The sequence below is a fragment of the Actinoplanes sp. NPDC021490 genome, from assembly GCF_055562135.1.
In genome coordinates, this window is sequence record NZ_JBVHFW010000004.1 from 111923 (window position 1) to 169593 (window position 57671).

Annotated in this window: 48 protein-coding genes (2 of these 48 running past the window's edge); 26 read left to right on the forward strand and 22 right to left on the reverse strand. The window is 71.9% G+C overall.

Features of this window, described 5'->3' with window-relative positions:
- The 5 genes from ACZ3I4_RS12285 to ACZ3I4_RS12305 form a co-directional block, all read right to left on the reverse strand.
- Positions 1–714, reverse strand: partial view of an MBL fold metallo-hydrolase gene (locus tag ACZ3I4_RS12285; RefSeq protein WP_465381952.1) — the 5' portion only. Its footprint begins 90 nt before the window's first position; the window shows 714 of its 804 coding nt (coding positions 1–714); it begins with the start codon at positions 712–714; the stop codon falls past the left edge of the window.
- On the reverse strand, positions 714–1295 hold the full coding sequence (locus ACZ3I4_RS12290; protein WP_465381953.1) for a dihydrofolate reductase family protein: 582 nt from the start codon (positions 1293–1295) through the stop codon (positions 714–716). The genes ACZ3I4_RS12285 and ACZ3I4_RS12290 overlap by 1 nt, the downstream gene beginning before the upstream one ends.
- A gap of 152 nt (positions 1296–1447) precedes the next feature.
- A complete protein-coding gene (locus ACZ3I4_RS12295) occupies positions 1448–1726 on the reverse strand; it encodes a hypothetical protein (RefSeq protein ID WP_465381954.1) in 279 nt (92 codons plus the stop codon).
- A 35-nt stretch (positions 1727–1761) separates the two neighbouring features.
- The gene (locus ACZ3I4_RS12300) at positions 1762–4308 is read right to left on the reverse strand and encodes a tetratricopeptide repeat protein (RefSeq protein ID WP_465381955.1); all 2547 of its coding nucleotides are present in this window, start codon (positions 4306–4308) and stop codon (positions 1762–1764) included.
- Positions 4309–4316: 8 nt separating this feature from the next.
- Positions 4317–4973, reverse strand: a complete 657-nt coding sequence (locus ACZ3I4_RS12305; protein ID WP_465381956.1) for a polysaccharide deacetylase family protein — start codon at positions 4971–4973, stop codon at positions 4317–4319.
- Positions 4974–5190: 217 nt separating this feature from the next.
- On the opposite strand from ACZ3I4_RS12305, the gene ACZ3I4_RS12310 reads away from it, so the two are divergent.
- A complete protein-coding gene (locus ACZ3I4_RS12310) occupies positions 5191–5670 on the forward strand; it encodes an SUKH-4 family immunity protein (RefSeq protein ID WP_465381957.1) in 480 nt (159 codons plus the stop codon).
- Between the two features lie 47 nt (positions 5671–5717).
- Here the strand turns inward: ACZ3I4_RS12310 and ACZ3I4_RS12315 are convergent, their stop codons facing one another.
- The 5 genes from ACZ3I4_RS12315 to ACZ3I4_RS12335 form a co-directional block, all read right to left on the reverse strand.
- Positions 5718–6266, reverse strand: coding sequence for a DUF3558 domain-containing protein (locus ACZ3I4_RS12315; RefSeq protein ID WP_465381958.1), 549 nt, complete (start codon positions 6264–6266; stop codon positions 5718–5720).
- A gap of 59 nt (positions 6267–6325) precedes the next feature.
- Positions 6326–8986 (reverse strand): AfsR/SARP family transcriptional regulator, encoded by a 2661-nt coding sequence (locus ACZ3I4_RS12320; protein ID WP_465381959.1) that lies wholly within the window; start codon positions 8984–8986, stop codon positions 6326–6328.
- A 196-nt stretch (positions 8987–9182) separates the two neighbouring features.
- A complete protein-coding gene (locus ACZ3I4_RS12325) occupies positions 9183–10400 on the reverse strand; it encodes a CATRA conflict system CASPASE/TPR repeat-associated protein (RefSeq protein WP_465381960.1) in 1218 nt (405 codons plus the stop codon).
- A 5-nt stretch (positions 10401–10405) separates the two neighbouring features.
- Entirely contained in the window at positions 10406–11365 is a 960-nt protein-coding gene (locus ACZ3I4_RS12330) for a CATRA conflict system CASPASE/TPR repeat-associated protein (RefSeq protein WP_465381961.1), read from the reverse strand.
- A 101-nt stretch (positions 11366–11466) separates the two neighbouring features.
- Positions 11467–12033, reverse strand: a complete 567-nt coding sequence (locus ACZ3I4_RS12335; protein WP_465381962.1) for a TIR domain-containing protein — start codon at positions 12031–12033, stop codon at positions 11467–11469.
- Positions 12034–12242: 209 nt separating this feature from the next.
- Here ACZ3I4_RS12335 and ACZ3I4_RS12340 point away from each other — a divergent pair, with 209 nt between their 5' ends.
- From ACZ3I4_RS12340 to dhaK, 9 genes are all read left to right on the forward strand, one after another.
- Complete coding sequence (locus tag ACZ3I4_RS12340; RefSeq protein WP_465381963.1) at positions 12243–12419, forward strand: hypothetical protein; 177 nt, start codon at positions 12243–12245, stop codon at positions 12417–12419.
- A 124-nt stretch (positions 12420–12543) separates the two neighbouring features.
- On the forward strand, positions 12544–14358 hold the full coding sequence (locus tag ACZ3I4_RS12345; protein ID WP_465381964.1) for an HEXXH motif domain-containing protein: 1815 nt from the start codon (positions 12544–12546) through the stop codon (positions 14356–14358).
- 242 nt (positions 14359–14600) lie between these two features.
- A complete protein-coding gene (locus tag ACZ3I4_RS12350) occupies positions 14601–16028 on the forward strand; it encodes a VMAP-C domain-containing protein (RefSeq protein ID WP_465381965.1) in 1428 nt (475 codons plus the stop codon).
- The gene (gene fxsT, locus ACZ3I4_RS12355) at positions 16021–19980 is read left to right on the forward strand and encodes an FxSxx-COOH system tetratricopeptide repeat protein (protein ID WP_465381966.1); all 3960 of its coding nucleotides are present in this window, start codon (positions 16021–16023) and stop codon (positions 19978–19980) included. The genes ACZ3I4_RS12350 and fxsT overlap by 8 nt, the downstream gene beginning before the upstream one ends.
- 16 nt (positions 19981–19996) lie before the next feature.
- Positions 19997–20710: a LuxR C-terminal-related transcriptional regulator gene (locus ACZ3I4_RS12360; protein ID WP_465381967.1), complete on the forward strand. Its 714-nt coding sequence runs from the start codon at positions 19997–19999 to the stop codon at positions 20708–20710.
- A gap of 19 nt (positions 20711–20729) precedes the next feature.
- On the forward strand, positions 20730–21590 hold the full coding sequence (locus tag ACZ3I4_RS12365; protein WP_465381968.1) for a class II fructose-bisphosphate aldolase: 861 nt from the start codon (positions 20730–20732) through the stop codon (positions 21588–21590).
- Positions 21587–22345, forward strand: a complete 759-nt coding sequence (locus ACZ3I4_RS12370) for an HAD-IA family hydrolase (protein ID WP_465381969.1) — start codon at positions 21587–21589, stop codon at positions 22343–22345. Before ACZ3I4_RS12365 ends, ACZ3I4_RS12370 begins: the two co-directional genes overlap by 4 nt.
- Positions 22342–22956 (forward strand): dihydroxyacetone kinase subunit DhaL, encoded by a 615-nt coding sequence (gene dhaL, locus ACZ3I4_RS12375; RefSeq protein WP_465381970.1) that lies wholly within the window; start codon positions 22342–22344, stop codon positions 22954–22956. The genes ACZ3I4_RS12370 and dhaL overlap by 4 nt, the downstream gene beginning before the upstream one ends.
- On the forward strand, positions 22953–23948 hold the full coding sequence (dhaK, locus tag ACZ3I4_RS12380) for a dihydroxyacetone kinase subunit DhaK (RefSeq protein ID WP_465381971.1): 996 nt from the start codon (positions 22953–22955) through the stop codon (positions 23946–23948). Before dhaL ends, dhaK begins: the two co-directional genes overlap by 4 nt.
- Positions 23949–23958: 10 nt before the next feature.
- On the opposite strand, the gene ACZ3I4_RS12385 is transcribed toward dhaK, so the two are convergent.
- Positions 23959–24447 carry a response regulator gene (locus ACZ3I4_RS12385; protein ID WP_465381972.1) on the reverse strand — a complete coding sequence of 163 codons (489 nt, stop codon included), beginning with the start codon at positions 24445–24447 and terminating at the stop codon, positions 23959–23961.
- 118 nt (positions 24448–24565) lie between these two features.
- Positions 24566–25441: a MerR family transcriptional regulator gene (locus tag ACZ3I4_RS12390; protein ID WP_465381973.1), complete on the reverse strand. Its 876-nt coding sequence runs from the start codon at positions 25439–25441 to the stop codon at positions 24566–24568.
- 90 nt (positions 25442–25531) lie between these two features.
- On the opposite strand from ACZ3I4_RS12390, the gene eno reads away from it, so the two are divergent.
- The gene (eno, locus tag ACZ3I4_RS12395; protein WP_465381974.1) at positions 25532–26824 is read left to right on the forward strand and encodes a phosphopyruvate hydratase; all 1293 of its coding nucleotides are present in this window, start codon (positions 25532–25534) and stop codon (positions 26822–26824) included.
- Here the strand turns inward: eno and ACZ3I4_RS12400 are convergent.
- Entirely contained in the window at positions 26774–27019 is a 246-nt protein-coding gene (locus tag ACZ3I4_RS12400; RefSeq protein ID WP_465381975.1) for a hypothetical protein, read from the reverse strand. The genes eno and ACZ3I4_RS12400 overlap by 51 nt on opposite strands.
- Before the next feature lie 248 nt (positions 27020–27267).
- Here ACZ3I4_RS12400 and ACZ3I4_RS12405 point away from each other — a divergent pair, with 248 nt between their 5' ends.
- The 3 genes from ACZ3I4_RS12405 (at position 27268) to ACZ3I4_RS12415 (ending at position 31611) form a co-directional block, all read left to right on the forward strand.
- The gene (locus tag ACZ3I4_RS12405) at positions 27268–28383 is read left to right on the forward strand and encodes a phytanoyl-CoA dioxygenase family protein (RefSeq protein WP_465381976.1); all 1116 of its coding nucleotides are present in this window, start codon (positions 27268–27270) and stop codon (positions 28381–28383) included.
- A gap of 157 nt (positions 28384–28540) precedes the next feature.
- Positions 28541–30109: a CBS domain-containing protein gene (locus ACZ3I4_RS12410; RefSeq protein WP_465381977.1), complete on the forward strand. Its 1569-nt coding sequence runs from the start codon at positions 28541–28543 to the stop codon at positions 30107–30109.
- A gap of 776 nt (positions 30110–30885) precedes the next feature.
- On the forward strand, positions 30886–31611 hold the full coding sequence (locus ACZ3I4_RS12415; RefSeq protein ID WP_465381978.1) for a CYTH domain-containing protein: 726 nt from the start codon (positions 30886–30888) through the stop codon (positions 31609–31611).
- Here ACZ3I4_RS12415 and ACZ3I4_RS12420 read toward each other — a convergent pair.
- The 3 genes from ACZ3I4_RS12420 to ACZ3I4_RS12430 are packed head-to-tail and all read right to left on the reverse strand — an operon-like array spanning position 31586 to position 35312.
- Entirely contained in the window at positions 31586–33526 is a 1941-nt protein-coding gene (locus ACZ3I4_RS12420) for a potassium transporter Kup (protein WP_465381979.1), read from the reverse strand. The two genes, ACZ3I4_RS12415 and ACZ3I4_RS12420, sit on opposite strands and share 26 nt — an antisense overlap.
- Before the next feature lie 37 nt (positions 33527–33563).
- Complete coding sequence (locus ACZ3I4_RS12425) at positions 33564–34250, reverse strand: NADPH-dependent F420 reductase (protein WP_465381980.1); 687 nt, start codon at positions 34248–34250, stop codon at positions 33564–33566.
- Between the two features lie 30 nt (positions 34251–34280).
- A complete protein-coding gene (locus ACZ3I4_RS12430; RefSeq protein WP_465382423.1) occupies positions 34281–35312 on the reverse strand; it encodes an LLM class flavin-dependent oxidoreductase in 1032 nt (343 codons plus the stop codon).
- A gap of 75 nt (positions 35313–35387) precedes the next feature.
- On the opposite strand from ACZ3I4_RS12430, the gene ACZ3I4_RS12435 reads away from it, so the two are divergent.
- The 3 genes from ACZ3I4_RS12435 to ACZ3I4_RS12445 are packed head-to-tail and all read left to right on the forward strand — an operon-like array spanning position 35388 to position 38159.
- Positions 35388–35852 carry a MarR family winged helix-turn-helix transcriptional regulator gene (locus ACZ3I4_RS12435; protein ID WP_465381981.1) on the forward strand — a complete coding sequence of 155 codons (465 nt, stop codon included), beginning with the start codon at positions 35388–35390 and terminating at the stop codon, positions 35850–35852.
- Positions 35853–35861: 9 nt separating this feature from the next.
- Positions 35862–36716 carry an NAD-dependent epimerase/dehydratase family protein gene (locus ACZ3I4_RS12440; RefSeq protein ID WP_465381982.1) on the forward strand — a complete coding sequence of 285 codons (855 nt, stop codon included), beginning with the start codon at positions 35862–35864 and terminating at the stop codon, positions 36714–36716.
- A 48-nt stretch (positions 36717–36764) separates the two neighbouring features.
- A complete protein-coding gene (locus tag ACZ3I4_RS12445) occupies positions 36765–38159 on the forward strand; it encodes a gamma-glutamyltransferase (RefSeq protein ID WP_465381983.1) in 1395 nt (464 codons plus the stop codon).
- Positions 38160–38493: 334 nt separating this feature from the next.
- Here ACZ3I4_RS12445 and ACZ3I4_RS12450 read toward each other — a convergent pair whose 3' ends face one another.
- Both ACZ3I4_RS12450 and ACZ3I4_RS12455 read right to left on the reverse strand, forming a co-directional pair.
- Entirely contained in the window at positions 38494–38934 is a 441-nt protein-coding gene (locus ACZ3I4_RS12450) for an NUDIX hydrolase (protein ID WP_465381984.1), read from the reverse strand.
- Positions 38935–38965: 31 nt separating this feature from the next.
- Positions 38966–39088 (reverse strand): hypothetical protein, encoded by a 123-nt coding sequence (locus tag ACZ3I4_RS12455; protein WP_465381985.1) that lies wholly within the window; start codon positions 39086–39088, stop codon positions 38966–38968.
- Here ACZ3I4_RS12455 and ACZ3I4_RS12460 point away from each other — a divergent pair.
- The 5 genes from ACZ3I4_RS12460 to thrS all read left to right on the forward strand — a co-directional run bounded on the left by ACZ3I4_RS12460 (position 39087) and on the right by thrS (position 44538).
- Positions 39087–39872: a DUF1684 domain-containing protein gene (locus ACZ3I4_RS12460; protein WP_465381986.1), complete on the forward strand. Its 786-nt coding sequence runs from the start codon at positions 39087–39089 to the stop codon at positions 39870–39872. The two genes, ACZ3I4_RS12455 and ACZ3I4_RS12460, sit on opposite strands and share 2 nt — an antisense overlap.
- 43 nt (positions 39873–39915) lie before the next feature.
- On the forward strand, positions 39916–41100 hold the full coding sequence (locus tag ACZ3I4_RS12465; protein WP_465381987.1) for a multidrug effflux MFS transporter: 1185 nt from the start codon (positions 39916–39918) through the stop codon (positions 41098–41100).
- A gap of 132 nt (positions 41101–41232) precedes the next feature.
- Entirely contained in the window at positions 41233–41541 is a 309-nt protein-coding gene (locus tag ACZ3I4_RS12470; protein ID WP_465381988.1) for a hypothetical protein, read from the forward strand.
- A gap of 4 nt (positions 41542–41545) precedes the next feature.
- Entirely contained in the window at positions 41546–42424 is an 879-nt protein-coding gene (locus ACZ3I4_RS12475; protein ID WP_465381989.1) for a hypothetical protein, read from the forward strand.
- 113 nt (positions 42425–42537) lie between these two features.
- A complete protein-coding gene (gene thrS, locus ACZ3I4_RS12480; RefSeq protein WP_465381990.1) occupies positions 42538–44538 on the forward strand; it encodes a threonine--tRNA ligase in 2001 nt (666 codons plus the stop codon).
- A gap of 75 nt (positions 44539–44613) precedes the next feature.
- Here thrS and ACZ3I4_RS12485 read toward each other — a convergent pair whose 3' ends face one another.
- The 3 genes from ACZ3I4_RS12485 to ACZ3I4_RS12495 all read right to left on the reverse strand — a co-directional run bounded on the left by ACZ3I4_RS12485 (position 44614) and on the right by ACZ3I4_RS12495 (position 49577).
- Complete coding sequence (locus ACZ3I4_RS12485) at positions 44614–46059, reverse strand: MATE family efflux transporter (RefSeq protein WP_465381991.1); 1446 nt, start codon at positions 46057–46059, stop codon at positions 44614–44616.
- A gap of 156 nt (positions 46060–46215) precedes the next feature.
- Positions 46216–46653 carry a MarR family winged helix-turn-helix transcriptional regulator gene (locus tag ACZ3I4_RS12490; RefSeq protein ID WP_465381992.1) on the reverse strand — a complete coding sequence of 146 codons (438 nt, stop codon included), beginning with the start codon at positions 46651–46653 and terminating at the stop codon, positions 46216–46218.
- A gap of 71 nt (positions 46654–46724) precedes the next feature.
- Positions 46725–49577, reverse strand: a complete 2853-nt coding sequence (locus tag ACZ3I4_RS12495) for a helix-turn-helix transcriptional regulator (RefSeq protein ID WP_465381993.1) — start codon at positions 49575–49577, stop codon at positions 46725–46727.
- Between the two features lie 84 nt (positions 49578–49661).
- Between ACZ3I4_RS12495 and ACZ3I4_RS12500 the strand changes: the two genes are divergently transcribed.
- The gene (locus ACZ3I4_RS12500) at positions 49662–49910 is read left to right on the forward strand and encodes an SCO4226 family nickel-binding protein (protein WP_465381994.1); all 249 of its coding nucleotides are present in this window, start codon (positions 49662–49664) and stop codon (positions 49908–49910) included.
- 14 nt (positions 49911–49924) lie between these two features.
- Here the strand turns inward: ACZ3I4_RS12500 and ACZ3I4_RS12505 are convergent, their stop codons facing one another.
- Entirely contained in the window at positions 49925–50638 is a 714-nt protein-coding gene (locus tag ACZ3I4_RS12505) for a nicotinamide mononucleotide transporter family protein (RefSeq protein ID WP_465381995.1), read from the reverse strand.
- A 36-nt stretch (positions 50639–50674) separates the two neighbouring features.
- On the opposite strand from ACZ3I4_RS12505, the gene ACZ3I4_RS12510 reads away from it, so the two are divergent.
- The 3 genes from ACZ3I4_RS12510 to ACZ3I4_RS12520 all read left to right on the forward strand — a co-directional run.
- Entirely contained in the window at positions 50675–51673 is a 999-nt protein-coding gene (locus tag ACZ3I4_RS12510; RefSeq protein WP_465381996.1) for a magnesium transporter CorA family protein, read from the forward strand.
- Between the two features lie 66 nt (positions 51674–51739).
- A complete protein-coding gene (locus ACZ3I4_RS12515) occupies positions 51740–54745 on the forward strand; it encodes an FtsX-like permease family protein (RefSeq protein WP_465381997.1) in 3006 nt (1001 codons plus the stop codon).
- Positions 54742–57671, forward strand: partial view of a hypothetical protein gene (locus ACZ3I4_RS12520; protein WP_465381998.1) — the 5' portion only. The gene runs 73 nt beyond the window's last position; only the first 2930 of its 3003 coding nucleotides appear in the window; its start codon is at positions 54742–54744; its stop codon lies off the right edge, out of view. The genes ACZ3I4_RS12515 and ACZ3I4_RS12520 overlap by 4 nt, the downstream gene beginning before the upstream one ends.

Here is a 57671-nt window from a genome sequence, read left to right on the forward strand (position 1 = left end):
GGCGGGATCGCGGCCGTCGCGCAGGGCGAGCACGTACGCCCGGTCCTGCTCGATCCGGGCCCGCGCCTGACCGGCTCCGCCGACCGAACCGTGGCCGGGGACGACGGTGCCGGCGTCGCCCGCCACCTTCTCCAGCAGCCGCAGCGCGTCGAGATAGTCCCCGACCGGGTCGGCGCCCTGCCAGTCGAGCATCGGGACCAGGACGTCGGAGAGCATGTCCCCGGCGACGAGGACCCCGCGTTCCTCGAGGTACAGCGCCGCGTGGCCCGCGGCGTGCCCCTGATGCTCGATGATCCGGACGACCGGGCCGTCCCACGGGATCTCCGCCGCGCCCGCCGGCAGGGCGGTGATCAGGCCGTACAGGTCGAGCGGAATCTGGTCGGCGAGGCCGGTCGGTTGCAGGTGCTCGGCGATGCGGGCCTTGGCCTCGGGGTCGGACAGCTCGGCGTGGACGGCGGCCGCGCAGCGGGCCGTGCCGTAACGGGGGGCCGAACCGAGCCGGGCATGCCAGAGCTGGTGATCCCAGTGATCGTGGGTCGAGAACCCGGCGACCACGGTCCGGCCGGCCAGGTCGGAGGCGAGGCAGGCCAGCTCGTGCTCCTGCACCCCCGGGTCGATGAGCACCACGCCGTCGCGGCCTTGCACGACGATGGCGTTGCTCTTGATGAATTCGCTCTCGTGGACCTGCACGCCCTCAGCGACCTGCGTCAGCATCAGCTGGCCGGCCGGATCGCATAGTGGTGCATCGTGACGCCCTGCTTGAACGACCGCTGCTCGAGCAGGTCGAGCTCGACCGGCATGGCCCCGTCGTCGAACAGCGGCCGGCCGGAGCCGAGGATCGCCGGGTGGGTGAAGAGCAGCAGCTCGTCGAGGATCCCGGCCCGGAGCAGCTGGGTGGCCAGCGTCGCGCCGCCCACACCGAGGGTGCCGTCGGTGGCGTCCCGGAGCGCGGCCAGTTGCTCGATCGCGTCGTCCCCGCCGATGATCCGGGTGTTGTGATCGGCGCTGTCGCGGGTGCGGGAGACGAGCACCTTGGGGGCGGAGGTCCAGATCTCGCCGTACTCCCGCATGAAGTCGGGCTCCGAAGCGTCCTCGCGCGCCTGCGGCCAGAACCCTTCCATCGTCTCGTAGATGACCCGGCCCTGGACGAGGACCGCGAGCGTGCGCGCCCGGGCGTTGAACTCCCGGTGCACCTCCTCGTCGATGCGCATCCAATCGCCCCCGCCCTCGTCGCCGGGAGCCTGCTCGATCCGCAGGTCGAGGGACACGTTCATCCAGTACTGGAAGCGGCCCATCGTCCCCTCCTCGCCATAGTGGTTGCAATTTGCAACTAGTATAGGGAGAGGTCAAGTGGTCCTCAGCCATCAGCGGATTGACGAACAGCGTGCTCCCGCTCGTACGCCGGGTGAACTGGACCTCGCCGCCCACGGCCGCCGCGATCTGGCCGTCACTTGGCCGGCGTGCCCTCCGGGAAGTGCCAGTCGGGGCTGGTCGAGGCGGGCGTCACCGCGACCACGTGCTCGTTGGCCCACGACCCGCGGTCGACCAGTTCCAGTTCCGAGAACGACAGGTTGGCCAGGTGCACCTCGACGCCGCGGTTCCACAGGGCCAGCGCGAGCGGCAGGCCGGCGTACACGTCGAAACCTCCGCCCGCGCCGGCGATCAGGACACGACGGGCCGGGGCCAGCGCGGCGAACAACGGCGGGGTGGTCAGCGAGAACGTCACCCGTCGATGATCCACCCGGGGCGCCATGGGGCCGGTCAGACACCGACCGCCTTGAGCTCGGCCCGGATCTGCTCGGCCTCGGGCGCGTCGAGTTCGGTGTAGAGGCTCAGCGCCTGCTCGAAGTGCTCGCGCGCCTCGTCCGGGGCCTCCGCGGCGCGGCCTATCCCCGCGTGGGCGAGCGCCTGCTGGCTGCGGGCGCCCGACTCGGTGGCGATCGCGAGCGCGGCGGTGTGGTGGGCGATCGCCTCGGCGGGGCGTCCCGCGGCCAGGGCAGCCTGGCCGAGTCCGTTGAGCACGTGCGTCTCGCCGTCCTGGTCGCCGTTCTCGCGGACGATGACCAGGGCCCGCTCGTGGAAGCCGATCGCCTCGCCGGGCCGGCCGAGCCGGGTGTGCAGCAGGCCCAGCGAATCGAGCACGGTGCCCTCGCCGGCCCGGCTCCCCAGCTGCTGGAACAGCGCCAAGCTGCGCCGCAGGTGCTCGCCGGCCGGACCGTGGTCGCCCGCCAGCATTTCGCTGAAGCCGAGCGAGTTGAGCACGAACGCCTCGGCGTGCCGGTTGCCGATCTGCCCGGCCAGCTCCAGCGCCTGCCGGCAGTAGGCGATGGCCTCGGGATAGCGGCCCGCCCGTTCCATCGCGTTGCCGAGGCCGTTCAAGGTCAGAGATTCCCCCGTACGGTCGCCGGCCCGCCGGAACAGGGCCAGCGCCTGCTGCCACAGGTCCGTCGCCTCGTCGATCCGGCCCGCCCGTTCCGCCAGCGTGCCCAGGTTGTGCTGAACCTGGGCCAGCCCGCCCGGCTCGTCGAGCTCGCGGAACAGCCCGGCGGCCTGGCGCAGGCACGCGGCGCCCTGGTCGGTGCTTCCCATCCGCAGATAGGCGACGCCGGTTCCGATCAGCGCGTGCCCCTGCCCGCTGAGGTCCCCGCTGTCACCGGCGGCGCGCAGGGCGTGCCCGTGCACGGTCAGCGCGTCGGCGTTGCTGGTGCCCTGCAGGAAGCGGTAGAGCACCTGGGCCAGCCGGGTGGTGTGGCCGGGCCAGCCGTGATCGGCCGTGTGCGCGGCCACCGCGATCAGCGTCAGCCGCTCGGTGTCCAGCCAGGCCGAGGCGGCCGCGGCATCGGACAGGTTGGGCGCGGGCGAGGCGGCCGGCGCGATCGCCGGGCGGCGGTGGGCCTCGGCCGGGTGCAGCGTGTCCATGGCGGCCGCGGCCGTGCCCAGGTAGTGGTCGAACAGGCGGGTCAGGGCCTCACGGCGCGCGGGCGGCCGGTCCTCGTCGTGGGCGCGGGTGACGGCGAAGGCGCGGACCAGGTCGTGGAAGGTGTAACGACCCGGGCCGGTCGGCTGCAGCAGATGGTCGGCGTGCAGGTCGCGCAGCCCGGCCTCGGCGTCGGCGAGCGGGACGCCGGCCGGCGCGGCCACGGCGTACGCGTCGAACTCCTGCCCCGGATGCAGCGCGGCCAGACGGAGCAGCCGCCGCCGGCCGGCCTCGAGATGCTGATACGACAATGCGAGCGCGAGCTCGACGCCGGTGTCCAGGCGCCGGTCGTGGTGCCGCTCGTCAAGCCGGTCGGCGTGGTCGGTCAGCGTCCATCCCGGAGTGTGCCGGATGTGCCCGGCGACCAGGCTCAGCGCCAGCGGCAGGTGACCGCAGCGCCCGGCGATCCGCCCGGCCGCCCCCGGATCGGTGCCGACCGGCACGTCCGGCAGCGCACCGGCCAGGAAGGCCAGCGCCTCGTCGCCGGTGAACGCGTCCACGGTCAGCCGGATCGCCGGGCCCAGGTCGATGAGACTGCGCCGGCTGGTGATCAGGGTGAGGCAGCCCGCCGCGTGCGGCAGCAGGGGACGCACCTGCTCGGCCGAGGCGGCGTTGTCCAGCACGACCAGCGTCCGCGTGCCGGCGATCCGCTCGCGGTAGGCGGTGGTGCGGGCGGGCAGCCCGTACGGGACCTGGTGGCCGGGCACACCGAGCAGGCGCAGGAACCCGTCGAGCACGGCGGCGGGATCGGCCGGTGGCTGCGACTCGTCGGGGTGGAAGCCGCGCAGGTTGACGAAGAGCACCCGGTCGGCCTCGTGGTCGCGCAGCAGCAGATGCCCGGCCCGGACGGCCAGCTGCGTCTTGCCGATGCCGGCCATGCCCTCGATCGCCGAGATCACCACGGCGTCGCCCTCGCGCGCGGCCAGCCGCAACCGGTCGAGCTCGCGGACCCGGCCGGTGAACGTGGCCAGATCGGGCGGCAGCGCGTCCAGCACGCGGACCTGGGCGACCGCCTCGATCTCGCCGCTGACGACCCGCAGGGCCTGACGCCACTGCGACACGTACGTCGCGTCGGGGTGCATCGCCTCGACGACGGCGAGCACCAGTTCGGTGTTGAGCCGCCGTCGCCCCGGCTGGAAGCAGTTCGCCACCGTGGACCGTCGGGCCAGCTCGCTCGCCGGGCGCCCGGCCCCTTTCCAGGCCGTGTTGACCCGCTCGGTGACCGTGTCGTACGACGGATCACCGGCCCAGATCTTCAACCGCCGCAGCCGTTCGACGAGTTCGTCGAGCGAGGCGGCTTCGGACGGATCGGGCACATCGCTGAACGGCACGCCCGAGGCTAACCGACCAGAGCGGACACGGTCACCGCGGTCAGACCCCGAGCGGCGAGCGCGGACAACAACTCGTCGGTGGTGGCCACGACGCCGCGGCGCTTGTCGGTGCCCTCATGCAGCACGACGATTGACCCCGGCCGGATCGAGGCAGCCAGCCCGCCGGCGATCGCTTGGTCGCCCGGGCCGCCCGTGTTGCCGGCCACGAGGGTGCCGAGCACGGCCCGCAGCCCCTGCCCGGCCGCCGATCTGAGCATGCGCGGCGTGTAGAAACCCGACCCCGGGCGAAACCACCGGACCGGCCCGTACGGCGCGAGCAGCCGGCTCGTCTCGGCCAGGTCGCGCCGGAACTGCTCGTCGGGCACCAGCACCGACCGCTCGTCGCGCATCAGATGGTTGGCCACCTCGTGCCCCTCGGTGACGATCCGCCCGACCAATTGCGGATTCGCTGCGGCCCGCTCACCGACCAGGAAGAACGTGGCCTTGGCCCGGTGCTCGCGCAACACGTCGAGCAGCCGCGGCGTCGTCTCTGGATGCGGCCCGTCATCAAACGTGAGCGCGAACACGGGCGCCTCGGTCTCGACGAACCAGAGCACGTCACCGGGAATGGCGCGGGACAGGAGCCGGGTTGCCGGCTCTCGCCACCGCAAGAACGCGTTGACCATGAGTCATGGTACGCACACGGGCCGCGCACCTCCGGAGCCTCTGCGCAAGAGCGGAAAGTGGTGCATCGGGCACCTCAAGGATGCATCAGGGTCGATGGCGCGTCCGTTACGCTGCCGTCCGCAGGCGATTTTGCGGACAGCAAGAAAACCGTGAACCAGCTCATGCAACTGAAGAACAATTACGCCGAGTTGCCCAAGCCGCCGAAGGAGATCTGACGTGAAGCGCGGGGACTCGTCGGTGGAGTTCGTCGCTATACCGTCAGGTCCCGGCGTTCCCACCTGGCTCGCAGCCGAGCTGCTTGACCCCGGTGTGCCGCGGGAATGTTTCGCGGGGCTGTTCGAGGCGGTGGACCGGGCCGAAACCGGTCCCGGTTCCCGCACCGACATGGTTGTCGTCGGGCTGACCGGTCATGTCGGCTACTTCTGCGTGGATCTCACCACGCGGGCTTTCGTGATCGCCGATGAAACCGGGATCCTGACCCCGGTCAACGCGACGCTCGGTCAGTTCCGTGACTGTGTGCGCGCCGTTGACGCCGTCTGGCGGCCCTCGGAGTGGGTCGAGCTCGAGGACTGCGATCGAGCGGCCACGCAGATCAACGAGGCGATCAGCGCGATCGACGGCACCGCGCTCACGACCGACGAAGAGGGACTCTGGGAGACGTTCTACTACGACGTCCAGATGGGGAATTACGGCTGAGTCGGGCCGGCGGCCGCGACGGGTGAGCCCGTCGCGGCCTTTCGGCGTCAGACGCGGGGGAGCAGGACCTTGGCTACCTTCTTGGCGTCGGTCAGGTTCTGGTCGTCCGAGGCGCCGCGTGAGTAGATGTCGAGCTGGACCGTGCCGTACAGGACGTACAGGTGGCCGGCGAGCAGGAACGCGTCCTCGCCCACGCCCTCGACCGGGGAGGCTTCGGCGATCATCACGTCGAAGTCGGAGGCCGTGGTGCGGCTCAGGAAGACCGCGAGCTGGCCGCTCTCCTGCTGCCACTGGCAGTAGCGGGTGGCCTCGCCGGGCTCGGCGCCGTCCTCGTCGATCTGGGTGATCGTGCGGCCGGTCAGCGACGTGACCTCGGGCTCGGAGAGCAGCGTGCACACGTCGGGGATGTCGCCCGCGTCCTTGACCGAGCCGAATCCCGAGTCCGCGGTCGGCGACGAAGCCGGTGTCGGCTTAGTGCCGGCCGGGGTGGTCTGGGCCGGGGCGGGCGTGGCGTTGACGGCGGACTCGACGAGACCGCAACCCGAGGTGAGAGAGACGGCGACGAGGGCGGCCAGGGCGACGAGGCGGTGCTTCACGGAGTCTCCTCAAAAGAAGTGCTGATGGGAGGACCATGCGTGCCGCCACCAAAAAATCGCTAAAGGAGCTCCGCCACCGCCTCGGCCAGGGAGGTCTCGGAGGCCGACCGATACGCCTGGGCGACCTGAAAGGGTGACAGCGCGGCCCGGGCGGCGGTCTCGGCGGCGTCGCGGTCGGCGATCTCGTCGGGCGTGAAGCTGGGCGCCCCGAGGGCCGAACGTTCCCGCTCGGCCAGCGCGAGCAGCCGCAGCCCGTTACCGGGAGCCGACTCCAGCACGTCGAGCTGGGCCAGCCCCTCGATCGCGTCGAGCTGCCCCTCGGCGATGCCCAGCTCGGTATAGAGGGTCAGCGCCTTGCGCATCGCCGCGCGGGCCGGCTCGTACCGGCCGCGCCGCCGGTCCGTCGTGGACAGGTTGGTCAGCGCGGCCGCCTCGCCCCGGCGGTCGTTGAGGGCGCGGAAACCGGCCAGCGCGCGGGCGAACAGCACCTCGGCCTCGTCCAGGCGTCCCAGGCAGCGCAGCGTGCCCGCCGTGTTGTTGGAGGCGGCGGCCACCATGCGCGCGTCGGACTCCCGCTCGGCCAGCCGCAGCGCCTCCTGCCCGAACGCCAGCGACGCCGGGTAGTCCGCCTGCGCCTGCGCGGTGATCAGCAGATTGTTCAGCGCGGCGATCAAGCCCGTCCGGTCGCCCAGCGAGCGGAACGTGGACAGTCCCTCCTCGCCCAGCCGCCGGGCCCGTACGAGGCCACCGGAGTTGCGGGCCAGCGCGGCCGCCGCCCGCAGCGCCCGGGCCCGCAGCGCGGACGGTTCCGCCGAGACCGACAGCGCGCGGTCGAGCCGGTCCAGCCCCTCGGCCATCCGCCCGGCGACCCACCAGTACCACCACATCGCCGCGGTGATCTCCAGCCCGTGGGCCGGCTCACCCTCGCGCAGCGCCCAGTCGGCGGCGGCCACGATCGTGTCGTGATCGGCCCCGATCGCGGCCAGCCATTCGGTGTGCGCGGGCCCGTCCACGGGCGGCGGCACGGCCAGCTTCCGCATCCAGAAGCCGACCAGGTTCCCGTACGCCGAAGCGCGCTCGACCGGCCCCAGGCGCTCACGGGCGTACTCCCGGATCGTCTCGATCAGCCGGTAGCGCCCGTCCCGCCACTCGACCATGGACCGGTCGACCAGCTGGGTGAGCGGGTCGAGCGGATCACCGCCGGCCACCTCGGCCGCGGCCGCGAACTCGAAGCCGCCCGCGAACACGCCCAACCGGCGCAGCAGCTCCTGCTGGGGCACGTCGAGCAGCTCGTAGCCCCAGTCGATGGCGGCCCGCATGGTCTGGTGCCGGGACACCGGGGAACGGCCGGTGAGCAGGTCGAGCTGCCGGTCGAGGCGGGACACGATCTCGGACAGCGGCAGCGCGCGGAGCCGGGCCGCGGCCAGTTCGATGGCGAGCGGCAGCCCGTCCAGCCGGCGGCACAGCTCGGCCGCCACGGCTTGTTCGGCCGGGGCGAGCCCGGCGCCGCCGCGGGCCGCGGCCACGCGATCGGCCAGCAGGCGTACGGCATCGGAATGAGGATCGGTGGAGCCGGGAGCCGGGGTGGCCAGCCCGCCCAGCGTAAAGATCACCTCGCCGCTGAGGCCGAGCTGTTCCCGGCTAGTCGCCACCAGCCGCAGACCCGGGCAGGCGGCCAGCAGCGTGTGCGCCAGCTTCGCGGCCTCGGCCAGCACGTGCTCGCAGTTGTCGAGCACCAGCAGCACCCGCCCGCTCAACTGACGAATCACCGTGTCGAGGATCGGCGTGCCCGGTTCCTCGCGGATGCCGGCCGCGGCGGCCAGCCGGTTCCCGAGCGGGCCGTCCCGATGCTCGGCCAGCTCGACGACGTGCACCGTCTCGTGGTCGGCGGCCACCTCGCGAGCCAGTTCGACGCTGAGCCGGGTCTTGCCCACGCCACCCGGCCCGGCGATCGTCAGCAGCCGGGCCCGGCCCAGCAGCTCGATGACCCGGTCGAGCTCGGCGCGGCGTCCGATGAAACGGTTGCGCTGGGCCGGGACCCCGGGCGCCGGGCGGTCGAGGGTCGGGTCCTGCCGGCGGACGGCGGCGGCCAGCGCCTCGAGTTCCGGCCCCGGGCGGGCGCCCAGGTCGTCCAGCGCCGCGGCCGTCCGGTCGTACGCGGCGAGCGCCTCCCCCGACCGCGCCGAGCGATGGAGCGCCAGCATCAGCAGCCCGACCAGGCCCTCGGCGGTGGGCTGGGCGGCCACCCACCCGGCCAGCTCGGTCGCCGCCTCGACGGCCCGGCCCTCGGCCAGCGCCGCGCGCGCCCATTCCTGCCGGGCGTGCAGGCGCAGCTCGGCCAGCCGAGCCGCGGCCGCCGCGACCGAGGGTCCGGCCGCCACCCCCTCGTACGCGTCCCCGCGCCAGAGCCGCAGATCACGCGACTGCTCGAACTCGGCCGCGTCGAAGGCCGCGCCGGCCAGGTCGAGCCGATAACCGCTCGGGGCCGTGCCGACCCGGTCGCCCACCACCTTGCGCAGCGCCGAGACGTGCATCTGCAGCGTCGCCGTGGCCGTCGACGGCGCGCCGTCCGGCCACAACTCGGCCAGCAGCCTGTCCACCGTGACCGGCCGGCCCCCGGCTGCCAGCAGCACGGCCAGCAACGCCCGCGGTTTCGGCGGCACCGCCACCTCGCCGTCGTCGCCGCACACCCGCACCGGCCCCAGAACCTCGAACCGCACCCGCGCCTCCGCCATGTCTCGCGTTCGGTGGTCTCTCGGCGGCGCCGGTCCGGCTTCCGCACAGGTCGGACAGGGAGTGGAAACATGTTACGGGCAGGCCGGATCAGCTCAGCCATGTCGACCACGATCGTGTCGGCGACACCGACCGGCGACACCGCGGACGGCACGCTCACGTTGACCTGCGGCATCTGACCCGTCAGGACCGGCGGCGGGTGTAGGCGTCGAGGCCCTCGAAGACGCCCGGCGCCAGCCAGCTGCTGCCGGTGATGTCGGGCTCGCAGCCCGCCAGTTTCAGGCGCCACGCCAGCGCCTGCTTCGCGCCGGCGCTGTCGTCGAGGCGGAGGCCGCCGTCGCCCATCCCGGCCGGCAGCACCGGGTCGCCCGCCACCACCAGGAGCGTCTGCCGCTCGGCGAAGGCCATCGCCAGCCCGGCCTCGAGGATCAGATCCTGACTGGGGTGCATCGTGCCGCTGTCGGTCACCTCGTCGGGGGTCAGCACCACCACCGTGACCTCGGCCAGTTGCAGGCCGGCCAGCATGATCTCCCGGGTCGTCGGCATGAGCTTGTGGGTGGCCTCGACGCACTCGTGCAGCTCGATCGGCTTGAGCCCGATGTCGCGCAGGAACGCGTGCATGCGGTCGCGCACCTGCTGGTCGGAGGTGCACACCAGCACGCGCCGGGCGGTCTCGTCGACCGAGTGCGGCGCCAGCCGCACGGCCGGCGGGGGCGAGGGCGCGGCGGTGCGGGGCGCGGCCGGGAGAAGCATGCGGCCCGCGCCCGGCAGGTTGGCGGTGCCGTCCGACCAGGTCCACGCGTTGAGTTCGGCGAACCGCTCGGCCGCGGCGAGCACGAGCATCGAGTGCGGATTGTCGCGTTCGGCCGGCGCGTACGCGACCAGGCCCTCGCCCACCTCGTCGCCGCCGGACCACCAGCGGCCGGGCAGCTCGAACGGCAGCCCGTTGGTGAGCTCGGCGGCCAGCGTCTCATCGAGCTCCCGCGGGCTGCCGCCGTCGATCTTGGCCTGGTAGAGGTGGGTGCCGGTCAGCAGGTCGTCGCCGGGCCAGGGGGTGGCGACCGTGAACCAGTTGTCGATCAGTTCGGACCAGTCCAGACGGGACGGATCCCGCTGCGACAGGATCACCGACAGGTTGAGCCGGTCGTGCACCCGGCGGGCGACGGCCTGGAAGGCGGCGCCGATGCGTTCCTGGGCGGCCAGCACGACCTCGGAGCCGCCGGGCAGATCGGCGATCGCGGCCGGCAGGTGCTGGGGCAGCTCGGGCACGGGATGGCCCATCCCCAGCTGGAGACGGCAGTTCAGCCAGATCCGGCGGGCCTCGGCGTACGCCGGTCCGGCCCGCTCGCCGGTCAGCGGCGCGAAGACGTGGACCACGAGTTCGGGCTCGATGACACGCACGCCGATCACCGGTCCCCGGCGCCGAGCGCAATCGACAGGCGGCGTACCCGGGCATGGATCGGCGGGGGGCACGGCAGTGCGGGACTGCTGCCAACCCTTCCCCGCCGTACGGGCCCCAGCAGTTCCAGTTCCCCGACGGCCGAGCCCAGCGTGTTGCCGTCGGACGCCTCGGCCGCGTCCAGGGCGATCTGCAGCGTACGGTCGACGAGCTGCCACCGGGCCTCGGCCAGCCGCCAGCCGATGACCTTGCCGGCCGACTCTCTGACCTCTCGCACCAGGCTCGCCGACAGGCCGTGCATCCGTGCCTCGTGGCGCACCCGGGCCGCGTTGGCCAGCGAGCGGGCGCTCAGTTCGAGGCCGTCGCCGGGTTCGGTGAGAACCACCATCCGGCGGTCGGCGCTGCTCCGCCCGGCCGTGACGTCCCAGGCCACCGTGCCCGGCCCGAGCTCGCGCGGATGCCGCCACCACCCGGGGGCGTCACCCTCGGCCGCGGGCAGCGCGGCGGCCCACGAGGCGGGGTCGGCCCCCGGCCGGGGAGGTCGCGCCTGGAACACCAGGCAGGTGCCGATGGCGGCGCCGGGAACACCCGAGGCCAGCCGGGACCACCACCGGGCGTAATCGGCCCACCCGCCGGTGACCCCGATCCGGACCCGCCCGGCCGACGACTCCCGCGCCGCGAAGAGCAGCGACACGGTGAGCAGATTGCGCTCTCGGCGGGCGATCGCCCGGTAGCGGCCGGCGCCGTCCCGCGCGGCGGCGATCGGGCGTTCCCACCGATGCCGCGGGGGCTCGACCGGCGGCGCGACCGGCACCCCGGCCAGGACGGCCCCGGTCAGGTCGAGCTCGGACCGGCAGCGTGCCCAGAACGCGGCGAAGCCGGCCCACGCGCAGGCCGCGCCGGGTCCCTCCAGCGGGACGAAAGTGTGTGCGGCCAGCTGCTGTGTGGCCGGTGCGGTTCCCGTCATGGTCGGCCTCCCCGCATGCCGGGTTCGTGCAGGCCACTGTAGCCAGCGGATGCACGGGAGGAACTCCGGCGAACCGGCGGTCCGTTCCGGCTCGGGCCGTTCTAAGGTGTCGCGCGTCGCAGCGCGGCCCGGGCGGCGGCGACAGCTCCCGCGATATCACCGGCCGTCAGCCAGTCGGTGCCCGACGTCTCGGGCTTCAGCCCGGCCAGCTCGAGCCGCGAGACCAGGGCCTTGCGTTGCACCGGGCCGCCGTCGAGCCGCAGTATGTGCCGTCCGGAGAGGTCGGTGAACGCCTTGACCGGGCCCACCTCGACCAGGATGGTCCGGTCGGGGCCGAGGCAGTCGGCGTACCCGGCCTCGTAGATCACGTTGGGCCGGGCCTGACCGGCGACGTCGCGCTCGGCCGACGGATCGTCGTCGTGCAGCAGATCCTCGCGCAGGCGTACGAGATCGTCCGGGGTGAACAGCACCACCGTGGCCGTCGCCATCGCCATGCCGGCCCGCACGACGTCCCCCACGTACGGGTTGGGGCTGCCCGTGCGGGTCACGGCCTGTTCCCATTCGACAACTCGCAAGCCCAGGGCGCGCAGGAAGGTCACGACGGCGGAGACGGTCGCGCTGTCGCGCCCGGCCACCAGGAACACGGTGCGCTGGTCGGGGGTGGTCACCTTTCCGACCATACTGCCGGACCCCGCAGGCTTGGCCGTTCGGGCCCTGCCCGGGTGCCGCCGGCGCTAGCATCATGATGACGATGCGTGACGAGGGCGCTGTTACGGCTCGCCGAAATACCGCTGCGCTCCCCCTAGTCGAGGGTCAGCTACGATCGCCGGGTCCGCGCGGCTCTGCGCGGCCGAATCCGTTCTCGAAGGTGGCAGGGATGGCCCAGGAGTCATCAGACGTCGAAACCGGGCTCCTCGACCTCAGCGGGCTGAGCCTCGGCGAGCTGGCCGACCAGGACCCGGAGTCGTTCCAGCGTCCCCTGCTCGAGTTCCTGCGCCGCATCGACGAGCCCAGCCAGACGATCAGCGGCTACAACCCTCAGCGCCTCGACTGACGCCGGCCCGGCGGGCCCTCGGTGAAGGCAATCACCCGTACCGGTAACCGTGTCGGCCTTGCCGTGCACGTGCATATGCCACGAGAATCGCGGTCGCCCACTCCTCCGTAGCCAGGGGACAGCGTTGACTCTCGAACGTCAGGTCGCCACCGCCCCGGGGCGAACCGCCGCACGCTTCCACCGGGTTCCGGCCGGCGACTTCACCGAGCTGACCCAGGGCCGGGGGACCGCCGGGACGGTACGCCGACTGGCCGTGTCGGAACGCAGCGCCCGCATGATCGTCCTCTACGGACTTCTGCACGCGCTGACCGAGGGCGATCACGACTGCGGGCCGCTCGCCCCGCCGGCCACCGCCTGGAAGCTGCTGACCGACGCCGAGGCGGCGGATCGCGCGGCGGCCGACCGGGCCCTGATGTATCCGCTCACGGGCATCTGGGCGGCGCACACGTTCCGGCGCCTCCGCAAGATCGTCGACGACGACGCGCCGCTCTGGCTCGACCTCGGTTATCTGCACGCGGTTGCCGCGGTGGCCGCGATCCGGGCCCGGCTCGGCTCCTTCACGATCGACATTCCGGTCCGTGACGGCATGGCGGTTCTCCCGGGTCTGGGTTACGCAGCGTTCGCCGGGCTCGACGCCGTCCCGGCCCGGGTGGAGGCCCGGGCGGGCGCGGTGACGGTGACGGCCGGCGGCGTACGGGTTCCGGTCGTCCCGGAGGGGCCCGGCTGGCATCCGGCCGCGGTGTGCGTGGCCGAAGCCCGGGGTGCGCGCCTCGAGTTCGTGCTGGACGACTTCGATCCCTATCGGAATCTGCGGGGCTACTCGGCGGCGACCCTACTGTCCGCCGGGGACGTCGACCGGTGGCGCTCGCTCACCCGCGAGGCGTGGGAGATCCTCGTCGAGCAGGACAAGGCGGCGGCCGAGTCGGTGGCGGCCGCGCTGACTGTCCTGGTTCCGATCCCGGCCGCCCGGCCGCTGCGGCCGTTGAGCGCATCGTGCGACGAGGCGTTCGCGGCCGTGCTCGCGTCAATGCCCGACGACGGTGAGCAATTCGCGTCGACGCTGGTGCACGAGACGCAGCACATACGCCTTGGAGCCGTCCTCCATCTGTTCCGCTTCGTCGGCGACGACCCCGGCCCCCGGCTGTACGCGCCGTGGCGTGACGACCCGCGCCCGTTGCCGGGCCTGTTGCAGGGCTTGTACGCCTTCGTCGGGATCACCAGCTTCTACCGCGGGCGCGATCACGCGGTGGCCACTTTCGAGGTCGCCCTGTGGCGCCGCCAGCTGAGCCGCGTCCTCGCCGCGCTGGACGGGCATCCCGCGCTGACGCCGCTCGGCCGGCAACTGGTGGCCAACCTGGCCGAGCCGGTGCACCGCTGGGCGGCCGAGCCGATCGGGGAACCGCTGCGAACGCTGGGCGAGGACGCGGCGACCGACCACTTCGGCCAGTGGCGTTGCCACCACCTGCCGGTCCCGGCCGAGACAGCCGACGCGGCGGCCACCGCCTGGCTGGCCGGGCAGCCGTGCCCCGAGATCCCCGAGACCGCCGACCCGGAGCCCGTGGTCGATCGAGGTGTGGGCCGGCTCGACAGCCGCGCCGTCCTCACCCGGATCCGGCTCGGCCGGCCGGGGGTGTTCGACAGGATCCGCCGCGATCCGGCCTGTATCGGCGACCACGTCCCGGGGGCGCTGCCCGCCGACGTGCTTCTCGTCGCGGGCGAGCACGGAGAGGCGCTGGAACTCTACGAGCGGCATCTGGCCGCGAACCCGGGGGACGCGCGCGGGTGGCTCGGCCTCGGCCTGGCCCTGGCCGCGCTCGGCGAGGCGCCGGGGTTCCTGCTGCGGAGGCCGGAAGTCGTCCGGGCCGCCGCCCTGCGGATCGCGGCACGAGGCGAAGCGCCCCCCGCCCGATCATTCGTTCGCTGGTTCGAGTATCGCTGAGTGGCGTGGCGCCGATACCATCAGTAGTCTTCGACTTGACTCCCGGCCCCCGACGGAAGCCTGTCTCTCCTACATGGTGCCGTCGCGGGACTCCCGGGCGTGTGAGTTGCGGGACTCCCGGGCGAGTGAGTCGCCGGACTCCCGGGCGTGTGAGAGGAGAGATCGGTGCGGGCTTGCCTGAGTAAGCGCCGGTGACGGCGGAGGCCGGAGATCCGGGACCCACCGCCCGGAACGCTCCCACCGTGCGGTCGGGCATCGAGGCCGGCATCGCGGATCTGCTGAACGACTGCGGCTGCTTCGCCGAGGTCGCCGAGCGCGACCGTCTTGTCGCGGCCGTGACCGAGCGTTACTTCGATGAGCTGCGGATCGAGGCTCACGCCGGAGCTCTCGATCACTTGCGGGCCATCGTGGGCGATTGCGCGGCCGCGGAGTGCCTGAGCGACCTGGTCGCGGTGGTCGATGCCGACCTCCAGTTCCCCGGCGACCGGGAGAAGCTGCACCAGTTGCACGACGAGTGGAACGCGGCCGCCTACTTCGGCGCCGACGAATGGCGGATCCTGCGGAGCGGGCTGAAGCACCTGGTGCTGACCAACCTGCATGACCTCTATCGCCGGGCCCTGCCGCACGAGTTTCGCCGGCCGCCCGCCCACTGCACCGACGCCTGGTACGCGTTCGCCCACCTCGCGGGGCTCAACGGCGGCGACGAACGGGTGCCGCCCTGCACGATCTTCCTGTGGCTGATCACCAGCCAGCTGCCGGGCGACCGGGCCGGCCCGCTGCGCACCACCCTCGACCGCCTCGTGCAGCAGTGGGGCATCACCGGCCCTTTCCAGCGGGCCAGCTACGGCCTGAGCCAGTCGGCGGCCACCGGCAGCTGGGACCCGACGCTGCTGATCGCCATCGACTTCGACCGGCCCGGGCTCTATTCGGTGGTGCACTGGACACAGTGGAGACCCGAGCAGCCGTTCAACCGGGGGGAGGGGCGGATCGTGCCCAGGGCGGGCCTCGAGGGCGCCGTCCAGGCGATCGTGGCGCGGGCCGAGTCGTCGTGGCCTTCGGGGGCGGGCGGGCTGCGCCTGGAGTTCCTGCTCCCGTTCGACCTGCTGAACCTGCCGGTCGACCAGTGGAGCAAGGAACGGGACCCGGACGACGGTCCGGTTCCTCTCTACCGGCACTACCCGGTGGTGGTGCGCAGCCTCGACCGGATCCGCGACCTGCGTCGCCGCCGGGTGTGGAACCAGCGGTGGAGCCGGTTGCGTGACCACGCGCGCAGCGTCGAGTTCCTGGCCAGCCGGGGACCCGGCCACCGGTTGGAGGAGGAGATCCAGCGCGAGGAGCGGATCGTCACGATGATCCTCAGCGAACCGCCACCGGGCCGGTCCGACGGCGCCGGCCGCGAGATCCGGATCGCCATCCGCACCGGGGTGCCGATCGTGATCTGGCACCGCAGCAAGCCGCCCACGCCGACGTTTCTCGAGATGGTCGAGAGTCTGGTGGCCGACGGAGGCATGGCAGAACTGCCGGATCGTGCATCACGGTTGAGGATCACGACGTCCATGAATGAGGATGACAGGGAAGTCGGTCAGGGCCTCGTCCTGCTCTGGGATGATCCGTCCCGCCTCCCGGGAGAGTTCGAGCGACCACGGGGAGAGGTAGCGGGTAGTGGTTGATTCATCGCCTTCGGACGACGCCCTGCCGATCGAGCAGCGCACGGTTCACCTTCCCGGCGGCGACACGCAGTGGCCGGTCGTCGTCGGCTATCCCGGCGACGGCACCGTCGCCGAAGCGTTGCGCCCGCTGGCCGAACTGGGAGTGTCCCGCGAGGACTGGGACTTCGAGGTGCTCGTCGACGACCACCCGTCGATGCAGCTGTGGACCGAGGCGATCGCCGCGTTCGCCGACGAGGTCATCCGGCTCGGGGTCTTCCGCCGGGTGGGACGCTGGCGTCTGCGCGTGCCGGCGGCCGCGGGGGAGCCGGTGCGCCTGGCCGAATCGTTCGACTCCGAGGTCGATCGCACCCCGCGGAGCCTGGTCGACCCGAGCCGGCCCCGCCTCATCCTGATCTGCACCGATGGCGCGGCGCCGGGCTGGCGGCGCGCCAACCTCGCCGAGGCTCTGACCGAGTGGGGCAGCACCCATCTGGTCGCCGTGGTGCACATGCTGCCGCAGCAGATCTGGGGACGCTCCGGCATCGTCGCGCAGCGCACCGCTCTGAGGCCGCTGGGCGACGCGGTCGCCAACGCCGGCCTGGTGCCGTACACCGCCGAGGCGGAGACCGGGCCCGAGACCGGCGAGCCGGCCGCGCCGTCGTTGATCGTGCCCGTCATCGAGCTCGACGGCCCGTGGCTCTACGAACTGGCCCGCCTGATCGCGTCGCCCGAAGCCGACCCGGTCGACATCCCGTGTCTGCTCGTCGGCGGACCGGACGAGCCGGCGCCGATCGTCCCGGCGCCCTCGCCCCCGGCCGACCCGGCCCGCACCCGCCCCGGCCAGACGGTGGCGCTCTTTCAGGCCGAGGCGTCGCCGCAGGCGGTCAACCTGGCCCGCCGGCTCGCCGCGGCCCCGCTGAGCATTCCGATCATGCGGCTGATCCAGGCCAAGCTGATGCCCCGATCGCGTCCGGAGCACCTGGCCGAGATCGTCGTGGCCGGCCTGGTGCGCCCGGTCTCGGCCGGTGCCGCCGCCGACGAGACCGGCCTGGTGACCCACGAGTTCGTCCCCGGCGCCCGGGCCGCGCTGCTCGCCACCTCCGAGCAGCAGACCACCAAACAGGTCATCCGCCTGCTCGACCAATATCTGGGCGACCAGGTTCCGATCATCCGGCTGGCCGCCACCACGGTCCGGTCGCCGACCCTGGCCCGGATCCCCTCGGTCGCCGACGGGGAGCGCCGGCTCGCGGAGGTGCTGGCCGTCGTGCTTCGGGCCATGTCCGGCCCGTACCTCGCGCCCGCGGCCGACATCGAGAAGCACCTGGCCCGGCCCCGCGGGTCATCCGCTCCGCACCAGTCCCTGGAGAGCACTGTGCAACCCACCCAGGAGAGTGGGTCCCCGTTCCCCGGCCCGGCTGCCGGTGTCGCGCCGAGAACTCCCGGTCCGGCCGCCCGGGTGCCGGCGATCCTGGGGCGCCTGCCACCGCGCAACCCCAACTTCACCGGCCGGCTCGACCTGCTGGCCGAACTGCAGACCCGGCTGGCCGCCGGCACGACGGCGGTGCTGCCCGAGGCGCTGCACGGCATGGGTGGTGTCGGCAAGACCCAGGTCGTGATCGAGTTCGTTTACCAGCACCAGTCCGAGTACGAGGTCATCTGGTGGATCTCGGCCGAGCAGCCGTCCCAGATCGTGGCCGGGATGGTCGAGCTCGCGCAGCGGCTGGGCCTGCCCGTCGAGGCCGAGGCGGCGGCCGTGCCGGCGGTACGCGAGGCGCTGCGGCGCGGGGAACCGTACTCCAAATGGCTGTTGATCTTTGATAACGCGGACAGCCCGGAGGAGGTCACCGAGTACTTCCCCAAGGGCGGGCCGGGCCGGATCCTCGTGACGTCGCGCAACTCCCGGTGGTCGACGGTCGCGCGGCGCATCGAGGTCGACGTCTTCGAACGGTCCGAGAGCATCGCGCTGCTCCGGCTGCGCACCGATCCGCAGGACCCGTTCGTCGAGCGGCAGACGCTGACCGACGAGGAGGCCGACAAACTGGCCGAGATGCTCGGCGACCTGCCGCTCGCCATCGAACAGGCCGGCGCCTGGCTGGCCGAGACCGGCATGCAGGTGCAGGAATATCTCGACCTGTTCGCCAGCAAGACCAAAGAGCTGATGGAGATGTCGCCGCCGGTGCCGTTCTATCAGATCCCGGTGGCGGCGGCGTGGGACGTGCCCCTCGACTATCTGGCTCGCAACCGGCCCGCCGCCCTGCGGCTCCTGCAGCTCTGCGCGTTCCTCGCCCCCGAGCCGATCTCGCGGGACCTGCTCTCGGAAACCGGTGTGGCCGAGATCGAGGACGAACCCGACTCGGCGTTGAGCGACCCCATCCAGTTCGGCCGGGCGATCCGCGAGATCAGCCGGTACGCGCTGGCCCGGGTCGACCACGGCAACAACAACATCCAGCTCCACCGTCTCGTGCAGGCGGTGCTGATCGAGCGGATGAGCGAAGCGGAACGCCGGACGATGCGCGGCCGGGCGTACAAGCTGCTGGCCCTGAGCGACCCCAAGCAGCCGGACAACCGCAACCAGTGGCCGCGCTACGCCGAGCTCTACCCGCACCTGCGAGCCTCCGGAGCGATCACCGACCCCGAGATGCCGTACGCCCGCCGGCTGGTGATCAACGAGGCCAAGTACCACGCCCGGTGGGGCGACCTGGCCGAGAGCCTGTTGATCTCGCAGCAGGCCTACCAGGCGTGGGCTCCGGCGGCCGGCGAGCCGGATTCCCTGCCGCGGCTCGAGATCGGTCGCTGGCTCGGCTACGTGCTGTTCGCCCTGGGCCGCTACGAGGAGTCGGCCACACTCAACGCCGCCCTGCACGAGACCCACCGCCGGCTGCTCGGCCCGGTGCACGAGGCGACGTTCGAGTCGCTCCAGGCGGTCGCGGCCGATCTGCGGGTGCAGGGCCACTTCCAGCAGGCCGTCGACCTGTCCAAGGAGATCTACACGAGCTGCCGCAACGAGTTCGGCGAGCACGACCCGATCACCCTGAACGCCGGTCACAACCTCGCGGTCAGCCTGCGGCTGGCGGGACGCTTCGAAGAGGCGCGCGACCTCGACATGCGGATCTACAACAGCAAGGCCTGGCGCACCTACAACCCCACCCACGTGGAGACCCTGGTCGCCATGCGGGGTGTGCTCATCGACCGGCGGCAGCTCGGTGACTATTTGGACTCGCGCAACGAGTTCGAGGATCTGGCCCGGACGTTCCTGGAGACGCTCGGCCACCGTGACCCGCAGACCCTGGAGACCAACCGGAGCCTGTCGGTGACCCGCCGCAAGGCCGGCGATCACGAGGGGGCGCTGACGCTGTCCCGCGACGCCCTGCGCCGTTACACGGTCGCGCTGGGCGAGGACAATCCGCTCACGTTGGCCGCGGCCCTGAACCTCTCGCTCGACCTGCGGCAGGCCGGGCTTCTGGACGAGGCCGAGGAGATCGCCGAGGACAACTTCCACCGGTTCCGGCAGACGCTCGGCAAGGAGCATCCGCACGCGCTCGCCGCCGGTGGCAACCTGGCCATCATCCTGCGGTTGCGGGAAAACCTGTCCGACTCCCGCGCCCTCAACGAGGCGACCGCGCGCCGCCTGCACGACCGGCTCGGTGAGTCGCACATCCTGTCGCTGGGCTGCACGACCAACCTGGCCAGCGACCTGTTCGCCGCCGAGGAGTTCCAGGCCGCGTACGACCTCGACGTGGAGAACCTGGAGCGGTATCGCCGGGTGCTGGACGAGGACCACCCGTCCACGCTGGCCGCCGCCCTCAACCTGGCGATCGATCTGAGAGCGCTCGACCGGACCGCCGAGGCCGAGGCGCTGTGGCAGGACACGATCGAGCGCTACCGGCGCACGCTGGGGACCGCTCATCCGGCCACCGTCGAGGCCGAGCGCTGGAACCGGGCCAACTGCGACATGGATCCGATGCCGCTGTGAGGCCTATGTTCGAGGGGTGGATCCGGGGACGGGCGAGGACGCGGTCGCGCAGGTGTACCGCGATCTGCGGCTGGCCTCCGTGCTTCGGCGGCTGTTGCGGCAGACCGCGCGGCTGACCGGCTCGGCGGCCGGCAGCGTCTCGCTGGTTGACGCCCGTGCCGGGCAGTACACCAAGGCGGCCGAGTATGGCGCGCTCTGCCGGCTCGGTGACTCGTTTCCGCTCGACGAGGGCGCCACCGGCTGGGCGTTCGCCCGGCGGCGGCCAGGGGTCATTGCGGAGTACGGGCGGTTGCGGGCCGGGCATCTGGCCGGCTCCGACCCGGTTCGCCGGGGCGCGGCGGCCGCGGTGCCGATCTGGTGGCGCGGCGACGTGATCGCGGTCAGCGTGACCTTCGCCCCGCGGGCCGGGGTGTTCACGGCCCGCGAGGTCGACGATCTGGAAGTGCTGACGCAGACCGTGGCGGCGGCGATCGTCCGGGCCGACCGGCTGCCCGGCGTGCCGGCGTCGCCGCTGACCGCGCGTGAGGGCGATGTGCTCGAGCTGATGCGGCCGGGTCTGACCTACCGCGAGATCGCCACCCGGCTCGGGCTCTCGCCCAAGACCGTCGAGAAGCACGTCGGCGCGATCATGCGGAAGACCGGCACGTCGAACCGGAGCGCGGCGATCGTCACCGCCCTCGACAGCGGCTGGCTGACCATGGGGGATTCACCCCATACCGCGTACGGGTGATCGCGGTTTCACTGGGCGCATGCCCGTCGTCTCCATGAAGGAGATCCTCGACCGCGCGCTCGCCGACCGGTACGGGGTCGCCGCCTTCAACATCGTCAACGACCTGAGCATCGAGGCCGTCCTGGCCGCGGCCACCGGGGAACACGCCCCGGTCATCCTGCAGACCTCGGTCAAGACCGTCAAACAGTACGGGACCGCCCAGCTCAAGGGCCTGTTCGATGCCCTCGTACGCGACGTCGACGTGCCGGTCACCCTGCACCTCGACCACTGCCCCGACCGTACGGTGATCTCGGACTGCCTGGCCGCGGGCTGGAACTCGGTGCTGTTCGACGCGCACGAACTCGACGTGGCCGAAAACCTGCGCCAGACGACCGAGGTCGTGGCCGAGGCCCGGCGTACGGGAGCGCATGTCGAAGGAGAGATCGAGGGCATCCAGGGTGTCGAGGACGACCTGGGCTCGGACGAGGCGTCGAAGATCCAGTCGCTCGAGGTGGCCGTCGACTTCATCAAACGTACGGGCGTGGACTGCTTCGCCCCGGCCATCGGCAACGCGCACGGGCAGTACCGGCAGGCGCCCACATTGGACGGACAGCGGGTGACCGACCTGGTCGCGGCGACCGGGATTCCGATGGCTCTGCACGGCGGCACCGGACTCACCGACGAGCAGTTCACCGACCTCATCGCCCGCGGCTGCGCCAAGGTCAACATCTCGACGGCGCTCAAGGAGAGCTACCTGCGTTCGAGCCTGGAGTCGCTGCGCGCGGCCGAGGAGAAGAACAAGTGGGACCCGCCGACGCTGTTCCGCGCCCAGCGAGCGGCCGTGCTCGAGATGGCCCGGCAGCACATCCGGCTCTTCGGGGGATCGGGGAAGGCCTGGTGACCGCGCTCGTCTTCGACTGCGACGGGGTGCTGGCCGACACCGAACGGCACGGCCACCTGCCCGCCTTCAACGCCACCTTCGAACGTTTCGGGCTGCCGGTGCGATGGACCGAGCGGGAGTACGCCGAGAAGCTGCGGATCGGCGGCGGCAAGGAACGGATGGCCAGCCTGTTCGCCGACCCGGACTTCGCCGCGGCGATGGGCCACGCCGACCGTACGGAATTGCTGCTCACCTGGCACAAGGCCAAGACGGCGGCGTTCAAGCAGCTGGTGGCCGACGGGCGCATCCCGCCCCGGCCCGGCGTGGCCCGGATCGTGCACGCGGCCCGGGACGCCGGCTGGACCGTGGCCGTCGCGTCGACGTCGGCCGAGGAGTCCGTGCGGGCGGTGCTCGAAAAGGCGGTCGGCCCCAACGACATTCCGGTCTTCGCGGGCGACGTGGTGCCGGCCAAGAAACCCGACCCGGCCATCTATGAGCTGACCGTGGAACGACTCGGCCTCGACCCTGCGGACACGCTGGTCGTCGAGGACTCGCGCAACGGCCTGCTGGCCGCGACCGGCGCCGGGCTGCGCTGCCTGGTGACCGTCAACGACTACACCCGCGACGAAGACTTCGGCCCGGCCGCGCTGGTGGTCTCGGAACTGGGCGACCCCGGCCGCCCGCCGATCGAGGTGCTGGCCAACCGCAGCGCGGCCCGGCCCGGCGACTACCTGACCCTCGACGACCTGCGCGCCTGCTTGAAGGAGCCCCGATGAGTCTGGCGAACACCGAGCTGGTGGTCCGTACGATCGCCGAGACCGCGATCGCGAACGAGAAGTACTTCGGCGACCTGGACTCGGTGGTCGGCGACGGCGACTTCGGCTACTCGCTGGCCCGCGGGTTCGAGAAGCTGCTCGACGGCTGGGACGACCTCGACCGGAGCAGCCCGGGGACCTTCCTCAAACGTACGGGAATGGTCATCGCCTCCCGGATCGGTGGCACCTCCGGACCGCTCTGGGGCACGGCGTTCATGCGGGCGGGCGGGGCCGCGGGCGATTCCGCCGACCTCACCGGCGACCAGGTCGTGGCCATGCTGCGGGCGGCCGTCGAAGGCATCAAGGCACGCGGGCAGTCCGATGTGGGCGACAAGACGTTGCTGGACGCGCTCGTGCCGTTCACCTCCTGCCTGGAGGAGACGTCCGACATCCGGGAGGCCGCGGCGGCGGCCCGGAAAGCGGCCGACGCCACCAGCGAGATGGTGGCCAAGCGGGGACGTGCTGCGTACACCGGCGAACGCAGCAGGGGATCGGTCGACGCCGGAGCCACCGCGGTGGCGGTCATCGCCGAACGGATCAGCGAGATCTGGCAGCAGGGAGCAGCGTCGTGAAGAAGTTCGTCAACGATCCAAAGAATTTCGTCCCGGAGATGCTCGAGGGGATCGCCCTCGCCAACCCGGACACCCTCAAGTACGTCCCCGCCTACAACCTGATCATGCGAGCCGGCGCGCCCTACGAGAACAAGGTGTCCATCGTGCAGGGCTCCGGTTCGGGCCACGAGCCGGCCCACGTGATGGTGGTCGGCCGGGGCCTGCTCGACGCGGCCTGCCCGGGCGACGTGTTCGCGGCGCCACCGATGGACTACGTCTATGAAACCGCGAAGCTGCTGGCCTCGCCCAAGGGCGTGCTCCTGCTGGTCAACAACTACACCGGCGACCGGATGGCCTTCGACATGGGCAAGGAGATGGCCGACGCCGACGGCATCCGGTGCGAGATCCTGACCGTCAACGACGACGTGGCCGTGCAGGACTCGCTCTACACGGTCGGCCGGCGGGGCGTGGCCGGCAACTTCTTCGTCATCAAGGCGGTCGGCGCGGCCTCCGAACAGGGCGCCGACCTCGACGAGCTGCTCCGCATCGGCCGCAAGGTCAACGACGTCACCCGTACGATGGGGGTCGCGCTGACCGCGTGCACGCCCCCCGCCAAGGGTTCTCCGCTGTTCGACCTGGGCGCCGACGAGATGGAGTTCGGCGTCGGCATCCACGGCGAGCCCGGCCGCGAGCGCCGCAAACTGGCCGCGGCCGACCAGATCGTCGACGACCTGCTCGAAGCCGTGGTCCCCGACCTGCCCTACAACTCCGGCGACCGCGTCGCCCTGATGATCAACGGCCTCGGCGGCACCCCGATCAGCGAGCTCTACATCCTGTTCCGCCGGGCCCACCAGCGCCTGTCGGCCCAGGGCCTCACGGTCGGCCGGACCTACGTCAACGAATACTGCACGTCCCTCGACATGGCCGGCGCCTCCCTGACCCTGGTCCGCCTGGACGACGAGATCGAACGCCTGCTCGAGGCCCCAGCCGAGGCCGCCATCCGCATCTTCTGACCGCCAGAGCTCACGAACTCCGCGCGAGCAGGCCGTTGACGGCGCTCACGAGGTCGGGGGATCGGTCGACCACGGCGTGGGCGTCGAGGACTGTCAGGTGGGCGGCGTTCGTGGTGTAGACGATGACGGGCTGGGGGAGGCCGGCGCCGCGCATGCGTTTGATCAGGTCGAGGCCGGCGCGGTCGATGATGACGACCGCGAAGTTCAGTTTGCCGAGATAACGCAGGGCGGCGTCGGTCGACGTCGTTGTGGTGACGGAATGGCTGAGCTGTTCGAGGGCCACCGTCTCGGGCAGGTGGTCGTCCGGGTTGTCGCTGAGCCAGAGAACGTGGCTCGCCGCGCTGCGCTCGCGGGCCGGCCTCGGTGCGGTGTTTCGGGGGCGCGACGTGACCGGGGCGGTCAACAGCTCCGCGAAGGCCTGGCCCCGGAACAGCAACGCGGCGACACCGGCCATCACCACCAGCGCGACGAGAAAGACCACCAGCGTGTTGTCCGCCATCATTGCCACCGTCCCCGGGTTGTGAGCCTCGCGCAGGGCAGTCTTGCGGGTACGGCGTGTGAAGGGGGTCCCGTCCCGTCCGGTCCCGCTCTTCCTGAGCGAAGCCGCAAAACGGGAATTACGGCGAGCGGGTCAGTTGGCGCATGACGTCCAGCGCGTGCGAGGCGGGAGCGGGGATCGGGTGGAAGACGTGTTCGACGATGTTGTCGGCCACGATCAGGGTCACGCGGTCGTAGAGGGCGCCCGCCGCCAGGGTGGGCAGGCCCGCGGCGGCGGCCAGGGTCAGCTTGGGGTCGGGGATCAGCGGGTAGGGCAGGCGCAGTCGGTGGACCAGCTCGCGCTGGTAGCCGGTGGACTGGGCGGACAGGCCGTAGACCCGGGCGGCGCCCGCGGCGAGGATCTCGGCGTGGTGGTCCCGCAGCCAGGTGGCCTGGTCGGCGGCGCCGCGCGCGCCGCACACCTCGAGCAGGCCGCGGGGCAGGTCCACGCCGGGACGGCCGGTGAGCGGATAAACGAAGATCACCGTGCGGCCGGGGCCCAGGGCGGCCAGGTCGACCGGGCGGCCGTCGGTGGCATGGAAGCGCAGCGACGGCAGGGACGATCCGATCAGGACGGCCGGGTCGGCGGCAACCGGCGACGGCGCGTGAACCACCTGGCCGGCGGCGGCGTCGATCCGGGCGTCGAGCGCGTCGCGCTGGGCGGTCAGCTCGCCGATCCGTTGCTGCAGAACGGTGACCGTGCTGCGGAACGTGGCCAGGGCGGCCGCGCACACATCGTCACCGGCGGCGATCGACTCGACGAACGGGCGGGTCTCCTCGACCGACAACCCCAGCGTCATCAGCTCGCGGATCTGCGCGACCTGCCGCTCGGCGACCGGCTCGTACTCGCGGTAGCCGTTGCTCAACCGCCGCGGCACCACCAGCCCGGCCTCCTCGTAATAGCGCAGCGCCCGCACCGTCGTCCCGGTGCGTCGTGCCAGCTCACCCACCCGCATCCCGCGACCCTAAACCCGTACCCCGGGGTGCGGGTCAAGGTGTTGTTTCTCGCCGGGATCGGCAGCGAAAGCTGTGCCAGTCTGGCCGCCATGACAGCCATCAGCAGAGTGCACGCCCGGCAGATCCTGGACAGTCGCGGCCACCCGAGCGTCGAGGTCGACGTCGAGCTGGCCGACGGTTCGCGGGGCCGGGCCGCGGTGCCGTCCGGCGCGTCGACGGGGGCCGGCGAAGCGGTCGAACTGCGCGACGGCGACCCGGCACGGTTCCACGGCAAGGGCGTCGCCACGGCGGTCGCGAACGTCAACGGCGAGATCGCCGCCGCGGTGACCGGGCTCGACGCCGAGGACCAGGCCGCGGTGGACGAGACGATGATCGAGCTGGACAGCACCAAGGAGAAGGCCCGGCTCGGCGCCAACGCGATCCTCGGCGTCTCGCTGGCCACGGTCAAGGCGGCGGCCGAGGCCCACCGCCAACCCCTTTACCGGTACGTCGGCGGGGTCGGCGCCCGCCTCCTGCCGGTGCCCATGATGAACATCGTCAACGGCGGCCTGCACGCGGCCAACCCGCTCGACTTCCAGGAATTCATGATCGCTCCGGTCGGCGCGACCAACTTCTTCGAGGCCGTACGCATGGGGTCCGAGGTGTTCCACACGCTGCGCCGGTCGCTGGTGGCGGCCGGGCACAACGTCAACGTCGGCGACGAGGGCGGCTTCGCGCCGAGCTTCTCGACCGCCGACGAGGCCCTGGAGTTCGTGGTGCGCGCCATCGAGCAGACCGGCTACCGTCCCGGCGAGGACGTCGTCATCTGCCTCGACCCGGCGAGCTCGGAATTCTTCAACGACAGCGTTTACGCGTACGCCGGGGAGGGCCGCACCCGCACCTCCTCGGAGCACATCGACTACCTGCTCGACCTGACCGCCCGCTATCCGATCAGCTCGATCGAGGACCCGATGGCCGAGGACGACTTCACCGGCTGGAAGAGGCTCACCGCGGCGGCCGGCGAGCGGCTGCAACTGGTCGGCGACGACGTCTTCTGCACCGACGCCGACCGGCTGCTGGACGGCATCGAGGGCGGCTACGCCAACGCGATCCTGGTGAAGGTGAACCAGATCGGCACGCTCACCGAGACGATCCGCACCGTCGCCACCGCGCACAAGGCCGGCTATCGGGTCGTGATGTCGCACCGCTCCGGCGAGACCGAGGACACCACGATCGCCGATCTGGCCGTCGGGCTCGGCTGCGGCCAGATCAAGACCGGCTCGCTGTCCCGTTCGGACCGCACCGCCAAATACAACCAGCTGATCCGCATCGAGGAGGAGCTGGGCAGCAGTTCAGAATTCGACGGGTGGGGCGTTGTGCGGGGTGATCACCTGCACCGCTGACGGGTTGGTGCGGATCGGGCCGGGCCGCACGCCGTGGGCCTGGAGGATGGCGTGGCAGGCCCGGCGCAGATCGGCGCGCAGGTCGTGGTGCAGGACGGCGGAGAGCTTGCGCTCGCGCAGCAGCATCGTGTTCTCGTCGTCGAGATCGTGGGCGACGAAGACGGCGTACGGGTGGCCCTGGAAGGCTTTGACCACGGCCCGGTTGCCGCCCGCGCCGGCGTAGAGCGAATAGATCGCCCGGATCGGCCCGGCGCACCTGGCGGACCGTGCTCTCCCGCACCCCGCCCCGGCCGTGCAGCACCGGGTCCACAGTGGCCTCGCTCAGACCGGCCTGGGCGGCGATCTCGCGGATCCGGTACGGCGGCCTCATGCGTACACGATGGGGGGCTTTTGAGGGGTTCTCAAGGGTCTGCGGAGTCGCGCCGGAACCTAGCGTGAACCCCATGACAACGTGGTTCACCGCCGCCGACTGCCGCCTGGAGGACTTCCGGGCCGTCTGCGAGCAGAAGACGGAACTGACCGACTACCCGCACGCGACCGACGTCGTGGGGAACGTGCTGATCTATCCCGGCGACCTGGACGGCACCCGCGAGATCCAGGGCGAGCTGATCCGGGCGCTGCGCGACGGCCCCGGCATCGTGGTGTTCACCTCGGCCTTTACGCCCGCGGTGGTCGATCGGGCCACGGCCGTGTTCGCCGAACTGATCGCCGGGCAAAAGGCGGCCGGGGTGCAGGGCGGCGACCATTTCGCCCGGCCGGGCGCCAACGACCGGGTGTGGGGCGCGCTCGACAAGTTCGCGCTGCACGATCCCCGTGCCTTTGCCGAGTACTATGACAACGACACGCTCGCGCTGGTCTGCGAGGCCTGGCTGGGCGCCGGCTATCAGGTGACCTCGCAGGTCAACGTGGTCAACCCGGGCGGGCCGGCGCAGGTCGCCCACCGCGATTACCACCTCGGTTTCATGGCCCAGGAGCAGGCGCTGCGCTACCCGGCGCACATCCACGCGCTGTCACCGGCGCTGACGTTGCAGGGCGCGGTCGCGCACGTCGACATGCCGGTCGAGACGGGTCCGACGCTCTATCTGCCGCACTCGCAGAAGTACCTGCCCGGATACGTCGCCTTCCACCAGCCGGCCTTCACCGAATACTTCGAGCGGCACCACGTGCAGTTGCCGCTGTCCAAGGGCGATGCCGCGTTCTTCAATCCGGCCCTTTTCCACGGCGCGGGCACCAACCGGACCGCTTCGGTACGCCGGATGGCCAACCTCCTGCAGGGCTCGTCGGGCTTCGGCCGGGCCATGGAAGCCGTCGACCGTACGGCGATGGTGTCGGCGCTGTACCCAGTGCTGCTGGACCACGCGGGCTCGGTCGACAACGTGATCGCCGCGTCGGCCGAGGGCTACGCGTTCCCCACGAACCTCGACCGCGACCAGCCGATCGGCGGCCTGGCCCCGCAGACCCAGGCCGAGCTGGTGCGCCAGGCCGTGGCCGAACGCTGGCCCGCGTCCCGCTTCGAGACCGAGCTGGAGGCCGGCGCCGCACGCCGCCGATCTGGCTGACATCCCGGGCCTCACGTGTTATCCCATGCCCAACGGGACTCGTGCCGGCTTGGCGCGCCTGGTCGCGGAAAGACGACACCACTTTCCATTGAGAACCTGAACTCCCGCTGGCACGCTTCGCGTGTCAAGCCGATCGTTCAGCACCGGTAGGGGTCCGATGGTCAACGCGTGGATGGTCAGGGCAGGCCGAAAGGGCGAGCGTGAAGAAGACGCGTTGAGCCAATCGCTGATCATCGCCGGCTGGCCTGAGATGGGGGATCTTTCCTCCTACACCAGTCGGAGGGAGCTGCGCACAGCAGTACGCGCTGCGTATCCGCAGAGATCACCGACCGTGGTCGCGAACTGGACCGGTCAGCTTTGGCGCCTGATCCACGTTATGGAGGAAGGCGACCTGGTTGTCGTTCCCCTCAAGACCGTTCCCGACCACGTGGCGATCGGCCGTATCGCCGGCGGCTATCGGTATCGCGAGGATGCGCCTCAAGACCGCAGGCATGTACGGCCGGTCGAATGGATACAGCGGGCGCTTCCCCGGGCCGCCATTCAGCAGGACCTGCTGTACAGCCTTGGCTCTCTGCTGACCATCTGCCAGTTGCGGCGCAACGGCGCCGCCCGGCGCATTGCCTCGCTCGCGGAGACAGGCGTGGATCCCGGGTCGACGGCCGAAGAGCGGTCGACCACGGAGTGGGTCACGCCGGATGCCTTCCTCGCGCGAGCTCTGGCGGCTGATGACGGTTTGACGCTCACGGTGCGAGAGCTACTGGCCCAGTGGGGTGTGGGTCGCCGTACGGCAGCTGCCGTGGCTGTCATCGGGAACGATCTCGCCGAGCATGCCCTGGTCGCGGTGCCGCCATTCACGGAGGGGTATATCGACGACACGATCACAGTAGTCAAGTCCGGGGCGGAGGCGGACGACTCCGCAGACGAGACGCCGGCCGAGCGAAAGCTGGAGGACGGGGGAGACCAAGCGCCGGCCGAGACGGACGAAGACGACGACGACGAGATGATCGTCGAGAAGCCGTTCACTCTGCGGTTCGGGAACCTGGCGCGTTCGATCACCGTCGCGTCGGTGCGGCCGGATGACACCATTGTGCTGGCACAGACCCTGCTACTGCGGAACGACTTCTCGCAGCTGGCGGTAATCGATGACGACGGCACCTTCCGCGGCGCGATCGGCTGGGAGTCGATCGCTAAGGCCGCCATGTCCAATTCAGGGGCAACGCTGGTTGAAGATGCCCTTCACGTTGTCGCCGCGGCCGAGCATGCCGAGCCGGTGTTGCCGCGGCTGGACGAGATCTCTCAGCGAGGCTTCGTCTTCGTCAGATCACCGGATGCGAAGACCATCACCGGGATCGTGACGTCGGCCGATCTCGCCGAGCGGTTCGGCGAAATCGCCAAGCCGTTCAGCATGATCGAGGAATGCGAGCGCCGTCTACGCCGTCGAGTGTCGGCGCGGATGTCCAGTGACGTCATCATCGAAGCCACCAAAAAGCACAAGTCGGTCGAATCCTTGACGTTCGGCGCCTATCCCTATCTGCTGCGGGAACCTAAACACTTCGAACTGCTCGGCTGGCCGCTCGACCACGAGCAGTTCGTCGGTCAGATCGCGACGGTATCCAAGATCCGGAACAAGATGATGCATTTCTCTCCGGATCCGGCCCCGTCCGAAGACCTCAGGACCATCGACGGACTCTTGGCGATGCTGCGAGCTGTAGACCCGCTGCCGTGACGCCGCGGGACACCGTGCCGCCCGGCGGAGGCGAACGACGGCCAGGCCCGGCTTCGCGGTGAAGTTCCTTCCGCGAGTGCCCTCGTCCCTGCGATCGTGTCGTCGGTGGGGTGATCCTCGACACCGGTTGGCGGACCGATGCTTACTGTGGATTCGAGCTGGGACCTCAGCACTTGACTCGGTCATGTCGTCTACAGGTGCATTCGGCTTCGTCTCACGTGCGGAACTGTGGCGGCTTCTGGATGGCCGCCGTACGGTGTCATCGGGCTGTTCGCATATGCGTGGGTCGGTTGCGGGGTATCGGTGCGGTCGGATGCCACGTCGGTCTTAGGCACCCTGTCTGACCAGGGTTGACGACGTGGAGTCGCTCTTGAGCGAAGCGCCTGGCGTCTCTGCTGAACGGGTCAGCTACCGCTTGAAGAGTCGGTGTCATCCGGCGGGCGGCGACCCTGCCGAGCGCGATGCGCCACGCTCAGGGCGTGGGCAAGGACTGCGTTGACCCAGCCTTGATTCCCGTGATTCTGGCACTTGGCTCAGGTCTGGCTGGCCGCTTCCGCCTATGAGCCGACCGCCATCGCTGTTGCCGAAACCACCTCCTCTGGTCGGTAGGGTGGCTGCTTCACCTCGCCCAGGTAAAGTCATGGTGGTGGCAAGGTGAACGGAAAGTGAACGAGACCGAGGGGGAGGGACGTTTCGAATGGCCGATCCGGGTAATGCGGGTCGTCGCCGAACGCCGGACCTTCGAGCAACGCGGGTGAGCAGTGACTGAAGCAGTGATGACCAGGGGCTTCTGGCAGCCGCCACTGACCGGCCAGGTGCCCAAGGTCGAACTCAAGGTGGCCGTCAGCCCGGACGACCTGGGCAAGCTCGGCGCCGATCTGGGCAAGGGCCTGACCCGCAAGGTCTACTTCCTCGACACCGTTGATCTCGCCCTTCAGCGCCACGGCCTGATCGTGCGTCTCCGCAGCACCAAGGGGCGCGACGCCGATGCCGTGGTCAAGTTGCGGCCGGTGCTGCCCAAGGCGCTGCCGGGCTGGCTTCGGCGTGACGACGGGTTCGCCGTCGAGATCGACGCGCTGCCCGACAACTATGCCTGCTCGGGCACGCTCAAGCGGCGCCTCGGCCGGCATGACGTCGATCGGGCGGTGGCGGCCGGCAAGCCGCTGGCCCGGCTTCTCTCGAACCGTCAGAAGCGCCTTCTCACGGCGTACGCGAAGGTGCCGTTGAACACCCTGCTCACGTTCGGCCCGGTGGAGGTGCGGCGCTGCCGGCTCACGCTCGCGGCGCTCGACCATCCGCTGATCGCCGAGCAGTGGACCTTTCCGGACGGGTCGGTGATCGCCGAGTTGTCCACGCGTTGCCCGTCGGCCCGGGCGCCCCAGATCGCCGACGAGACGTCGAGCGCGCTCCGGGCGTACGGGATCGTTCCCGACGACGAGCCGCAGGTGACCAAGACCGAGGCCACGCTGCGGTATTTCACACCTCGATTCGAGACCCCATGATCACCGTACGGTCGCGGGGCAGGCTGAAGTATTCCGCCGCGTCGGCCGTGATGTAGGACGTGGCGATGAACAGGCGCTTGCGCCACGGGGCCATCGTGTGCGAGCTGCCCCGGGTGAGCTCGATCTTCGACAGGAAGTAGGACGCCTCGTCGACCGAGATCGTGCCCTCGGTCTGCACGTCGTCCAGCGTGCGCAGCAGGGCCGGCACGTCCGGTGTCTCCATGTATCCGTAGCGCGCGCTCACGTGGGTCATGCCGTCCCCGGCGTAGCCCAGGTCGTCGATGTCGATGCGCTCGTCGTCGGAGAGCCGCGGGACCGGCAGCGTCAAGATCGACAGGATGATGACGTGGTCGTGGCGCACATGGTTGTGCTCGACGTTCGCGCGCAGCGCCAGCGGGGCGGTCTGCTTGCCGCGGTTCAGGAAGATGGCCGTGCCCGGCACGCGGGTCAGCGTCAGCCGGGTCTGCATGTCGTCGACGAACTCACGCAGCGAACCCTCGGCCTTGTCACGTTCCGCGGTGACGATCTGGCGGCCGCGCTGCCACGTGGTCATCACGGTGAACGCGATCAGCCCGATGAGCAGCGGCAGCCACGCGCCGTGCACCAGCTTGGTCAGGTTGGCGCTGACGAACAGCAGGTCGGTGGCGATCAGCAGGCCGCCGCCGACAAGCACGATCCAGAGCGGGGTGTGCCAGCGGACCCGCGCGAAATACAGGAACAGCAGCGTGGTGATGGTGATCGTGCCGACCACGGCCATCCCGTACGCGTAGGCCAGCGCGGCCGAGCTGCGGAACGCGAACACCAGCACGAGCACCGCGACCATCAGGAGCCAATTGATCCACGGTACGTAGATCTGGCCGATCGTCGACTCCGAGGTGTGCGCGATGCGCAGTCGCGGAAGGTAGCCGAGCTGGCCCGCCTGCGACGCCACCGAGTAGGCGCCGGTGATGACCGCCTGCGCGGCGATGACGGTGGCCGCGGTGGCCAGGATGACCAGCGGCAGCCGGGCCGCGTCGGGAACTAGCAGGAAGAACGGGCTGGACAGCTTGCCCGGGTCGCCGAGCAGCAGGGCGCCCTGGCCCAGGTAGCTCAACGTGCAGGCGGGCAGCACCAGGATGAGCCAGCCGGCCACGATCGCCTTGCGCCCGAAGTGGCCCATGTCGGCGTACAGCGCCTCGGCCCCGGTCACGGCGAGCACGATCGCGGCCAGGGCGAAGAAGGCGATGTGGAAGTGCCCGGTGAGAAAGCCGATGGCGTACGTGGGTGAGAGCGCCTCGAGGATGCGGGGCTGGTCGGCGATGCCCCGGATGCCGGCCCCGCCGATCACCGTGAACCAGGCGATCATGATGGGGCCGAAGAGCCGCCCGACCGCCGCGGTGCCGTGCCGCTGGAACGCGAAGAGGATCACGATGATCACCGCCGTGATCGGCACGACCCAGCTCTCGAAGCCGGGGCGCACGGTTTCCAGCCCCTCGACCGCCGACAGCACCGAGATGGCCGGGGTGATCATGCTGTCGCCGAAGAACAGCGAGGCGCCGAAGATGCCGAACGCGGCCAGGAGCACCGCGCTGCGCCGCCGGTGATCGGAGCCCCAGCGGCGGAGCAGCGTGATGAGGGCCATGATGCCGCCCTCGCCGTCGTTGTTCACCCGCATGACCAGCGAGACGTAGGTCAGCGTCACGATGATCATGACCGACCAGAAGATCGTCGACACGACGCCGAGGATGTTGCCGTCGCTGATCGGCACCGGGTGCGGGTCGGCCGGGTTGAAGATCGTCTGGAGGGTGTAGATGGGGCTGGTGCCGATGTCGCCGAAGACGACACCGAGGGCGCCCACCACCACGGCCGCCTTCAGCTTCGAGTGGTCGTGGTGGTTCGCCGGCGTGGCGGCCGTTTCGGGCACCTCTTCATTCACCGGCTCATTCTGCGCCTGATGAGCGCGATGGGTGGTTCTATCGGGCGTGTCCGCCGTCACGTGCCTGCGCGACCACGCGACCCCGCTCGGAACTGGGGAAACGCTCGAGCATGGCGTCCAGTTCGGCCGCGGAGACGTTCGCGCCGAACGCCTCGGCGCCGGGTTCCAGGCGTACGCCCCGGGCCAGCGACCCGGCCCGGACCGGGTCGAAGCCGAGGTCGTCGACGATCGCCGCCACCGCCGCGACCGCGGCCGGGTCGTCCCCGGCGACCGCGATCGCCTTGCGGCCGGGCGCGCCGGCCGGGCGGGCGCCCTCCTCGAGGTCGTGATAGCCCATGTGGTTGAACGCCTTGACCACCCGCGACCCCGGCAGGAAGGCCTGCACGATCTCGCTCGACGACGTGCGCGGGTCGGTGAGGTCGTCGCGGAGGCCGTCGACCTCCCACCAGTAGTTCATGGCGTCGATGACCAGCTTGCCGCGCAGTTCCTCGACCGGCAGGCTCCGGTATTTGCCCAGCGGCAGGGCGAGCACCACGACGTCCGACCGGGCGGCCGCGTCGGCCGGGGTGGTGGGCTCGGCCCCGGGCACCAGCACGCTGATGATCAGGCTGATCTTCGAGACGTCGCCGGAGCCGGAGATGAGCACCCGGTGCCCGGCCGCGATCGCGAGCCGGGCCAGCACGGTGCCGACCTTGCCGGCGCCGAGGATGCCGATCGTGGTCATAGCGGAGGCCGCCTTTCGGGGGAAGCTGGGTCAGTCGGCCAGCAGGTCGCGGGTCATCGGGATCACCTTGGCGCCGAACAGCTCGACGGCGCGCAGGCGGGCACTGGCCGGCGTCGACCCGGCGCTGTAGATCATGTCGAACCGGCCGACGCCCAGCGACTTGATCGCCCGGGCCATCTTGCGGGCCACGGTCTCGGGCGAGCCGATATAGAGCGAGCCGTGCTCGACCTCGTAGTCGAACTCCTGCTTGCGTAGCGGAGGCCAGCCCCGCAGCGCGCCGATCCGGTCCCGCATGACCTTGAAGCGCGGGTAGAACAATTCCTTGGCCTGCTCGTCGGTGTCCGCGACGAACCCCGGCGAGTGCATCCCGACCGGGTGGGCCACGGTGCCGAGCTGGTCGGCGGCCCGGCGATAGAGATCCACGTACGGGGTGAAGCGGTCGGGTGTCCCGCCGATGATCGCGAGCATCAGCGGCAGACCGTACCGCGCCGTACGCACCACGGACTGCGGGGATCCGCCCACGCCGACCCAGGTGGTCAGGCGCCCGGAATCGGTCTTGGGGAAGACATCGGCGTCGACGAGCGGGGCCCGGGTGGTGCCGCTCCAGGTCACCGGCTTCTCGTCGAGCAGCTTGACGAACAGCTCGATCTTCTCTTCGAACAGCTTGTCGTAGTCGGCCAGGTCGTAGCCGAACAGCGGGAACGACTCGGTGAAGGACCCGCGGCCCAGGATCACCTCGGCGCGGCCGTGGGAGAGCGCGTCGACGGTGGCGAAGCGCTGGAACACGCGTACCGGATCGTCGGAACTCAGGACCGTGACACCGGACGCCAAGTGGATGCGCTTGGTCCGGCCCGCGATGCCCGCGAGCACGGTCTCGGGCGTGGAGATCGCGTATTCCGGCCGGTGGTGCTCGCCCAGCGCGATCACGTCGACGCCCAGCTCGTCGGCGAGGACGGCCTCGTCGACGACCTGGCGGATGGCGTCGCCGTAGGAGAGCAGGTTGCCGTGGTCGTCCTCCGGCACGTCGCCGAACGTGTCGAGGCCGAAGGTGAGTTCCGTCATCATGACCCTCTCAAGCTGATTGACGTGTCAATTATGCCCACTACTATTGACACGTCAATCACTGGAGGTGGCGTTGTGAGCACCGGCACGCGGAGGTTCCCGACGAGGGACGAGCTCCGCATCTGGCGTGACTTTCTCGAGACCGGCGAGCTGCTCCGGACCGAACTGACGGCCCGGCTGCAGCAGTCGTCCGGGCTGTCGCCGGGGGACTACGCGGTGCTGCTCGCCCTGAGCGAGACCGAGTCCCACCGCCTCCGGTCGTCCGAGCTGGCCGCCACCATCGGGTGGGAGCGCAGCCGGCTGTCCCACCATCTCAGGCGCATGGAGAAGCGGGGGCTGATCCGCCGCGAGGAATGCGTCACCGACAACCGGGGCGCCGAGGTCGTGCTGACCCCGGCCGGGCTCGGCGCGTTCAACGAGGCGACCCGGCCGCATCTGCGCGACATCCGCGAGATCTTCGTCGACGCCCTGACGCCGGAGCAGCTCGAGGCGGCCGGAGAGATCGCCGCCGCCCTGCGTGCCCACCTCGTACGGGGGTAGAACTGCATCATGGCTCGTATCGCAGTAACCGGTGGCAGTGGCAAGCTCGGCCGCGCCGTCGTCAAGGACCTGCTCGACCACGGCAACGCGGTCGTCAACCTCGACGTGGCGCCCTCGGCCGACCCCCGGGCGCAGTGGACCAAGACCGATCTCTCGGATTTCGGGCAGGCCGTCTCGGTGCTGACCGCCGTGGACGACCGCTACGACAAGATCGACGCGGTGGTGCACCTGGCGGCGATCCCCGCCCCCGGGCTGCTGCCCAACGCGGCGACCTTCCACAACAACATCACCGTCACCTACAACGTCTTCGCCGCCGCGCGCACCGCCGGCATCAAGAACATCGTGTGGGCGTCCAGCGAGACCGTGCTGGGCCTGCCGTTCGACTCCACCCCGCCGCCCTACCTGCCCGCCGACGAGGAATACCCGGCCCGGCCCAACTCGTCGTATTCGCTGGCCAAGCACCTCGAGGAGCAGATGGCGGCCCAGTTCTGCCGCTGGGATCCCACGCTGACGATGGTCGGCCTGCGCTTCTCCAACGTCATGGAGCCGGCCGACTACGAGGCCTTCCCCGGCTACGACGCCGACCCGCGCCTGCGAAGCTGGAACGCGTGGGGCTACATCGACGCCCGGGACGGCGCCCAGGCCGTCCGGCGCTCCCTCGCGTACGGGAAGCCGGGTGTTGAGGTCTTCGTCATCGCCAACGCCGACACCGTCATGAGCCGGCCGAGCGCCGAACTGGCCGCCGAGGTCTTCCCCGACCTCCCGGTCAAGAAGGAGCTGGGCGAACACGAGACCCTGCTCTCCATCGACAAGGCCCGGCGCCTGCTCGGCTACGACCCCGAGTTCACCTGGCGTACGCCGTAGCTCTTCACCGATGTGCGGAGCCGGTGAGCCGGTCGTAGGGTCGCCGGTATGCCTGTCGCCGTCGCCGCGCCCCATCCGGCTGCCGTCGAGGCCGCGCGGACGGTGGTGGCGGCCGGCGGCAACGCCTTCGACGCGGCGCTCGCGGCGGCCGCGGCCCTGACCGTGGCCTACCCGCACCAATGCTCGGTCGGCGGGGACATGGTCGCGATGGTGCGTCCGGCCAATTCCCCCGTACGCGCGGTGCTCTCGATCGGCGCGGCCGCGCTTGCGGTCGACGTGGCCGCCCTGGGCGATCGGATGCCGCAGAGCGGCCCGCAGACGGTGACCGTTCCGGGTGTGGTCGCCGGATGGGCCGCGGTGCACGGGCTCGGGGCTCGCTTGCCGCTCGACCAGCTGCTCGACTTCCCGGTCCGGCTCGCCGCCGGCGGCGTCGACATCGCGCCGGGCCTGCGGACGGCGATCGCGGCCCGGATCGACGTCATCCGCGCCGATCCCGGCTTGTCCGCGGTCATGCTGCAGCCCCGGCTCGTGCAGCCGGCGCTGGCGCGGACGCTCACCGGCATCGGCCGGGACTGGCGGTCCTTCTATGCCGGGCCGATCGTCGCCGGGGTACGGGCGCTGGGCAGTCCCCTGGCCCCCGGCGACTTCGCCGCGCACGTGGCCGAGGTCGGCGACCCGTTGCGCACGGTGGCCGGCGAAGTCACCTGGCACGCCGCCCCGCCGCCGGTGCAGGGCGCCACCTTCCTGGCGCTGGCCGGTTCGCCGTCCCTGCTGACCGACAGCCGCCGCGCCCAGGCCGCCCGCGACGCCCTGCTCGGCGATCCCCGCGGCGGCCCGATCTCCGTCGACGGCCTTCTTCTCCGTACGCCGGTGGACGCCGAGCCCGCGCCGCTGGTGCCCGGCCCGAGCGGGGACACGGTGGCGGTGACCGCCGTCGACGACGAGGGCAACGCGATCACGCTGATCCAGAGCGTCTTCGAAAGCTTCGGCGCCGGGCTGCTGGAGCCGTCGACCGGGGTCGTGCTGCACAACCGGGGTTCGTCGTTCACCCTCGACAAGTCCCACCCGGGCCACCTGGCGCCCGGCCGGCGTCCGCCGCACACTCTGTGCCCCGCCATCGCCACCACCTCCGACAGCGTGATCGCCCTGGGCTGCCAGGGCGGCCGGGCCCAGCCGTGGATCCTGGCCCAGCTGGCCCCGCACGTCCTGTCGGCCGCCGACCCGGGCGAGCTGGTCGCCCGCCCGCGCTGGATGCTCCGCGGCACCAGCCTGATCCTCGAACCCGGCATGCCGGCGCCCCCGGACGCGACCGGCCTGACCGTCTCCACCGTCCCGTCCCTGCACGACGCCGCCGGCCACGTGCAGTTGTCCCGCTCCCGCGCCGGCGTACTGGACGCCGGAAGCGACCCCCGAGCCGACGGCCTGGCCGCCGTAATCCCCTGACCCCTTCACCGGATCACGCCCGCTTGACCCCTGCGTGTCGCGGCGCGTCATGTATGGCCTATTGCGCTGCTTCTTGGCATTTACGGGCCCCGGCAGGCCTGTCCACGATGGACCGTAAGCGGCGGCGGGTTGGTTTTGGGCGCAACCACTTACTCACGTCGCCCGGGTGGGGTGAGCGTTCTGGGCGCCCCGGCGCCCTGCTCGGCCCGCCCGGGCCCTCGGCGTGAGCAGCGATTCGTACCCACCGCCCCGCTACGACGTCCGCCCTTGATCCTTGGTCCGTCCGCAGTTGATCTATCCGTCCGCGTTGATCGACCCGTCCGCAGTCAAATTGTCATAGCAGTTCTTTTAGCGGCATACGAATGCTTGTCGGAAACAGGTTCAGCGGCTCGAATTGGTCGTATGTCGCCCACAGCAATTCGAAGCTGTTCAGCGGATTGTTCTCGACGGCTTCCGGCCCCGACAGAACGGGCGTCCCCTCGATGTCGGTCATCAGAAAGTAGACAGCCCGCCGTTTGATGTGCCGCCCCGACCACAATTGACGATCGATGCGCCCGGTCAGGGTGGTTTCCTCGGTCAGTTCGCGCACGACGGCCTGTTCGAACGTCTCCCCGTCCTCGACACCGCCACCCGGCAGCACCGCGTAATGGTGGCCGGCGCAGGCGAGAGCGCCGCGCGGGCACATCACACAGGGCCGCGGCCGTTGCAGGTATCGCTTGATCAGCAGAACGCGGCCCTCGGAGAGAACAACCGCGACGGCACGGGGACGGGTCATGCAGAAAGAATGCCGCACCCGCGCGACGGGATCAGACGCGCACGCCCAACTCGTCGAAGGCGCGGGCGAACGCAAGGTTGCCGGCCCTCCTGACCGGGGAAGAGGTCAGCGTCACTCCACTCCTATGGGTGAAGTAGGCATAGGCTGGTGGCATGGACGAGCAGCTTTGGGCCGAGTGGCACGCCGAGCACGAGCGCACCCTGGCCGACCCGCACGGATTCCTGGCCGTCACCAGCCTGAACTTTCTCGACGCGACCCCGCGCCGCTTCCCGGACGCCCCCGGCGAGTGGAGCACCGGCCCGGCCGGGCCCGTCGTCACGCTGGCCGCGGGCGAGTCGCTGGTCGTCGACGGCGCCGAGGTGACCGGTCGACACGAGTTCGGCGTTCTGCCCGAGCGCGGCGGCGTGAGCGCGGCGGCCGGCGACGCCGTGATCGAGGTGGCCAAGCGCGGCGGGTTCGACGTGGTCCGCCCGCGCCATCCGTCGAATCCGCTTCGCACCGGGTTCCGCGGCACACCGGTCTACGAGCCGACCGGCAAGTGGGCGCTGACCGGGCGCTTCGTCCCGTTCGAGGCGCCGCGCGACATCACCGTCGGCGCCGCCGTCGAGGGGCTCGAGCACGTGTACGAGTCGCCGGGCGTCGTCGAGTTCGAGGCGCTGGGCACGCCGCTGTCGCTGACCGTCTTCAACGGGCGCAGCCCCGGCTCGTTCTTCGCGCTGTTCACCGACGAGACCTCGGGCGTCACCACGTACGCGGCCAACCGCAGCCTGGCCATCCCCGCGCCCGCCGCCGACGGCACGGTCACCCTCGACTTCAACCGGGCCACCAACCTGCCCTGTGCCTACACCGATTACGCCACGTGCCCGCTGCCGCCCGCGGAGAACCGGCTGCCGATCGCCGTGGAGGCCGGCGAGAAGATCCCGTACGAGCGCCAGTAGCCGGGGTGCGCGTCTCGCGTACCCGGGGTGATTGACTCTGCCCGTGACCATCGGGCCGGCGTTGCTGCTCACCCTGGCCCTGCTCGTCTCGTTCGGGCCGATCGCGACCGACCTCTATCTGCCCGGCCTGCCCGCGATGGCCGACGATCTCGGCGTCGACGCGAGCGGCGTCCAGCTCACGCTGACCACGTTCCTGGCCGGGCTGGCCTTCGGTCAACTGGTGATGGGCACGATCTCCGACCGTTTCGGCCGCCGTACGCCGTTGATCGTCAGCTCCGTGGTCTGTGTGCTGGCCGGCGTGGTCGCGGCCACCGCCCCCACGCTTCCCGTGCTGATCGCCGCCCGCCTGGTGCAGGGCTTCGCCGGCGCCGGAGGTGTGGTGATCGGCCGGGCGGTCATCGCCGACCTGCTCACCGGCCGGGCCGCCGCCCGCGCGCTGACCCTGATGATGACCGTGGCCGGGGTGGCTCCGGTGCTCGCCCCGGTCGCCGGTGGCTTGCTGGCCGGTCCCGTGGGCTGGCGCGGCATGCTGTGGACGGTCACCGGCCTGTGCACGGTCATGCTGCTCGCCGTCCTGTTCGTGCTGCCGGAAACCCGTTCCCGCACGGCCCGCGGCGCCGGCGATTATCGGATCATCCTGCGGTCGGGCGGCTACTGGGCCGACACGGCCGTCTTCGCGAGCTCGTTCGCGATGATGATGGCGTACATCTCGGCCTCGCCCTTCGTCTACCAGCGCGTGGTGGGTCTCTCCGAGGTCGCGTACGGGGTCGCGTTCGGTCTCAACGCGTGCGGCCTGATCGCCGCCGGCGCCGTGGCGAGCCGCCTGGTCGAGCGGGCCGGGCCCCGCCGCGTGGTCACCGCCGCGCTGACGCTCGAGGTGGCGGCCACGGCGACGCTGCTGACGCTGGTGCTGACCGGCGCGCCGGCCTGGACGTACCCGATCCCGATCTTCTTCGCGGTCAGCGCCAACGGCGGCGTGGCCGGCCCGTCGGCCGCGCTGGCGATGGGCCGCGTGCGCGCGGTGGCCGGAACGGGAAGCGCGCTGCTGGGCTTCTCGCAGTTCGGCCTGGGCGCGGTCGTGTCCCCGCTGGTCGGCCTGGGCGGCGACGGCTCGGCCCTGGTGCCGGCGCTGGTGATGGCCACGGCCGCGCTGATCGCGACCGCCGCCTCGATCGCGGCCCACCGCGCCGACCGCGAGCCGCAGCCCGAGTCGCGGGTCGAAGGCTGAGCCGCGCCGCGCGGTGAGCGGCCCACGAGGGTCGAAGGCGGAGGGGCGCCGCGCGGTGAACCGGGAGGGGGGACGGCGCCGTGTAGGTTGCGGAGCCGGTGCCCAGGGGACGGTGGTTGATCGATGGACGACATGACCAGCATCGATGCGCCCGAGGTGCGGGCGATGGGTGAGGCGGTCGACGCGGTGGGGGAACACCTCGTCGCGGTGGCCGCGGGCAACGCGGCGTGGGAGTACGCGGGTCAGGGGGCCATCGAGGGGTCGGTGACCTGCGACGTGATGCTGGCCGGGGCGGCCCGGGCGTGGGCGGTCACGATCGACGGGCTCGGTCAGCTGGTTCGCGAGTTCGGCCACGACCTGCGGACGGCGGCCGGGGACTTCGTCGCCGTCGATCGGGACATCGCCGAGCGCATCCGGTCCGTCGGGAAGGCGGGGGAGTGACCCGATGACGATGACGCTGCAAGGACTGCTCGACGCCGACACCGGCCGGCTGCACAGCATCGCCCGGCGCTGGGACCGGCTGGCGCTGACGCTCGACACGGCGGTCGAGGATCTCGGGCGGGACACCCGGGATCTGCCGAACCACTGGCCTGCCGGGCCCAGCTCGCAGGCCGCCCAGGACAAGCTGGCCGACATCCGGGTGCAGGTCGGCACCGGGCACGTCCACTGCGCCGCCATTGCGAAGATCATCCGGGAGTTCGCCGGGTCGGTCGAGGACGGCCGCCGGCTGCTGCACGGGCTGGTGGCCGAGGCCGAGGCCCGTGGTCTGCGGATCGACCTGCGCTCGGGCACGATCACCGCGCCGATCGAGGTCGCCGCCACGCAGTCCACGGTCGACTCGTACGCCTCCCAGATCGGCGAGATCCTGGCCCGCGTCAACGAGGACGACCGGCGGACCTGCGAGCTGATCGCCGATCACAACTTCCACGACATGTTCCTCCCGGACGCCGGCCGCCCGCAGTACGACGAGGTCAGCGTGCTCGCGCTGGCCGATGTCACGCCACCGAGCCGGGCCGCCTGGTGGCAGGCCCAGCACCCGCTCGTGCAGGACCGGGCGATCGTCGAGCACCCCGAGATCATCGGCGCCGCGGCGGGGCTGCCGGCCAAGGACCGCGACTCGGCCAACCGTCTGCTGCTGCGCCGCGACCGGGAGGCGCTGCTGGCCGCCCGGGAAAGCCGGGCCGACGGCGCGATGAACCAGGCCCAGGTCAACCTCGACCGGCGGCTGGTCGCGCTGGACGAACTGGAACGCCGCGCCCAGGGACAGCGGCTGCTGACCTACACGCCCGGCGCCGAGGAGCGGTCCGAGATGGTCGCGCGCTGAAACGGCCGGTGACTCACCTGTTAGTGGCGTACGTGGGCGGAAACGTCACGGGAATTTCCGGGCGACTAGCATCGTCAAGGTTCCCGAGAGTTTCATTGCCGAAGGAGATCACCGTGTCCGCACCCCGTACCCCCGCTGTGGCCGACCCTCTAGTCGTCCCGGCCGGGACTACGGCCGCCGATGCGGTGGCCGCGGCCGGCCTTCCGGCGACCGGCCCCAAGGCGGTCGTGGTCGTGCGCGACGCCGCCGGGCGCCTGCGTGACCTCGACTGGCGGCCCGAGTCCGACACCGACGTGACCCCGGTCGCGATCGACGAGCCCGACGGGCTGAACGTGCTGCGCCACTCGGCCGCGCACGTGCTGGCCCAGGCCGTGCAGGACACGTTCCCCGAGGCCAAGCTGGGCATCGGCCCGCCGATCGAGAACGGCTTCTACTACGACTTCGACGTGCCCAAGCCGTTCCAGCCCGAAGACCTGACGAAGCTCGAGAAGCGGATGCAGGAGATCGTCAAGGCCGGGCAGAGCTTCCGCCGCCGGGAATACTCGTCGCTCGACGAGGCCAAGGCCGAGCTGGCCGACGAGCCGTACAAGCTGGAACTGGTCGACATCAAGGGCGACGTCGACGACGCCGAGCTGAGCACGGTCGGCGCGGGCGAGCTGACCCACTACGACAACCTCGACAAGGACGGCAAGCGCGTCTGGGGCGACCTCTGCCGCGGCCCGCACCTGCCCACCACCCGGCTCATCCCGGCGTTCAAGCTGATGCGCTCGGCCGCGGCGTACTGGCGTGGCTCCGAGAAGAACCCGCAGCTGCAGCGCATCTACGGCACCGCGTGGCCGTCCCGCGACGAGCTGAAGGCCTACCTCAACCGCCTGGCCGAGGCCGAGCGCCGCGATCACCGCAAGCTGGGCACCGAGCTCGACCTGTTCTCGTTCCCCGACGAGATCGGCTCCGGCCTGGTCGTCTTCCACCCCAAGGGCGGCATCATCAAGCGCGAGATGGAGGACTACGTCCGCGCCCGCCACATCGAGGAAGGCTTCCAGTACGTCAGCTCGCCGCACATCAGCAAGGAGGGGCTCTTCCACACCTCCGGGCACCTGCCGTACTACAAGGACACGATGTTCCCGCCCATGCAGCTCGAGGGCGCGGACTACTACCTCAAGGCCATGAACTGCCCCATGCACAACCTGATCTTCAGGTCCCGGGGGCGGTCCTATCGTGAGCTGCCGCTGCGCTTCTTCGAGTTCGGCACGGTCTACCGCTACGAGAAGTCGGGCGTGGTGCACGGCCTGACCCGGGTGCGCGGCCTCACGCAGGACGACTCGCACTCGTACGTGACGGCCGAGCAGGCCCCGGGCGAGATCAAGCATCTGCTCAACTTCGTCCGCTCGCTGCTCGACGACTTCGGCCTCGACGACTACTACCTCGAGCTGTCGACCCGCGACCCCAAGAGCGACAAGTTCATCGGTACGGACGAGCAGTGGGCCGTGGCGACCAAGGTTCTCGAGGACGTGGCCGCCGAGTCCGGCCTCGACCTGGTGCTCGACCCGGGCGGCGCGGCGTTCTACGGCCCCAAGATCAGTGTCCAGGCCAAGGACGCGATCGGCCGTACGTGGCAGATGTCGACCATCCAGTACGACTTCAACCAGCCGGCCCGCTTCGGGCTGGAGTTCCAGGCGGCCGACGGCACCCGCCAGGAACCGGTGATGATCCACTCGGCCAAGTTCGGGTCGATCGAGCGGTTCTTCGGTGTACTGGTCGAGCACTACGCGGGGGCGTTCCCGGCGTGGCTGGCGCCGATCCAGGTCGTGGGCATCCCGATCCGCGACGACCACGCCGACTACCTGACCGGGTTCGTGGACAAGCTGCGCGCGGCCGGCGTCCGGGCCGAGGTTGACTACTCCGACGACCGGATGCAGAAGAAGATCCGTACGGCGCAGCAGCAGAAGATCCCGTTCATGGCGATCGCCGGCGACGACGACGTCAACGGCGGCACGGTCAGCTTCCGCTACCGCGACGGGTCGCAGCGCAACGGCGTCCCGATCGACGAGGCCGTGGCCCACGTCGCCGAGATCGTGAAGTCCCGGACGAACGTGAGCCCGTCAGCCGCCTGATCCAGCCGTAAGGGCCGGCGCCTTCCCACCGGGGCGCCGGCCCTTACGCTCAGCCTGCTCGAGGACGGCGGCCCCTTACGCCGCGGCCTCTTCGAGGACAGCCTCGGCCCGCTCGGGGCTGCCCCCGGCCAGGCCGCGCTCGATCGTGCGGCGCGAGGCCAGCCACATGCCCGCGCCGGCCAGGAACACCAGGCCCTCGGTGACGGTCAGCGCCCAGATGATGCCGGGCAGGCCGTACCAGAGGTTGCCCAGCAGCACGATCGGGACGAACAGCACGCCCTGCGCCAGGCCCATCACGATCGCCGGGCGGGCCAGGCCGGCCGCCTGGAACAGCGAGGTGATCAGGCCGGCGAAGCCGTTGGCCACGGTCGCGACGAGCTGGGCGACCAGGATCGTGACGCCGATCGTCAGCACGGCCGGGTCGGACGAGAACGCGGAGAGCACCTGCTCGCGGAACAGGAACACGGTCCCGCAGAACACCAGCATGACCGCGCCGATCGTGACCGCCGAGGCCCGCAGCGCCGCGTTCAGGCGAGCCCGGTCGCCCTTGCCGTAGGCGTACGCGAACAGCGGCAGCACACCGAGCGTGACGCCCATGATCAGGAACTCGGGCACCTGGGCGATGCGGACCGCGACTCCCATGGCGGCGAGCGGGCCGTCCCCGTACGCGGAAGCCAGGTTGTTGAGAACCAGCACCGTGACGATCATGAACGCGGACTGCAGCAGCTCGCCGACGCCGACGCCGAAGACCGGCCGGACGACGTCCTTGCGCAGGGTGAACCAGCGCGGCGCCAGGCTGACGTGCTCACTGTTGCGCTGCAGCCAGACGGCGAAGTAGGCGACCATGGCGGTGTTGGCGAGGCCGGTGGCCAGCGCCGCGCCGGCCACGCCCCAGTGCAGCAGCAGGATGAAAATGACGTCGAAGAGCACGTTGGCCACCGTTGAGAGGATCAGCCCGATCATCGCCTGGCGGGCCGCGCCCTCGGCCCGGACCAGCTGCTCGAGGCAGAACGCCGCGGCCAGCACCGGGACGAAGGCCAGCATGACGGCGACGTACTCGGTGGTGGCGGGCACGGCGGCGGCGTCCGCGCCGAGCAGCGTCACCAGCGGAGGCAGCAGGAGCAGTCCGGCGACGGCGAAGACCGCGCCGGCGATCACCGCGCCCCAGACCGCGAACGACGAGACGTGCCGGATCTCCCCGGCCCGGGACGGGTCGTGTTCGGCGGCGCCGAGCAGACGCGAGATGAGCGCGCCGCCGCCGACCCCGAACACTCCGCCGATGGCCATGACCAGGCCGAGCAGCGGGGTGCCGAAGGTGATCGCGGCCAGCAGCGAGGTGTTGTGCTGCGAGCCGAGGAAGCCGGCGTTGATGACGTTGTAGACGGCGCCGACGATCATCGCCGCGGCCATCGGCACGCAGAGGTGCACGAGAGCGCGCAGGATCGGGGCGGTGGAGAGGTACCAGCGGTTGGTGCCCGCGGCGCCGGGCTTGGTTGACGCTTCGGCGGTGGTGGCGCTCATGACGGCCTCCTTCAGGTGCATCCGGGCATGGCTGAGGCGCACGCGGCGGGGGCCGCGGCGTGCGGGCACGATGGGTGCGCGGCGGCGGGGCCGCAGCGTGCGGGCATGGTGGGGTGCGCGGCGGCGGGGCCGTCGCGTTACGGGTGGGGCGGGGTCTTAGCGGGTCGGTTGCGGCAGTTCCGCGGTGATCTTCCGGAGCAGGCTCTGGAGGGTGGCTCGCTCGGTCTCGTCGAGCGGGGCCAGGATCGTCTCGTCGGCCTGGGCCATCGCGGCCTCGAACCCGGCGATCAGCTCGGCGCCGGCCGCGGTGGCGTAGACGCGCTTGCTGCGTTCGTTGCCGGGCTCCGTGCGGCGCTCGACGAGGCCGCGGCGTTCGAGCCCCTGCAGAAGGCTCGACACGCTGGCGGCGCTGGTGCGGGTCATCTCGGCGATGTCCCGCTGGATCGCGCCGGGGTGCTGGGCCAGGTAGCCGAGCGCGAAGCTCTGCTCGAAGCTGAGCTCACGCGCCCGCACCCAGTCCTCGGCCGCCTTGCGCTGGGCCCATCCGATCCAGCGGACGAGTTCCAGCGAGGTGGTGAGGTTCGGCGCATCCATACTTAGAAAGCTAACCGTTAGAACTCTAACTGTCAACGCTCTAACCGAACTGCGCCCGGCCGGCGGTCGCCTCAGTGGGCCGTGATCCAGGTGGCGATCTGGGCTCGCCGGGAGACGCCGAGCTTGGTGCGGATGTGCTCGACGTGCGCGGCGGCGGTCTTGGGCGCGATGGTCAGGGTCGCGGCGATCTCGCGGTTGGTGAGGCCCTTGGCGACCAGACGGGCGACTTCCACTTCCCGGGCGGAGAGGACCGGACTCGAAGCTCCCGCGCCGCCGACGTCGGGGACGAGCCCGCTTCGGGGCGGCAAGGCGGGCAGCGCGGCCGGGGCGGGGGCCGGGGCGGTGTGAAAAGGCGGGGCAACGGCGACAGTGTGGGCGGAGGCGGTGGCGAGCGCGTGGGCGGCCGCGGCCCGGAACGCGGCGGCCTCGGCCGGGCGGCGGGAGCGGGTGGCGCAGCGGGACTGGTCGAGCAGGACGGCGGTGTGCTCCCAGAAGCGGTGGCGGGCGGACCAGAACGAGTCCGCGGAGGCCAGGGCGGCCCGGGCCTTGCCGGTCTGGCCCTCGTGCAGGTGGATCAGGCCCTCGGCGTGGTCGAGGGCGCCCAGCGTGCCGGGGATCGAGCGCAGGCGGAGCAGCCCCGAGGTGCGGTCGAGCCACTCGCGGGCGGCCGTCGTGCCCGAGCCGGCCAGATGGGCGCGGACGCCCGTGACGACGTACGGGAAAAGGTAGGCCGCGTCGCCGACCCGGGACGACGCCGCCCAGCCCTGCTCGCATCTCGCCACCGCGGTCGCGTAGTCGCCCTGGGCCAGCGCCGTCTCGGCCAGACCCCACCAGGCCGGGGACAGACGCTGCAGCTCGCGCATGCCCGAGGCCAGGTTCTCGGCGGCTTCCAGGTGAGAGACCGCTTCCCCGTACGCCCCCAGCCCCATCGCCAGGTAACCGAGAACGTGCCGGGCCGTGATCTCGGTAGTGATCCCGCCCGCCCCGTCGGCCAGCGCCCGGCGTGCCGTCGTCGAGGCGGCCGCCCAGTCGCCGGTCGCCCACTGCACGTGGGCCAGGTGGGCCGCCATGTAGTGCCGGTCGTTGAACTGCTCGACCCGCTCGGCGTACGCGATCCCCTCGGTCAGCGTCTCGATCGCCGTCCCGTAGTCGACCAGCACCGACATCGACGTGCCGAGCATCCGGTAGGCGCGCGCCGTCTGGGCCTCGAGCCGCAGGCCGGACGCCCGCGTGATGGCCTCGCGCAGCATGGTGGTGCCCTCGGCCGTGCGACCGGCGAAGAGCAGCACCGAGCCGACCGTGGCGTCCAGGTGGCAGCGCGTCCGGTCGTCGACCCCGAGCGTGCGGGCCCGTTCGCCGTCCGCCAGCGCCTCGTCGAGGCGGCGGTCGAGCATGTGGGCCGCGGCCAGCTCGGCGTGGATCTCGGCCCGCGTCTCGGGCCGGTCGGCGGCCAGGGGGAGCGCGGCCCGCAGCGCCTCGGTGCGGGTGCGCAGGTCGGCGCCGAGCAGATGCCGCACGGCCACCCAGTCGGGCACGACGGCCGCCGCCCCCGCCTCGTCGCCCAGGCCGAGGCGCACCTCGAACGCTTCGGCGTAGCAGGCGGCGGCCTCCTCGTTCTCGTCGATCGAGCTCAGCTCGCAGGCCAGGGCGGCCAGCAACGAGGCCCGGTCGGCGCGCGGCAGCCGGGCCGGCCACGTGCGCCGTGCCCGCCGATAGAGCTCGGCCGCCTCGCGGTGCGCCGACAGCGCGGCCGCCGACCGCGCCGCCGCCCGCGCGTGCCGGAAGGCCTCGGCGGGCTGGCCCGCCCGCTCGTAGTGATCGCTGGCCAGCGTGTCGGAAAAGCCGGCCCGGGCGGCCCGGGCGTGCAGGGCGCGGCGCCGGTGCGGGGTGATGTCGGCGTAGATGGCGTCCCGGATCAGCGCGTGCCGGAAGTCGTAGCCCGTCCCGTCGTCGCGCGGCTTGACGAAGAAACAGTCGATCAGTTCGCGCAGCCCCTCGTCGACCGCCTCCGCTGTCTCGTCGGTCAGGCCGGTGAGCAGGTCGAGACCGAACGACCGGCCCAGCACCGCGGCCACCTCGGCCAGGCGTTGCGTGGCCGGCCGGAGCCGGCCCACCCGGACCAGAACGGCATCGGCCAGCGTGTCCGGCACCTGCTCGGGCGAGGCGGGCCCGCGCGGTGCGGAGGCGCCGGGCTTGGGGCGGGCGGCGAGGAACTCCTCCACGTGCAAGGGGATGCCGTCGGTGCGGGCGTGCAGCGCCTCCGCGGCCAGGGTGGACAGGCCGGCGCCGGTGATCGCGGCGGCCAGCGCGGCGGTCTCGGCCGGATCGAGGCGGGGAAGGCGCACCTCCTCGGCGAGCCGCTGGGTCAGCAGCCGGGTGCGCCACATCCGCATCGGCACGCGCGGATACAGCTCGTCGGAGCGGTAGGTGCCGACGAGCATCAGCGGGGCCGAGGTGACGTGCCGGGCCAGCCGGCTCAGCACGTCGAGCGTGAGGTCGTCGGCCCAGTGCAGGTCCTCGAGGGTGATCAGGAAGGGGGTGCCGGCCTCGCACGGCCGGGCGATCAGCTCGGCCAGGCCGGCCACGAGCAGGCGGCGGCGGCTGGCGGCGTCGCCCTCGGCCAGTTCGTGCAGCCGCTCGGTCAGCCAGGCGCCGGTCGCCGCGGTCGACGGGTCGCGGCGCAGCTCGGACCCGAGGTCGGCCAGCAGGCCGCCGGCGATCTCGGTGTCACCGGGGGAGGCGCCCGCGCCGGCCACCGCGTATCCGCGAAGGCGCGCCCGGCGGACGATCTCGCTCAGCAGCCGGGTCTTGCCGATGCCGGCCTCCCCGGCCAGGAACAGCAGCTCGCCGGTGGGCGCGGCGAAGCGCCGGTCGGCCAGGGCGATCAGGTCCTGCCGGCCGACGAGCACGGGGCTGGCGACCACGCCCGGAACTTTAGGTCGGCCACCGGGCCTTCGTAGGTGCTCTGACCGATGTCCGACGGTCCGGCCGCGACGAACCTGAGGAGCATGGCGAAATTCATGGACGTACACAGCGGATTCCACGGTGTCACCCCGGAGCAGCTGGCGGAGGCACACGACGCCGACCTCAAGATCGAGGGGGAGGAGGGCGTGCACTTCGAGCAGGCCTGGCTCGACCCCGAGCAGGGCAAGGTCTTCTGCCTCAGCACCGGGCCGAGCAAGGAGGCCGTGATGCGGATCCACGAGCGGGCCGGCCACCCCACGACCGAGGTCTACGAGCTGACCGCCGAGGTCTGAGCCGGGCCCGGGGTCTAAGCGGGCAGGGCCGCCTGCTCCAGGGTGGGCGGCCTGTCCGGCGTACGGGAAATGCGCAGCCAGACGACGAAGCCCCAGACCACGAAGGCGGCGTAGACGGCGTACAGGATGGCCGACGGGTAGTAGCCGAAGTGCAGCAGCTCGGGGACGCCCACGAGGTCGACGGCGATCCAGCAGAGCCAGAACTCGACCCAGCCGCGGGCCATCGCGTACGTGGCCAGCATCGAGCCGACGAAGATCCACGAGTCGGCCAGGTAATACCACCACGGGACCTCGAAGCCGGCGCCGACCGCGCGGAACACGAAGAAGCACAGCACCACGGCGGTCAGGGCCAGCGAGCCGTAGAGCAGGCGCTGGCGGTGCGAGGCCCAGTGCGGCGAGACCGCGGTTCCCCGCGTACGGCGGCGGTTGCTGGTCCATTGCCACCAGCCGTAGACGCTGGCGATGAGGAAGAACACCTGCCGGGCGGCCTGGCCGTAGAGCGGGGTGCCCTGGTCGTTGCCGACCGCCTGACCCATGAAGACGGTGAAGAGCAGCACGTTGCCGACGATCCCGACCGGCCACGCCCAGGCCGAGCGGCGCAGGCCGAACAGGGCCGAGCCTAGCCCGAAGGCGTTGCCGACGATCTCGCGGTAGTAGATGGCCTGGTCGGCCGTCACTTGCCACTTGGCGGTGTAGAACGTGGTCAGCAGTTGGTCGAGCCAGGTCACGGCTTAGCGTAGGCCGGGCCCGGGCATGATTGATACGTGACCTCCCCCTCGTGCCCGACCGCCACCCGTCTCTATGAGAAGGGCAAAGTGATCGCGCGCGACTTCGGCTACGAAGAAGTGGCCGGCCTGCTCGAGAAGCATCCCGGCGCGGTGCTCTGGCTCGACCTGTTCGCCCCCGAGCCCGGCGACCTGGAGCTGGTGGCCAAGGAGTTCGAGTTGCACCCGCTGGCCGTCGAGGACGCGATGACCGACCACGAGCGGCCCAAGCTCGACCGCTACCCGCACCACATCTTTCTCAACGTGTACGCCGTCGACATCGCCACCAAGGACTCCGAGACCCACTTCGGCAAGACCGAGATCAGCGCGTTCGTCACGCCGCGGGCCCTGATCACCGTGCGCAAGTCGCCCAGCGACACCTCGAAGTTCGCCGACCGGTGGGACGCGCAGAGCGAGCTGGGCGACGCCGACGGGGCCGGTTCCCTGCTCTACGGCCTGCTTGACGTGGTCGTCGACGGGCAGTACGCGGCCGCCCAGCGCCTCGACGCGGCGATGGACCAGGTCGAGGACGCGCTGCTCGAGACCGGCGGGGCGCCGCGGGCCACCCGCATGAAGGCCATCAACCAGCGCAAGTTGCTGGCCGCCCTGCGCCGGGCCGTCGCGCCCATGCCCGAGCTGGTCGGCCAGGCCATGCGCACCGACCTCGGCCTGGTGGACGCGAACCTGCGGCCCTACTACCGCGACGTCGAGGACCACGCCCAGCACACGCTGGACGAGGTCGAGCACCTGCGCGACCGGATCGACTCGCTGTTGCAGGCCGACACGGCCGAACAGGGCAACGTCCTCAACGACACCACCCGCAAGCTGGCCGCGTGGGCCGCGATCATCGCCGTCCCGACCGCGCTCACCGGCTACTTCGGCCAGAATCTGCCCTATCCCGGGTACGAGAAGGTGTCGGGTTTCGTGGTCAGCACGGCGCTGATCGTGCTCGTCTCGGCCGGCCTCTACTACTTCCTGAAACGGCGCGGCTGGCTGTGATTTCGCGGCCCCCCGCTCGCGTCGCCGGTGGCGTAACCTCCGGGTGACTCGGCGGGGGGAGGGTGGATGTTCGCGCTCATCTGGGGGGCGGTGCGAACGCGTACCGCCCAGGTCCTGACCGTGCTGGTGCTGACCGCGCTGGCCGCCGCCGTGGCCGCGGCGGGCCCCTGGTTCGCGTATTCGAGCATCAACCGTGCGGCCGCCGCCGACGTGGCCGCGGCCCCGGCCGATCAGCGGACCATCTCGGTGCGCCAGATCGCCAAGACCGAGGGCGACCCGCGGACAGCGATCGAGCAGGTCGAAACCGGGATGCGCGATCAGCTGCCGCTGCCGTCGGCCGACCCGGTCATCGGTCTGCAGCTGCCGCTCACCGTCGACAGCGGGGGCACCAGCGCGGCCATGGGCATCGCCTATCGCGACGACGTGTGCGCCCACCTCGATCTCGACGGCCCGTGCCCGCGGGCGCGCGGCGAGGTCGCCCTCAGCTCGTCCGCCGCCCAGCAGCTGGGCCTCGATCTGGGCGACCGGCTCGAGCTGGCGCCCAGCCCCGCCAGCGCGCCGATCCGGCTCGAGGTGGTCGCCCGCTACGCCTACCGCGATCCGAACGGCCCCTACTGGAACAACCCGCTGTTCGAGGCCGACGGCGGGTTCGAGCCCGCGTTCACCGCGCTCGACACGTTCGCCGACCGGATGCTGTGGGAGCCGACGGCCACCTTCGACGTGGCGATTCCCGACGAGCTGCTGCGCGGCGACGACGGCTACCGGCTCGGGCCCGTGCTTCGCCAGGCCCAATACAAGCTGTCCACCTCGGGCCTGCGGCTGGTCAACGCGAGCGACCCGCTGCTGACCGCGATCGCCCGCGACCGCGAGGAGATCCGGCTCGGCGTGGTCATCGCGATGACCCAGACGCTGATCCTGACCTGGTTCGCGATCGGGCTGGCGGGCCGTTACACCGGACGCGACCGGCGCGCCGACATCGCCCTGCTCAAGCTGCGCGGCAGCACCGGCTTCGCGATGCTGCGCCTGGCCTGGGGCCAGCATCTGCTGCCGCTGACCGCCGGCGCGGTGGCCGGCCTGCCGCTGGGCTATCTGATCGCGCGGTGGCTGGCGGGCCCGGTCGAGACACCGGCCCAGCAGGCCGAGGCATTGCTGCTCTCGCTGGCCGCCGTCGGGGCCGTGCTGCTCGGCGGTCTGCTTGTGCTGGCCGCGGTCGAGGCCGTGGCGCTGCGCCGGCCGGTCGCCGACCTGCTGCGTCAGGTCGCCCGGGGCCGGGGCGACTGGCGTTCCGGCCTGGCCGACCTGCTGCTGCTCGCGGTGGCGGTGGCGGCCGTCTATCAGGCCCGGTCGAGCGCGCCCGACAGCGGTCTCGCGCTGGCCGCCCCGGCCCTGGTGGCCCTGGCCGTGGCGCTCCTGCTGGCCCGGCTGCTGAGCCGGACAGCCGACCGTGGCGGCGGCGCGGCCATGCGCGCCGGCCGGCTCCGGCTCGGGCTGACCTCGGTGCAGGTCAGCCGGCAGCCCGGCAGCGACCGGGTGTTCGCGCTGGTCGTGGTCGCGGTGGCGCTGCTCGCCACCACCTTCGGACTGTGGCGAGCCGACGGCGCGCACCGCGTCGAGCGCAGCCGGGCCGAGCTGGGCGCCGAGCGGGTGCTGTCGGTGCAGGCCCCGAACCGCACCGCGCTGCTCGACGCCGTACGGCGGGCCGACCCGGACGGCGACGAGGCGATGGCCGTCGTCGTCGACCGCGGCAGCACCCCGCCGGTCGTCGCCGTCGACAGTTCCCGTCTGGCCGGGGTGGCTTACTGGCGTCCCGAGTACGGCCCGGCCGACCTGCTCGCCCGGGCGACCGCCGAGAGCCCCGGCCCGCCGCCGCTGCCCGCGATCACCGGCGACCGGCTCACCGTGCGCGTGCGCTACGACGGCCAAGTGCCCGCCGTACTCGGCCTGGTGCTGCAGAACGAGGGCAGCGGCGCGCCCGCGCAGGTCTCGTTCGGCACGCTGAGCCGCGGCGAGCAGACCCGTACGGCAACGGTGTCCGGCTGCACCCGGGCGCCCGGCTGCCGCCTCCTGCGCTGGCAGTTCGACAGCCCGCCGGGTGGCGTCGCGATCCACGGTTCGGCCGTGACCGTGCGCTCGCTGGCCCAGTCCGGCCCGGCGGCCGAGATCCTCGGCCCGGCCCAGCTCGCCGACATCACCCGCTGGCGGCCCGGCGCCGACGGGGCCGCGCTCGACGTGGCCGCCCGCGACGGCGCCCTGCGCATCGCGGTCGACCTCAACACCACCGCGTCGCCCGACGTCGGCACCCAGCTGTGGGCGGTCGACAGCGCCGTCCCGCCACCGGTCGTGCTGGCCGGTCCGGCCCCGGAGTCGTGGCGCTTCGGTGAGCCCTGGCTGCCCTCCCTGGGGCCCCAGCCCGTTCCCGTACGCCTCGACGGCGCGGCCGGCGTGCTGCCCGTCCTCGGCCGCGAGGGCGTGCTGGTCGACCTCGAGACGGCCCGCCGCATCGCCGGGGACACCAACCCGGCCGGGCAATATCAGGTCTGGCTCGCGCCCGGCGCCGGCCCGCCGACCGTGGGCGCGCTGCGCGACGCCGGCCTCGTGATCGGCGACGAGCAGACGGCCGCCGGCCGCGCCGCCGCCCTGGCCGAGCAGGCCCCGTCCGCGGTCGCGCGGTTCGGGCTGATCGCGGGCGTGGCCGGTCTGCTGCTGGCCGCCGCGACCATCGGCGTCGCCGGGGCCGTCGACCGGCGCAACCGGCTCGGCCAGCTGAGGGCGCTGCGGCGGCAGGGCCTGCCCTTGCCGGTCGCGGTCGGGACGGCGTACGCGGGAACCTCGGTCCTGATCGCCACGGGCCTGCTGGCCGGACTGCTGGCCGCCGCGATCGCGAACCCCCTCGCCCGGGTGGCCGTGCCCGGCTTCACCGACGGCTGGGACGTGCTGGCCGCGCCGGGAGCGCTCGGCTGGGTCGCGCTGCCGGTCACCGGGCTGGTCGCCCTGGTCGTGCTGGGGCTGGTCGGCTGGCTCTCGGTGCTGCCCCTGATCCGCGGGCTGCGCGCCGGGGAGGCCGGCCGATGATCTCGCTGGTGCTGGCCATGGTCTGGACCCGCCGCGGCCAGGCTGTCACGCTCGCCCTGCTGGCCCTGTTCGCGGTGGCGTCCGCGGTCGCCTCGCCCGCCTATCTCACCGCCGTCGACCGCGCGATCGCCGCGGGTCAGATCGAGACGGCCGGGCCGGTCGAGCGCGGCCTGACCATCACCGGCCGGGTCGACAGCCGGGTCGAGGGCGAGATCGACGGGCCCGACTTCGCCAACGTCGGCGCGGCCCTGATCGAGCTGCCCGGCTTCAGCTACGTCCATGCGTCCTCGATCCCCACGGTGGGGCTCGAGACCGATCGCGAGAACCCCAACCGCCTGGTCTTCCGGCAGGACGTCTGCGCGCACGTCCGGATCGTCAGCGGCCGCTGCCTGGCCGGCCAGGACGACGTGATCGTGGGGGAGCGGACGGCCCGGCGGGCCGGGCTGGCCGCGGGCGACCCGGTCACGATGATCTTCGCGGCCTTCGTGGACGACCCCCGCGACCCGCGCTGGGATCCGGACGGGGTGCCCAAGCGGCTCACCGTCGCGGGCACCTATCAGGTCGAGGACCCGGGCGACATCTACTGGGGATCGCACGGCTACTTCGACGCGATGTCCAGCCGAGGCCCCGACGAGCCGGTCTTCACCACCGCGGCCACCATGACCACGATGGACCGCGGCCTGACCGACCTGTCCATCGACGGCGCCGCCGGGCCCGACGCGCTCGATGTCGACCAGCTCGGCGGGTTGCGCGCCGGCCTGGTCGCGCTCACCCGCAAGGCCACCGAGATCGGTCCCAACCTGCAGGTCGACACCGGCATCCCGGTCCTGCTCGACCGGATCGACTCCGGCCGTGCCGCCGCGCACCTGCTCGTGCCCGCACTGGCCGTCCCGCTCGTGCTGCTGGCCTGCTTCAGCATCTTCCTGGCCGTCGGCTACGGCACCCAGGGCCGTCAGCCCGAACTGGCGGTGGTCGCCCTGCGCGGGTCGCGCTGGTGGACCCGCTGGTGGCTGGCGACCGGCGAGAGCCTGGCGGCGATCCTGGCCGGCGCGGTCGCGGGCTGCCTGGCCGGCCAGTTGCTCGTCAACGCCGTCGCGGCCGCCCGGTTCCCCGGGGTGGGCGTCGACCCGGGCTTCGCCTCCCTCCGGTACGCCCCCTTCGCCGCGCTCGCCGCCCTCGGCGCGGCCGTCCTGGCCCAGCGCCGCCAGCTGCTCAGCCCGGTGGCCTCCCTGTTGCGGCGCAACCCGGTCAACGCCAACGGCCCCCGTGCGCTCGCCGTCGAGGCCGTCATCGTGCTGCTCGCCGTGGTCACCGCGGTGCAGCTGGCCGTCTCGGACGGCACGCTCACCGGCGTCGGCCTGCTCGCCCCGGCCTTCGTCATGCTCGCCCTGTCCCTGCTGGCCGCGCGGGCCCTGCTGCCGCTGATCACCCGCTACGCCGGCCGCGCGCTGCGGGCCGGCCGGCTGGGTCCCGCGCTCGCCGCCTTCCAGCTCTCCCGCCGCCCCGGCGCCCAGCGGCTGTTCGCGCTGCTGGTCGCGACCGTCGCGGTGGCCGGCTACGCCGCGTGCGCGATCGACGTGGCCGCCCGGAGCCGGGTCGTGCAGGCCGAACTGGGCGTCGGCGCCGATCGGGTGCTCGAGGTGGCGCCGGTCTTCCGCAGCCGGCTGCTGCAGGCGGTCCGGGAGGTCGACCCGGACGGCGAGTTCGCGATGGCCGCCGCGCGGCTGCGCAACAGCACCGGCACCGAACCGCTCGGCGTGGCCGCCGACACCACCCGGCTCGCCACCGTCGCGACCTGGCCCGCGGGCGCCCCGCCGGCCGCGGAGGTCGCCGCCCGGCTGCGCCCCGACGGGCCCGGACCGATGGTCATCGGCGGCGAGGAGCTCGTCGTCGAGGCCACCACGAACGGGGTCGTGAAGGGCAAGGAACTGCGGATCAACGTGGCGCTGTCGTCGCTGACCGACCGCGGCGAGGCCGTGGCCGCCCTGGGCGACCTGCGCGAGGGCCGGGCCCGCTATGTGCAGCGGGTCGGCGTGTGCGCCCAGGGCTGCCGGATCAACGGCATCCAGCTCCAGGTCAACAGCGACGTGACCGCCCTGACCGGGGGCCTCACCCTCGAGAGCATCGGCAGCGACAAGCCGTCCCGGGTCGAGCTGGACCCGGCGCGCTGGCGGATGCCGAAGTACGGCCGGGTCAGCGCGGCCCCCGGCGGCCTGCGCATCGACGTGGACGCGGCCAACGGGCTGCCCGACGGCGCCTGGCTCCATCCGGTCACCACGCCGTACCCGCTTCCGGTCGCCCTGACCGTCGGGAGCCCGACCGGCGGCGTGCTCACCGGCCTGGACGGATACCCGATGGACGTGACCAAGGCGGACGACCTGCCCGCCGTGCCCCGCGCGGGTGAGGTCGCCGGCCTGGTCGACCTCGAATACGCCGACCGGCTCGCCGTCGACGCCGCCCCGGCCCTGCTGCCCGAGGTCTGGCTCAACGACCGCGCCCCGGCCGACATCGAGGAGCGGCTCACCCGGGCCGGGCTGACCGTCGTCGGCGATTTCCGGGCCGATGAGGTACGCCTCCAACTGGCCCGGCAGGGGCCGGCCCTCGCACTCCACTTCCACCTGCTCGCGGGCGGCCTGGCCGTGCTGCTGGGCGCGTTCGCCCTCGTGCTGGCGGCCGCCGTCGACCGGGCCCGCCGCGTCGAGGACCTCTCGGCGTTGCGCGCCCAGGGCCTGCCCGGCCCGACGGTCAGCCGGGCGACCCTGTGGACCTATCCGGCGCTGGTCGCCGTGGCCGCGGTGACCGGCATGCTCACCGCGCTGGCCGGCTGGGCGGCGACCGGCTGGGCGCTGCCGCTGGCCGGGGTCACCCGGGTCCCGCTTCCGCTGCCGTCCTGGCCGCGCGTGCTCACCCTGGCCGGCGTGACCGT

Bases quoted from the DNA above. Each gene is read 5' to 3' on its own strand.
- ACZ3I4_RS12385 (WP_465381972.1), bottom strand. From the start codon at position 24,447: ATGGCGGACAACACGCTGGTGGTCTTTCTCGTCGCGCTGGTGGTGATG.
- ACZ3I4_RS12330 (WP_465381961.1), bottom strand. From the start codon at position 11,365: ATGACGGGAACCGCACCGGCCACACAGCAGCTGGCCGCACACACTTTC.
- ACZ3I4_RS12515 (WP_465381997.1), top strand. From the start codon at position 51,740: ATGTTCGCGCTCATCTGGGGGGCGGTGCGAACGCGTACCGCCCAGGTC.
- ACZ3I4_RS12365 (WP_465381968.1), top strand. From the start codon at position 20,730: ATGCCCGTCGTCTCCATGAAGGAGATCCTCGACCGCGCGCTCGCCGAC.
- ACZ3I4_RS12415 (WP_465381978.1), top strand. From the start codon at position 30,886: ATGACCAGGGGCTTCTGGCAGCCGCCACTGACCGGCCAGGTGCCCAAG.
- ACZ3I4_RS12290 (WP_465381953.1), bottom strand. From the start codon at position 1,295: ATGGGCCGCTTCCAGTACTGGATGAACGTGTCCCTCGACCTGCGGATC.
- dhaL (WP_465381970.1), top strand. From the start codon at position 22,342: ATGAGTCTGGCGAACACCGAGCTGGTGGTCCGTACGATCGCCGAGACC.
- ACZ3I4_RS12485 (WP_465381991.1), bottom strand. From the start codon at position 46,059: ATGAGCGCCACCACCGCCGAAGCGTCAACCAAGCCCGGCGCCGCGGGC.
- ACZ3I4_RS12475 (WP_465381989.1), top strand. From the start codon at position 41,546: ATGACGATGACGCTGCAAGGACTGCTCGACGCCGACACCGGCCGGCTG.
- ACZ3I4_RS12410 (WP_465381977.1), top strand. From the start codon at position 28,541: ATGGTCAACGCGTGGATGGTCAGGGCAGGCCGAAAGGGCGAGCGTGAA.
- ACZ3I4_RS12340 (WP_465381963.1), top strand. From the start codon at position 12,243: ATGGCCCAGGAGTCATCAGACGTCGAAACCGGGCTCCTCGACCTCAGC.
- ACZ3I4_RS12440 (WP_465381982.1), top strand. From the start codon at position 35,862: ATGGCTCGTATCGCAGTAACCGGTGGCAGTGGCAAGCTCGGCCGCGCC.
- ACZ3I4_RS12500 (WP_465381994.1), top strand. From the start codon at position 49,662: ATGGCGAAATTCATGGACGTACACAGCGGATTCCACGGTGTCACCCCG.
- ACZ3I4_RS12390 (WP_465381973.1), bottom strand. From the start codon at position 25,441: ATGCGGGTGGGTGAGCTGGCACGACGCACCGGGACGACGGTGCGGGCG.
- ACZ3I4_RS12450 (WP_465381984.1), bottom strand. From the start codon at position 38,934: ATGACCCGTCCCCGTGCCGTCGCGGTTGTTCTCTCCGAGGGCCGCGTT.
- eno (WP_465381974.1), top strand. From the start codon at position 25,532: ATGACAGCCATCAGCAGAGTGCACGCCCGGCAGATCCTGGACAGTCGC.
- ACZ3I4_RS12305 (WP_465381956.1), bottom strand. From the start codon at position 4,973: ATGGTCAACGCGTTCTTGCGGTGGCGAGAGCCGGCAACCCGGCTCCTG.
- ACZ3I4_RS12460 (WP_465381986.1), top strand. From the start codon at position 39,087: ATGGACGAGCAGCTTTGGGCCGAGTGGCACGCCGAGCACGAGCGCACC.
- ACZ3I4_RS12445 (WP_465381983.1), top strand. From the start codon at position 36,765: ATGCCTGTCGCCGTCGCCGCGCCCCATCCGGCTGCCGTCGAGGCCGCG.
- ACZ3I4_RS12470 (WP_465381988.1), top strand. From the start codon at position 41,233: ATGACCAGCATCGATGCGCCCGAGGTGCGGGCGATGGGTGAGGCGGTC.
- ACZ3I4_RS12430 (WP_465382423.1), bottom strand. From the start codon at position 35,312: ATGACGGAACTCACCTTCGGCCTCGACACGTTCGGCGACGTGCCGGAG.
- ACZ3I4_RS12490 (WP_465381992.1), bottom strand. From the start codon at position 46,653: ATGGATGCGCCGAACCTCACCACCTCGCTGGAACTCGTCCGCTGGATC.
- ACZ3I4_RS12405 (WP_465381976.1), top strand. From the start codon at position 27,268: ATGACAACGTGGTTCACCGCCGCCGACTGCCGCCTGGAGGACTTCCGG.
- ACZ3I4_RS12425 (WP_465381980.1), bottom strand. From the start codon at position 34,250: ATGACCACGATCGGCATCCTCGGCGCCGGCAAGGTCGGCACCGTGCTG.
- ACZ3I4_RS12455 (WP_465381985.1), bottom strand. From the start codon at position 39,088: ATGCCACCAGCCTATGCCTACTTCACCCATAGGAGTGGAGTGACGCTG.